Annotated in this window: 54 protein-coding genes (1 of these 54 running past the window's edge); 33 read left to right on the top strand and 21 right to left on the bottom strand. The window is 60.5% G+C overall.

The window, feature by feature from the left end; all coding sequences use genetic code 11:
- The 10 genes from AB4048_RS11360 to deoA all read left to right on the top strand — a co-directional run.
- Nucleotides 1-254: the 3' portion of a hypothetical protein gene (locus tag AB4048_RS11360; protein WP_442202059.1), read on the top strand. It extends 64 nt beyond the left edge of the window; only the last 254 of its 318 coding nucleotides appear in the window; its start codon lies beyond the left edge, outside the window; its stop codon occupies nt 252-254.
- 61 nt (nt 255-315) lie between these two features.
- The gene (gene msrA / locus AB4048_RS11355; RefSeq protein ID WP_442202058.1) at nt 316-966 is read left to right on the top strand and encodes a peptide-methionine (S)-S-oxide reductase MsrA; all 651 of its coding nucleotides are present in this window, start codon (nt 316-318) and stop codon (nt 964-966) included.
- 229 nt (nt 967-1,195) lie between these two features.
- Nucleotides 1,196-2,188 carry a BMP family lipoprotein gene (locus tag AB4048_RS11350; RefSeq protein ID WP_442202057.1) on the top strand — a complete coding sequence of 331 codons (993 nt, stop codon included), beginning with the start codon at nt 1,196-1,198 and terminating at the stop codon, nt 2,186-2,188.
- 84 nt (nt 2,189-2,272) lie between these two features.
- Nucleotides 2,273-3,784 (top strand): ABC transporter ATP-binding protein, encoded by a 1,512-nt coding sequence (locus AB4048_RS11345; RefSeq protein WP_442202056.1) that lies wholly within the window; start codon nt 2,273-2,275, stop codon nt 3,782-3,784.
- Between the two features lie 7 nt (nt 3,785-3,791).
- Nucleotides 3,792-4,895: an ABC transporter permease gene (locus tag AB4048_RS11340; protein ID WP_442202055.1), complete on the top strand. Its 1,104-nt coding sequence runs from the start codon at nt 3,792-3,794 to the stop codon at nt 4,893-4,895.
- Nucleotides 4,896-4,906: 11 nt separating this feature from the next.
- Complete coding sequence (locus tag AB4048_RS11335; RefSeq protein ID WP_442202054.1) at nt 4,907-5,878, top strand: ABC transporter permease; 972 nt, start codon at nt 4,907-4,909, stop codon at nt 5,876-5,878.
- Nucleotides 5,879-5,882: 4 nt separating this feature from the next.
- Complete coding sequence (locus AB4048_RS11330) at nt 5,883-6,275, top strand: cytidine deaminase (RefSeq protein ID WP_442202053.1); 393 nt, start codon at nt 5,883-5,885, stop codon at nt 6,273-6,275.
- Entirely contained in the window at nt 6,272-7,084 is an 813-nt protein-coding gene (locus AB4048_RS11325; RefSeq protein ID WP_442202052.1) for a purine-nucleoside phosphorylase, read from the top strand. Before AB4048_RS11330 ends, AB4048_RS11325 begins: the two co-directional genes overlap by 4 nt.
- The gene (gene deoC, locus AB4048_RS11320; protein ID WP_442202051.1) at nt 7,077-7,850 is read left to right on the top strand and encodes a deoxyribose-phosphate aldolase; all 774 of its coding nucleotides are present in this window, start codon (nt 7,077-7,079) and stop codon (nt 7,848-7,850) included. The genes AB4048_RS11325 and deoC overlap by 8 nt, the downstream gene beginning before the upstream one ends.
- Nucleotides 7,851-7,853: 3 nt before the next feature.
- Nucleotides 7,854-9,161, top strand: coding sequence for a thymidine phosphorylase (deoA, locus tag AB4048_RS11315; protein WP_442202050.1), 1,308 nt, complete (start codon nt 7,854-7,856; stop codon nt 9,159-9,161).
- Between the two features lie 16 nt (nt 9,162-9,177).
- Here the strand turns inward: deoA and AB4048_RS11310 are convergent, their stop codons facing one another.
- The 7 genes from AB4048_RS11310 to AB4048_RS11280 form a co-directional block, all read right to left on the bottom strand.
- The gene (locus AB4048_RS11310; RefSeq protein WP_442202160.1) at nt 9,178-9,705 is read right to left on the bottom strand and encodes a TIGR02281 family clan AA aspartic protease; all 528 of its coding nucleotides are present in this window, start codon (nt 9,703-9,705) and stop codon (nt 9,178-9,180) included.
- Nucleotides 9,706-9,856: 151 nt separating this feature from the next.
- Entirely contained in the window at nt 9,857-10,486 is a 630-nt protein-coding gene (gene upp, locus AB4048_RS11305) for a uracil phosphoribosyltransferase (RefSeq protein ID WP_442202049.1), read from the bottom strand.
- Between the two features lie 119 nt (nt 10,487-10,605).
- Nucleotides 10,606-11,574: an adenosine deaminase gene (locus tag AB4048_RS11300; protein ID WP_442202048.1), complete on the bottom strand. Its 969-nt coding sequence runs from the start codon at nt 11,572-11,574 to the stop codon at nt 10,606-10,608.
- A complete protein-coding gene (locus AB4048_RS11295; protein WP_442202047.1) occupies nt 11,571-12,791 on the bottom strand; it encodes a phosphopentomutase in 1,221 nt (406 codons plus the stop codon). Before AB4048_RS11295 ends, AB4048_RS11300 begins: the two co-directional genes overlap by 4 nt.
- A gap of 127 nt (nt 12,792-12,918) precedes the next feature.
- Nucleotides 12,919-13,485, bottom strand: coding sequence for a TadE/TadG family type IV pilus assembly protein (locus AB4048_RS11290; protein ID WP_442202159.1), 567 nt, complete (start codon nt 13,483-13,485; stop codon nt 12,919-12,921).
- Between the two features lie 50 nt (nt 13,486-13,535).
- Nucleotides 13,536-14,174, bottom strand: coding sequence for a TadE/TadG family type IV pilus assembly protein (locus AB4048_RS11285; protein ID WP_442202046.1), 639 nt, complete (start codon nt 14,172-14,174; stop codon nt 13,536-13,538).
- A 94-nt stretch (nt 14,175-14,268) separates the two neighbouring features.
- Nucleotides 14,269-14,682 carry a pilus assembly protein N-terminal domain-containing protein gene (locus tag AB4048_RS11280; RefSeq protein ID WP_442202045.1) on the bottom strand — a complete coding sequence of 138 codons (414 nt, stop codon included), beginning with the start codon at nt 14,680-14,682 and terminating at the stop codon, nt 14,269-14,271.
- 529 nt (nt 14,683-15,211) lie between these two features.
- Here AB4048_RS11280 and AB4048_RS11275 point away from each other — a divergent pair.
- The 10 genes from AB4048_RS11275 to AB4048_RS11230 all read left to right on the top strand — a co-directional run bounded on the left by AB4048_RS11275 (nt 15,212) and on the right by AB4048_RS11230 (nt 24,841).
- A complete protein-coding gene (locus AB4048_RS11275; protein WP_442202044.1) occupies nt 15,212-15,406 on the top strand; it encodes a Flp family type IVb pilin in 195 nt (64 codons plus the stop codon).
- A 138-nt stretch (nt 15,407-15,544) separates the two neighbouring features.
- The gene (locus tag AB4048_RS11270) at nt 15,545-16,057 is read left to right on the top strand and encodes an A24 family peptidase (protein WP_442202043.1); all 513 of its coding nucleotides are present in this window, start codon (nt 15,545-15,547) and stop codon (nt 16,055-16,057) included.
- Nucleotides 16,058-16,185: 128 nt separating this feature from the next.
- Nucleotides 16,186-16,995, top strand: a complete 810-nt coding sequence (gene cpaB, locus AB4048_RS11265) for a Flp pilus assembly protein CpaB (RefSeq protein ID WP_442202042.1) — start codon at nt 16,186-16,188, stop codon at nt 16,993-16,995.
- Nucleotides 16,996-17,007: 12 nt separating this feature from the next.
- Nucleotides 17,008-18,504 carry a type II and III secretion system protein family protein gene (locus AB4048_RS11260; RefSeq protein ID WP_442202041.1) on the top strand — a complete coding sequence of 499 codons (1,497 nt, stop codon included), beginning with the start codon at nt 17,008-17,010 and terminating at the stop codon, nt 18,502-18,504.
- A gap of 16 nt (nt 18,505-18,520) precedes the next feature.
- On the top strand, nt 18,521-19,267 hold the full coding sequence (locus tag AB4048_RS11255; RefSeq protein WP_442202158.1) for a CpaD family pilus assembly protein: 747 nt from the start codon (nt 18,521-18,523) through the stop codon (nt 19,265-19,267).
- A 12-nt stretch (nt 19,268-19,279) separates the two neighbouring features.
- A complete protein-coding gene (locus AB4048_RS11250; protein ID WP_442202040.1) occupies nt 19,280-20,557 on the top strand; it encodes an AAA family ATPase in 1,278 nt (425 codons plus the stop codon).
- 49 nt (nt 20,558-20,606) lie between these two features.
- On the top strand, nt 20,607-22,058 hold the full coding sequence (locus tag AB4048_RS11245; protein WP_442202039.1) for a CpaF family protein: 1,452 nt from the start codon (nt 20,607-20,609) through the stop codon (nt 22,056-22,058).
- Nucleotides 22,059-22,069: 11 nt separating this feature from the next.
- Nucleotides 22,070-23,077 (top strand): type II secretion system F family protein, encoded by a 1,008-nt coding sequence (locus tag AB4048_RS11240; RefSeq protein WP_442202038.1) that lies wholly within the window; start codon nt 22,070-22,072, stop codon nt 23,075-23,077.
- A gap of 16 nt (nt 23,078-23,093) precedes the next feature.
- Nucleotides 23,094-24,071: a type II secretion system F family protein gene (locus tag AB4048_RS11235; RefSeq protein ID WP_442202037.1), complete on the top strand. Its 978-nt coding sequence runs from the start codon at nt 23,094-23,096 to the stop codon at nt 24,069-24,071.
- Between the two features lie 131 nt (nt 24,072-24,202).
- Nucleotides 24,203-24,841: a LysE family translocator gene (locus AB4048_RS11230; protein ID WP_442202036.1), complete on the top strand. Its 639-nt coding sequence runs from the start codon at nt 24,203-24,205 to the stop codon at nt 24,839-24,841.
- Between the two features lie 26 nt (nt 24,842-24,867).
- Here the strand turns inward: AB4048_RS11230 and AB4048_RS11225 are convergent, their stop codons facing one another.
- Nucleotides 24,868-25,695 (bottom strand): tetratricopeptide repeat protein, encoded by an 828-nt coding sequence (locus AB4048_RS11225; protein ID WP_442202035.1) that lies wholly within the window; start codon nt 25,693-25,695, stop codon nt 24,868-24,870.
- A 146-nt stretch (nt 25,696-25,841) separates the two neighbouring features.
- Here AB4048_RS11225 and AB4048_RS11220 point away from each other — a divergent pair, with 146 nt between their 5' ends.
- The 4 genes from AB4048_RS11220 to AB4048_RS11205 all read left to right on the top strand — a co-directional run bounded on the left by AB4048_RS11220 (nt 25,842) and on the right by AB4048_RS11205 (nt 28,837).
- Nucleotides 25,842-27,230 carry a leucyl aminopeptidase family protein gene (locus AB4048_RS11220; RefSeq protein WP_442202034.1) on the top strand — a complete coding sequence of 463 codons (1,389 nt, stop codon included), beginning with the start codon at nt 25,842-25,844 and terminating at the stop codon, nt 27,228-27,230.
- A gap of 84 nt (nt 27,231-27,314) precedes the next feature.
- Entirely contained in the window at nt 27,315-27,665 is a 351-nt protein-coding gene (locus AB4048_RS11215) for a MarR family transcriptional regulator (protein WP_442202157.1), read from the top strand.
- Nucleotides 27,666-27,677: 12 nt separating this feature from the next.
- Nucleotides 27,678-28,526: a C40 family peptidase gene (locus tag AB4048_RS11210; protein ID WP_442202033.1), complete on the top strand. Its 849-nt coding sequence runs from the start codon at nt 27,678-27,680 to the stop codon at nt 28,524-28,526.
- A 74-nt stretch (nt 28,527-28,600) separates the two neighbouring features.
- Nucleotides 28,601-28,837, top strand: coding sequence for a hypothetical protein (locus tag AB4048_RS11205; protein WP_442202032.1), 237 nt, complete (start codon nt 28,601-28,603; stop codon nt 28,835-28,837).
- A gap of 38 nt (nt 28,838-28,875) precedes the next feature.
- Here the strand turns inward: AB4048_RS11205 and AB4048_RS11200 are convergent, their stop codons facing one another.
- The 10 genes from AB4048_RS11200 to AB4048_RS11155 form a co-directional block, all read right to left on the bottom strand.
- Nucleotides 28,876-30,267 (bottom strand): amidase, encoded by a 1,392-nt coding sequence (locus tag AB4048_RS11200; RefSeq protein ID WP_442202031.1) that lies wholly within the window; start codon nt 30,265-30,267, stop codon nt 28,876-28,878.
- Complete coding sequence (locus AB4048_RS11195) at nt 30,264-31,148, bottom strand: ABC transporter permease (RefSeq protein ID WP_442202030.1); 885 nt, start codon at nt 31,146-31,148, stop codon at nt 30,264-30,266. The genes AB4048_RS11200 and AB4048_RS11195 overlap by 4 nt, the downstream gene beginning before the upstream one ends.
- Nucleotides 31,145-32,101 (bottom strand): ABC transporter permease, encoded by a 957-nt coding sequence (locus AB4048_RS11190; RefSeq protein WP_442202029.1) that lies wholly within the window; start codon nt 32,099-32,101, stop codon nt 31,145-31,147. The genes AB4048_RS11195 and AB4048_RS11190 overlap by 4 nt, the downstream gene beginning before the upstream one ends.
- A 37-nt stretch (nt 32,102-32,138) precedes the next feature.
- Entirely contained in the window at nt 32,139-33,683 is a 1,545-nt protein-coding gene (locus AB4048_RS11185; protein ID WP_442202028.1) for an ABC transporter substrate-binding protein, read from the bottom strand.
- 79 nt (nt 33,684-33,762) lie between these two features.
- Entirely contained in the window at nt 33,763-34,767 is a 1,005-nt protein-coding gene (locus tag AB4048_RS11180) for a P1 family peptidase (RefSeq protein WP_442202027.1), read from the bottom strand.
- A 166-nt stretch (nt 34,768-34,933) separates the two neighbouring features.
- Nucleotides 34,934-35,128 carry a hypothetical protein gene (locus AB4048_RS11175; protein WP_442202026.1) on the bottom strand — a complete coding sequence of 65 codons (195 nt, stop codon included), beginning with the start codon at nt 35,126-35,128 and terminating at the stop codon, nt 34,934-34,936.
- A gap of 514 nt (nt 35,129-35,642) precedes the next feature.
- Nucleotides 35,643-38,570 carry an aminotransferase gene (locus AB4048_RS11170; protein WP_442202025.1) on the bottom strand — a complete coding sequence of 976 codons (2,928 nt, stop codon included), beginning with the start codon at nt 38,568-38,570 and terminating at the stop codon, nt 35,643-35,645.
- A 190-nt stretch (nt 38,571-38,760) separates the two neighbouring features.
- Complete coding sequence (gene purU, locus AB4048_RS11165) at nt 38,761-39,645, bottom strand: formyltetrahydrofolate deformylase (protein ID WP_442202024.1); 885 nt, start codon at nt 39,643-39,645, stop codon at nt 38,761-38,763.
- Between the two features lie 192 nt (nt 39,646-39,837).
- Entirely contained in the window at nt 39,838-41,097 is a 1,260-nt protein-coding gene (locus AB4048_RS11160; protein WP_442202023.1) for a hypothetical protein, read from the bottom strand.
- Nucleotides 41,098-41,102: 5 nt separating this feature from the next.
- Nucleotides 41,103-42,134, bottom strand: coding sequence for a glycoside hydrolase family 5 protein (locus AB4048_RS11155; protein ID WP_442202156.1), 1,032 nt, complete (start codon nt 42,132-42,134; stop codon nt 41,103-41,105).
- A 265-nt stretch (nt 42,135-42,399) separates the two neighbouring features.
- On the opposite strand from AB4048_RS11155, the gene AB4048_RS11150 reads away from it, so the two are divergent.
- On the top strand, nt 42,400-44,028 hold the full coding sequence (locus tag AB4048_RS11150) for a GumC family protein (protein WP_442202022.1): 1,629 nt from the start codon (nt 42,400-42,402) through the stop codon (nt 44,026-44,028).
- Nucleotides 44,029-44,268: 240 nt separating this feature from the next.
- The gene (locus tag AB4048_RS11145; protein WP_442202021.1) at nt 44,269-46,215 is read left to right on the top strand and encodes a polysaccharide biosynthesis protein; all 1,947 of its coding nucleotides are present in this window, start codon (nt 44,269-44,271) and stop codon (nt 46,213-46,215) included.
- Between the two features lie 24 nt (nt 46,216-46,239).
- On the opposite strand, the gene AB4048_RS11140 is transcribed toward AB4048_RS11145, so the two are convergent.
- Entirely contained in the window at nt 46,240-47,052 is an 813-nt protein-coding gene (locus tag AB4048_RS11140; protein ID WP_442202020.1) for a glycosyltransferase family 25 protein, read from the bottom strand.
- A gap of 259 nt (nt 47,053-47,311) precedes the next feature.
- Between AB4048_RS11140 and AB4048_RS11135 the strand changes: the two genes are divergently transcribed.
- The 5 genes from AB4048_RS11135 to AB4048_RS11115 all read left to right on the top strand — a co-directional run bounded on the left by AB4048_RS11135 (nt 47,312) and on the right by AB4048_RS11115 (nt 53,293).
- Nucleotides 47,312-47,641 (top strand): hypothetical protein, encoded by a 330-nt coding sequence (locus AB4048_RS11135; RefSeq protein ID WP_442202019.1) that lies wholly within the window; start codon nt 47,312-47,314, stop codon nt 47,639-47,641.
- A gap of 666 nt (nt 47,642-48,307) precedes the next feature.
- Nucleotides 48,308-50,089, top strand: coding sequence for an adenylate/guanylate cyclase domain-containing protein (locus AB4048_RS11130; RefSeq protein ID WP_442202018.1), 1,782 nt, complete (start codon nt 48,308-48,310; stop codon nt 50,087-50,089).
- Between the two features lie 232 nt (nt 50,090-50,321).
- Nucleotides 50,322-50,741, top strand: coding sequence for a hypothetical protein (locus tag AB4048_RS11125; RefSeq protein WP_442202017.1), 420 nt, complete (start codon nt 50,322-50,324; stop codon nt 50,739-50,741).
- Between the two features lie 424 nt (nt 50,742-51,165).
- Complete coding sequence (locus AB4048_RS11120) at nt 51,166-52,368, top strand: YcaO-like family protein (protein WP_442202016.1); 1,203 nt, start codon at nt 51,166-51,168, stop codon at nt 52,366-52,368.
- Nucleotides 52,369-52,510: 142 nt separating this feature from the next.
- Nucleotides 52,511-53,293 carry a transporter substrate-binding domain-containing protein gene (locus tag AB4048_RS11115; protein WP_442202015.1) on the top strand — a complete coding sequence of 261 codons (783 nt, stop codon included), beginning with the start codon at nt 52,511-52,513 and terminating at the stop codon, nt 53,291-53,293.
- A 963-nt stretch (nt 53,294-54,256) separates the two neighbouring features.
- On the opposite strand, the gene AB4048_RS11110 is transcribed toward AB4048_RS11115, so the two are convergent.
- Nucleotides 54,257-55,630, bottom strand: a complete 1,374-nt coding sequence (locus tag AB4048_RS11110; protein ID WP_442202014.1) for a S8 family peptidase — start codon at nt 55,628-55,630, stop codon at nt 54,257-54,259.
- 116 nt (nt 55,631-55,746) lie between these two features.
- Between AB4048_RS11110 and AB4048_RS11105 the strand changes: the two genes are divergently transcribed.
- Nucleotides 55,747-56,079 carry a hypothetical protein gene (locus tag AB4048_RS11105; RefSeq protein ID WP_442202013.1) on the top strand — a complete coding sequence of 111 codons (333 nt, stop codon included), beginning with the start codon at nt 55,747-55,749 and terminating at the stop codon, nt 56,077-56,079.
- Between the two features lie 485 nt (nt 56,080-56,564).
- Here the strand turns inward: AB4048_RS11105 and AB4048_RS11100 are convergent, their stop codons facing one another.
- Nucleotides 56,565-56,801, bottom strand: a complete 237-nt coding sequence (locus AB4048_RS11100) for a hypothetical protein (RefSeq protein WP_442202164.1) — start codon at nt 56,799-56,801, stop codon at nt 56,565-56,567.
- Here AB4048_RS11100 and AB4048_RS11095 point away from each other — a divergent pair.
- Complete coding sequence (locus AB4048_RS11095) at nt 56,712-56,987, top strand: hypothetical protein (protein ID WP_442202012.1); 276 nt, start codon at nt 56,712-56,714, stop codon at nt 56,985-56,987. The genes AB4048_RS11100 and AB4048_RS11095 overlap by 90 nt on opposite strands.
- Nucleotides 56,988-57,287: the final 300 nt, after the last annotated feature.

Here is a 57,287-nt window from a genome sequence, read left to right as displayed (position 1 = left end):
TCGACTCTATTCAGTCAGTCGCCGCCTCGGTCGTGGTGATGACGCCGATGGGCGACGCCTGGAACGATATCAGCCCCTCGACGCTCGCGTTCCTTCAGTCGACCATCTCCTACTATCTCCATCCCCGCGTCTATGACGACGTGCTGCAATGGGTACTCTATCAGCCGGCTTTTGCCGTCTTTCTGGCGCTATCGCTGCTTTTGTGGGTGGTCGCCTACAAGCGGCAGCCGGCGGCGGGACGTTTTGCAGTTTAGGATCGGACAATCGCAAACCGCATCGCCGGCAAGAAGACCGGCTGTTGCCAGGAGGCAGCCAATGCATATCACCGACATTTTCACGAAGAAGACCACGATGCCGAAGTCTGACACGGCGCTGCCGGGCCGCGACGCCGCCGTTGCGACCGCCGCCGAGCACTTCGTCAGCGGCCGCCCGCTTAAAGGCCCTTATCCCGCCGGTACGGAAGTCGTCTATCTCGGCATGGGCTGCTTCTGGGGTGCGGAACGGCTACTTTGGAGCATTCCCGGCGTTTGGGTGACGGCCGCTGGCTATTCGGGCGGCTATACCAAGAACCCGACGTACCATGAAACCACGACGGGGCTCACCGGGCACACGGAAGTCGTGAAGCTGGTATACGACCCGAAACAGGTCTCCCTTGAAGGCTTGCTGAAGACCTTCTTCGAAGAGCATGACCCGACCCAGGGCATGCGCCAGGGTAACGATATCGGCACGACCTACCGCTCCGCCATCTACACGACGACGCCCGAACAGTTCGCCGTGGCCGAGCGCGTGCGCGACACGTTCCAGACAGCTCTCTCGGCGGCCGGCCGGGGCGCCCACATCACCACGGAGATCGCGCCTGTCGGCGACTTCTACTATGCCGAGGATTATCACCAGCAATATTTGGCCAAGAATCCGAACGGCTACTGCGGCCTGCGCGGCACTGGCGTGAGCTGCCCGATTGGCTAGCAAAGCGCCGGATTGACTTTGACGCCTGACCAAAAATCAGCCCTTTCGGACAGGTTTTTGGCAGGCGTTCCAAAAGTTTACCAACTGCAAAATTTCTCGTGAATTTTTCATGCAGCCATGCAAGGATGCGCGCCAGCCGGGTCTCAGGGGAGGCCGGGTGGCTCCGCAGACATGCCTGACAGGGCGTGTGGGAGGACCCAACAAAGATAGCAAACAACAGGGCTGCATCATGAAAAAATCCCTTCTTTCTCTTCTCGCCATGGCTGCCATGTCGACGACAGCGCTTGCTGCCGACATCAAGCCGGCGATCGTCTACGGAACGGGCGGCAAGTTCGACAAGTCCTTCAACGAGGCCGCCTACAACGGCGCCGAGAAGTTCAAGAAGGAAACCGGCGTAGCCTATCGCGACTTCGAACCGACAGGCGATACGCAGGGCGAGCAGGCGATCCGCAATTTCGCCAGCAAGGGCTACAATCCCGTTGTTGCCGTCTCTTTCGCCTGGACGTCGGCCGTCGAGAAGGTTGCCGCCGAATATCCGAAGACTGAGTTCATTCTCATCGATTCCGTCGTCGACAAGCCGAACGTCCGTTCGGTCGTCTACAAGGAACATGAAGGCTCCTACCTCGTCGGCGTTCTCGCCGCGATGGCCTCCAAGAGCGGCAAGGTCGGCTTTGTCGGAGGCATGGACATTCCGCTGATCCGCAGGTTTGAGTGTGGCTACGAGCAGGGCGCTCGTTCCGTCAATCCGAAAATGCAGGTGTTCCAGAACATGACCGGCACGACGGGTGCCGCATGGAACGACCCCGTTCGCGGCGGCGAGCTCGCCAAGAACCAGATCGACCAGGGCGCCGACGTCGTGTACGCGGCTGCGGGCGCGACCGGTCTCGGTGTGCTGCAGACGGCTGCCGACAACAAGAAGCTTTCGATCGGCGTCGACTCGAACCAGAACCATCTGCATCCGGGCTCGGTGCTGACCTCGATGGTCAAGCGCGTCGATCTCGCCGTCTACAATGCCTTCACCGACACCAAGGCTGGCAAGTTCACTGCCGGCACCCAGGCTCTCGGCGTCAAGGAACAGGGCGTCGCCCCGGCCATGGACGACAACAACAAGCCGCTGATCACGGCCGAGATGACAGAGGCCTTGAAGAAGGCCGAGGCTGGCATCATCGACGGCAGCATCAAGGTCCACGACTACATGGCGGACAATTCCTGCCCGCAATAACCATGAGATCGCGAAGGGCGTAGGGCGGTCAAAGCCGCCAGACGCCCTTTTCGTATCCAGAGTCCAGTTGTCTGGAGCCCCATCGTGAGCCAATCGCCTGCCATCGAACTCGTGGGCATCGACAAGAAATTCGGTGCCGTCCACGCCAATAAGAACATCAATCTGAGCGTTGCCAAAGGATCGATCCACGGCATCATCGGCGAAAACGGCGCTGGGAAATCCACGCTGATGTCGATCATCTACGGATTCTATCACGCCGATTCCGGGGAAATTCGCGTCAACGGCCAACCGATTACCATCCGCGACAGCCAGACGGCGATCGCCTCTGGCATCGGTATGGTGCACCAGCACTTCATGCTCGTCGATAATTTCACCGTCCTTGAGAATGTCATGCTCGGCGCCGAAGGCGGCGCGTTGCTCGCCAAGGGTGTCACGGCCGCGCGCGCCGAACTGAAGCGGCTCGAAACCGACTACGGTCTCGACGTCGATCCGGATGCGCTGATCGAGGAACTGCCCGTCGGGCTGCAGCAGCGCGTCGAGATCCTGAAGGCTCTCTTCCGCGGTGCGGAAATCCTCATTCTCGACGAGCCGACCGGCGTCTTGACGCCGGCCGAGGCGGACCATCTCTTCCGGATCCTTGGCGTGCTGCGCGACCAGGGCAAGACGGTGGTGCTGATTACCCACAAACTGCGCGAGATCATGGCGATCACCGACACGGTTTCGGTGATGCGTCGCGGAGAGATGGTCGCGACCCGCAAGACCTCGGAAACGACGGTCGGCGAACTGGCCGAGTTGATGGTCGGACGCCGCGTCCTGCTGCGCGTCGAAAAGGGTGAGGCGAAGCCCGCTGAAACCGTGCTTTCCGTGCGCAACCTGACCGTCAGGGACAGCCGCGGCGTCACGATGGTCGACGACGTCTCTTTCGATGTCAGAGCGGGCGAGATCGTCGGCATCGCAGGGGTTGCCGGCAACGGCCAGTCGGAGTTGCTGGAGGCGATCGCCGGTATCCGCAAGCCGACTTCGGGCGAGATCTTCCTCAACGGCAAACCGATCGACAAGGTAGACCCGGCACGCCTTAGGGAACTCGGGCTCGCGCATATCCCGGAGGATCGCCATCATATGGGCCTCGTCTTGAGCTTCGAGGAATACGAGAACTCGGTGCTTGGATATCACCGCGATCCGCAGTACAGCCGGCGCGGCTTGCTCGACCTTGAGGCGATCCGCAAGGACGCCGTCGAGAAGATCGAGAAATACGACATCCGCCCGCCAAATGCGCGGTTGAGGACAGCGAATTTCTCCGGCGGCAACCAGCAGAAAATCGTGGTGGCGCGGGAGATCGAGCGCGACCCGAAAATGCTTTTGATCGGTCAGCCGACCCGAGGCGTCGACATCGGGGCGATCGAGTTTATCCACCGCCGCATCATCGAGATGCGTGATGCCGGCAAGGCCATTCTCCTGGTCTCGGTGGAACTCGACGAGATCCGCGCGCTCTCGGACCGTATCCTCGTCATGTTCGCCGGCCACGTCGTCGGCGAGAAAACGGCTGACGCCGGTGAACAGACCCTCGGCCTGATGATGGCCGGCATTGCCGCGTGAGGCCTGGATGAGCACTGCTTCCGTTCCGCTGCCGAATTGGATCGCCTACGGCGTGATCCCGCTTCTCAATCTCGTTCTCGCTTTCGTGATTTCCGGATTTGTCGTCTGGCTGATCGGCGAGAGCCCGACCGATGCGCTGGTGCTGCTCGTGCAGGGCGCGCTTGGCTCGGGCGAAGGGATCGGCTTCACGCTGTTCTATGCCACGAGTTTCATTTTCACCGGGCTTTCGGTCGCGGTCGCTATTCACGCCGGCCTGTTCAATATCGGCTCGGAAGGCCAGGCCTATGTCGGCGGGCTAGGTGCCGCGCTCGTGGCGCTGGCGCTTGACAACTACGTGCCGTGGTACGTGACGATGCCATTTGCCGTCGGCGGTGCTGCCCTCTTCGGCGCGGCCTGGGCCTTCATCCCCGCATGGCTGCAAGCCAAGCGCGGCAGCCACGTGGTCATCACCACCATCATGTTCAACTTCATCGCCTCGGCGCTGATGGTGTATCTCCTCGTCCACGTGCTCATCGTGCCGGGCAAGATGGCGCCGGAAACCCGCACCTTCCTGGAGGGCGGGCAATTGCCCAAGCTCGACTGGCTGCTGGGGCTGTTCGGTCTTGATCTCGGGCCTGCGCCTTTCAACGTGTCGTTCCTGATCGCGCTCGTCATGGCCTTCCTGGTGTGGGTGCTCATCTGGCGTACCAAGCTCGGTTACGAAATGCGCACGCTCGGCGTCAGTCCGACGGCTGCCGTCTATGCCGGCATTCCCTATGCCCGCACGGTGATCATCGCGATGCTCCTGTCGGGCGGGCTTGCCGGAATGATGGCGCTCAATCCGGTGATGGGAGCGTCCGCTCGCCTGCAGGTGGAGTTCGTAGGGGGCGCCGGCTTCGTCGGTATCGCCGTATCGCTGATGGGGCGAAACCATCCGGTCGGCATCATCCTTGCCGCCATCCTCTTCGGCATCCTCTACCAGGGGGGCGCGGAACTGTCCTTCGACATGCCGAACATCACGCGCGACATGATCGTTGTCATCCAGGGCCTGGTGATCCTCTTTGCCGGCGCACTCGAATATATGTTCCGCCCCGCCTTCGTGCGGATCTACCAGACATTCGCCAGGGCGTGAGGGCTGCGGACATGGATTATTTTGACATTCTCATCAGTATCCTCAGCTCCACGATCCGCCTTTCGATCCCATTGATCTTTACGGCGCTCGCAGGGCTTTTCTCCGAACGGGCGGGCATCTTCGACATCGGTCTGGAAGGCAAGATGCTGGCCTCCGCCTTCGCGTCGGCGTGCGTCGCCTATCTGACCGGCTCGGCGTGGCTCGGCCTTGCTGCCGGTGTCGCCATTTCGGTCGCCTTCGGCGTGCTGCACGGCTTTACGTCGATCACCAATCGCGGCAATCAGATCGTTTCGGGCGTGGCCATCAACTTCTTCGTCGCCGGCATCACCATCGTTCTCGGCCAGGCATGGTTCGGCCAGGGCGGGCGCACCCCGCAGCTGGAGGCAACGGCGCGCTTTTCGCCGATCGTGCTCCCGGGCGCCGACGCAATAAGGAGCGTGCCGATCATCGGGCCGCTCTGTGCGGATGTCATTTCCGGCAACAACATGCTTACCTATCTCGCCTTCGCCGCCGTGCCGATATCTTGGTGGATCCTCTACCGCACCCGCTTCGGGCTTAGGTTGCGCGCCGTCGGCGAAAATCCGGGGGCGGTCGACACCGCCGGCATCTCGGTGACCTGGCTGCGCTACCGCGCGGTCATCTGCGCCGGTATTCTCTGCGGCTTTTCCGGCACTTATCTTGCGATCGCCCAATCGGCGGCCTTCATCCAGAACATGTCCGCCGGCAAGGGTTATATCGCGCTCGCCGCACTGATCTTCGCCAAGTGGAAGCCGGTGCCGGTGATGTTCGCCTGCCTGCTGTTCGGCTTCCTCGACGCCTTCTCGAACTTCATGCAGGGCAAGGCCGTGCCATTCGTGGGCGAGGTGCCGGTTCAGATTTTCCAGGCATTGCCCTATATACTGACCTGCATCCTGCTCGCGGGTTTCATCGGTGTCGCCAATCCGCCGAAGGCGGGAGGGGTGCCTTATACCAAGGAGCGTTGACCGAATGTCGCACGATCTGTTCGAAGCCGCGCGCGGCGCCATGGCCTTTGCCCATGCACCCTATTCCAAGTTCCCCGTCGGCGCGGCCATCCGCGCCGAGGACGGCAAGGTCTATACCGGCGCCAACATCGAGAACCTGTCCTTTCCTCAAGGCTGGTGCGCCGAGCCGACCGCGATCAGCCAGATGATCATGGGCGGCGCCAGGAAGATCGTTGAAATGGCGGTTATCGCCGAGAAGCTGCCGCTTTGCCCGCCTTGCGGCGGTTGCCGGCAAAAGATCTCCGAATTCGCCGATAAGAATACCCGGATCTACCTCTGCGACGAGGCGGGGGTGAAGAAGACCATGACCATGGAAGAACTTCTGCCCTTCAGCTTTGACACAGAGATTTTAGGATGAGCAACGAAGCCCTCGACCTCATCGCCGAGAAGATCGGCGACCTTTCGCCCCGCAGTGCGATCGTGCTCGGTTCCGGTCTCGGGTCCCTCGTCGGCGAAGTCGAGGATGCGGTGCGCATCCCGTTTGCCGAGTTAGCCGGCTTCCCGGCAAGTTCCGTCTCGGGCCATGCCGGTGAACTGGTGGCCGGCCGGCTTGGCGGCGTGCCGGTCATCGTGATCTCTGGCCGCGTTCACTACTACGAAAAGGGCGATGCCAACGCGATGCGCGCGCCGATCGAAACTTTGGCGGCGCTCGGCATCGAAACCCTGATCTTGACCAATTCCGCCGGCTCGCTCCTCGAGGAGATGGCGCCGGGTTCCGTCATGCAGATCACCGATCACATCAATTATTCCGGCATGAACCCTCTGGTCGGCGAGGAGAGCGACAAACGCTTCGTCGGCATGACCAATGCCTATGATGCTGCCTTGTCTTTCAAGATGCGCCATGCGGCTGAAAAGCTTGGGCTCCCGCTCTATCACGGCGTCTACATGTGGTTTTCAGGCCCAAGTTTCGAGACACCGGCGGAAATCCGTATGGCGCGCATTCTCGGCGCCGATGCGGTCGGCATGTCGACCGTTCCGGAGGTCATTCTCGCCCGGCTCGTTGGCCTCAAGGTCGCAGCCGCATCTGTCATCACCAATTATGGGGCAGGCATGACGGGTTCTGAACTGAGCCATGACGAGACCAAGACAATGGCGCCTGTCGGCGGCGCCCATCTGGCGGCGATACTGAAGGAAATGCTTGCCGGCGGAGAACATGAGGATGAATAGCCATTCCCTTCGCGAAACGGCGGCAGTCGCCCTGTCTCTTCTCGACCTCACCAACCTCAAGGATGACTGCACGCCGGCACAGATTTCGGCGCTTTGCGCCCGCGCGCAAACGCCGTTCGGCAATTCGGCCGCCATCTGCATCTGGCCGCGTTTCGTGGCGCAGGCCCGTGGCATCCTCGGCGCCGACCATCCGGTGAAGATCGCAACCGTAGTGAACTTCCCGTCCGGCGAGATGGAGATCGCCGACGTGGCCGCCGAAACGCGCGAGGCGATCGCGGATGGCGCCGATGAGATCGATCTCGTCATCCCCTACCGCGCGCTCATGTCGGGCAACGAGCGGGCGGTAACGGTCATGGTGACGGCGGTTCGCGCCGAATGCATGGCCCCGGTTATTCTCAAGGTCATCATCGAAACGGGGGAACTCAAGGACGTTGCCCTGATCGGTCGCGCATCCGAATTGGCAATCGAGGCGGGCGCGGATTTCATCAAGACGTCTACCGGCAAGGTTGCCGTCAACGCGACGCTGGAAGCGGCCGATATCATGTTGCGCTCGATCCGCCAGAGCGGCGGGAAGGTCGGGTTCAAGGCGGCTGGAGGCATCGGTTCCGTCGCCGATGCATCGCTCTACCTCCGGCTCGCCGAAACGATCATGGCGCCGGATTGGGCGATGCCCTCGACCTTTCGCTTCGGTGCTTCGGGGTTGCTCGACGACATTCTCGTCGTGCTGAGCGGCGGCCAGTCGTCGGGCGCCGCGTCCGGATACTAGGCCATGCTCCCCCAGGAGATCATCCGCAAGAAACGAAACGGCGAGGCGCTCTCGCCTGAGGAGATCAATGAGTTCGTCGGCGCCTTGAGCAGCGGCACACTCTCCGAGGGCCAGGTCGGCGCCTTTGCCATGGCGGTCTGGTTTCGCGGCATGGACAAGGCCGAGACGGTCGCGCTGACGCTTGCCATGGCGCGATCGGGCGATACGCTGACCTGGTCCGGCATCGGCCGCCCGGTTGCCGACAAACATTCGACCGGCGGCGTCGGAGACAATGTCTCGCTGATGCTCGCACCGATTGCCGCTGCCTGCGGGCTGGCGGTGCCGATGATATCCGGCCGGGGCCTGGGGCATACCGGCGGCACGCTCGACAAGCTGGAGTCCATTCCCGGCTACACGATCACCCCCGACGCCCAGCGCTTCCGAAAAGTCGTCGACGAGGTGGGATGCGCCATTATCGGCCAGACGGGATCGCTTGCACCTGCCGACCGCAGGCTCTACGCCGTCCGCGACATCACCGCGACGGTCGATTCCGTGCCGCTGATCACGGCGTCGATCCTCTCGAAGAAACTGGCGGCTGGCCTGGAAACGCTGGTGCTTGACGTTAAAGTCGGGAACGGCGCTTTCATGACATCGCGAAAAGAGGCCGAGACACTCGCCCGTTCGCTGGTGGACGTGGCGAACGGCGCGGGCGTCAGCACCTCGGCTCTGATCACCGATATGAACGAGCCGCTGGCTGACGCGGCCGGAAACGTCGTGGAACTGCGCAACTGCCTGGATTTCCTGGGCGGCCGTAAGACAGGAACCCGGCTGGAGACGGTGGTGCTGGCCTTTGCCGCCGAAATGCTTGTCCGGTCGGGGATCGCTGGGTCGCTTGCCGATGGCGAGGCAACGGCCCGCCGCGCCGTCACCTCGGGCGAGGCGGCGGAGCGCTTTGCGCGCATGGTCCACGGTCTGGGCGGGCCGGCCGACCTCCTGGATCAGCCGGACAAACATCTTTCAAGTGCGCCAGTCCAGCTGCCGGTTCGGGCCGCACGCGACGGGGTTCTCGCTGGCTGTGACGCGCGCGCGATCGGCGTTGGCGTCATCGATCTCGGTGGCGGCCGCCGCCGCGCCGACGATCGCATCGACCATCGCGTCGGCTTCAGCGGCATTTTGCCCCTGGGCACGCCGGTGCAGCAAGGCGACGCGATAGCCATCGTGCATGCGTCGGATGGGCCAAGTGCGGAGAAGGCGGCAAGCGAGTTTTCGGCCCACTACCTCATCGCGGATGAAATGCCCGATCCACCGGCCGTGATCGTCGCCCGTCTTTAGAACGATTCCAGGAAGGTTAGTCGACGAGGTGCAGCGCCCCGTCTTCGACGCCATAGGAGCGGAGTTTCTTGAGGAAGCTCATGCCGACCAGCGTCGACGAAAGGGCCTCGTCCTTCAAGACCATGGCGTCGATGTCGCGCACCTTGATCGATCCGATCTCTATCCGTCCGATTTTGACGAAGGCGGCCTTCGTTTCCCCATTGGCGGTGCTGACGGAATAGCGATAGTCGAGGTCGGCAGCACCGAAGCCCAGGCGCCGTGCCGTCGATTCGTTGACGGCCACATAGGTGGCGCCGGTGTCGATCAGCCCTCGGATCGGCTTTCCGTTGATGCGGAAGTCGCCCGAATAGTGTCCTTGGGCGTCGACCTTCAGCTGCACGTTTCCGTGGGAGTCGATCGATACCGGCTCGTTTTGCGGCAGCGTCACATTTGCGGCAAGCGGCTGTGAAACCAAGGCTTGTGTCGAGCTTTTTTCGAAGAGTGACGGCACTTGCGTGGCAAGAGCGGCCGTGATGCCGGCAAAGACAAGGCTACGGACGAGCATCGACAAGGGTTCCTCCCTGTTCGGCTTGGGGCGTCATGCCCGGCCGTTATGTTCAATTCATAGCTGCCCTTTACTGACAACTTGCTAACATGCCCATGAAAACGCCCGGTATAGACCGGGCGTGGAGCAGAACGCGGTGAGTTCCAGTTGATTACTTCGTCCCGTACATGCGGTCCCCGGCATCGCCGAGACCCGGAACGATATAGCCCTTGTCGTTTAGGTGGCTGTCGATCGAAGCCGTGAAGACGGGCACGTCGGGATGCGCCTCGCAGAAGTTCTTCACCCCTTCCGGTGCCGCCAGCAGGCAGAGGAAACGGATGTTGCGTGCGCCACGCTCCTTCAGCTTCTCGATCGCCGCGATCGAGGAGTTGCCTGTCGCAAGCATAGGGTCAACGACGATGATCAGTCGTTCGGAGATATCCTCCGGCGCCTTGAAGTAATATTCGACCGGTTTCAGCGTTTCGTGGTCGCGATAGACGCCGATATGCGACACGCGCGCGGAGGGCACGAGGTCGAGCATGCCCTCGAGGAGGCCGTTGCCGGCGCGCAGGATCGAAGCGAAAACCAGCTTCTTGCCTTCGAGGATGGGCGACTGCATGGTCTGGATCGGGGTCTCGATCGTCTCCATCGTCAATTCGAGATCGCGTGTGACTTCGTAGCACAGCAACGTCGAAATCTCTCGAAGCAGACGCCGGAAGCTGCCGGTGGAGGTCTCCTTGCGGCGCATGATGGTGAGCTTGTGCTGCACAAGCGGGTGATCGATGACGGTTACGTCGGCCATGGATGTCAGCCTCCCCAAAATTTTCCTATGAATGGTTCTCCCATGGAAATCGTTCCTGCCGCAAGAGAAACGCCGAATTGGCGCGCGGTCATCCCCAGGCGCAGCCTGGTGGATCTGAGCTAGAGCTTGGCGAGCAGCCGTGCCCGCGTCGCTTCATCGACGAATGCCGCCTCGATCGCAGTCCGGGTAATCGCGTTGATTTCCTGATCGCTGAAGCCGAACGCCTCGGAAGCGAGCTCGTATTCCCGTTTCAACGACGTGTGGAAGAAGGGCGGATCGTCGGAGCTGATCGTAACACGCACCCCGGCATCGCGCAGCGTCGGCAAGGGGTGGGACGCAAAGTCCGCGAAGACACCAAGCGCAATGTTGGAGCCCGGGCAGACTTCGAGGACGGTGCCGAGTTCCGCAAGCTTCCGTACGAGATCGCCATCCTCGATGGCGCGAACCCCATGGCCGATCCGCGAAGGTTTCACGATCTCGACCGCGTCGCGCACGCTGAAGGCGCCGCAGACTTCGCCGGCGTGTATGGTGAGGCCGAGGCCCGCTTCGCGGGCGATGTCGAAAGCGCGAGCATAGTCCGCGACATGGCCCATGCGCTCTTCGCCGGCAAGGTTGAAGCCGGTGATCAGCGGGTTGTCGCTCCTGGCGGCGTACTCGGCGGCCTTCACAACGCTGTCCGGTCCGAAATGGCGTTCGCCGGTGACGATCAGCCGCGCGACGATGCCAGTTTTTTCCTCGGCCGTCCGGATCCCGGCCGAGACGCCGGCGATATAGGCGTCGGCCCCGAGCCCGATGCGATCGCCGTGGTCCGGCGAAACGATCAGCTCGCTATAGATCGTGCCAATGCAGGCCAGTTCTTCCAGATAGGTCTCGGTGAGGAGCGCGTAGTCCTCCTCGGTGCGGTAGACCTCGGATACCTTGTCGTAGCAGATGAGAAACTCGGCAAAATCGTTCCAGAGATAAATGCCGTCGCGCATGAAGCCGGTCGTATCGACCCCGTATTTTCTTGCCTGCGCCGCCGTCAGCGCAGGCGGGGCCGCACCTTCCAGGTGACAGTGCAATTCAACCTTCTTCAAATGCGACGTCACAAAAAGCTCCTTCCATGCAGGCCCGGCGCGATGCCGAGATGCTTGGCGACGGTTTCGCCGATATCGGCATAGGTGGGGCGAATGCCAATGGCGCGGGCACTGATATGGGGGCCGAAGGCCAGGATAGGCACGCGTTCGCGGGTGTGGTCGGTCCCTCGCCAAGTCGGATCGCAGCCGTGGTCGGCGGTGAGGATCACCAGATCTCCCGTTTTCAGCTTTTGAACCACCTCCGGCAGGCGCGCGTCGAAGGCTTCGAGAGCTGCGGCATAGCCGGGAACGTCGCGGCGGTGGCCGTAGACCATGTCGAAATCGACGAAGTTGGTGAAGACGAGATCTCCGTCCGTCGCTTCGTCCATCGCCGTGAGCGTCGCGTCCATCAGCGCCATGTTGCCGTTCGCCTTGATGACCCTGGAAACGCCCTGATGAGCGAAGATATCGCCGATCTTGCCCACCGCATGCACCGACCGCCCCTCTTTGACGAGGCGGTCGAGCAAGGTCGGTTCAGGCGGCAGCACGGAGAGATCGCGGCGATTGCCGGTGCGCTCGAAGGTCGCCGGCGTTTCGCCGATGAAGGGCCGGGCGATGACGCGTCCGATATTGTAGGCGTCGAGCAGGCCACGGACCGTGCGGCAAAGGCCAAGCAGCCGGTCGAGCCCAAAGTGAATTTCATGAGCGGCGATTTGGAAGACGGAATCCGACGAGGTGTAGCAGATCGGCTTGCCGGTGCGGATATGCTCCTCGCCATGCCGGGCGATGATGTCCGTTCCGGACGCGTGGCAGTTGCCGAGAATGCCGGGGATCTCGCCAGCGCGGCAGATCGCCTCGACCAGTTTTTCCGGGAAAGCGTCGCCTTCGGCGGCGAAATAGCCCCAATCGAACATGACCGGCGTTCCGGCGATCTCCCAGTGTCCGGACGGCGTGTCCTTGCCGTGCGAAACCTCATTGGCGCAGCCGTGGACGCCAACGATCCGATCCGGTTTCGGCATGCCGGCGGGATAGGCGCCACTCGCGGCCTTCGCGACCTCGAGAATCCCCAGCGCAGAGAGGTTCGGCAGCATCAGCGGCCCGGAGCGCAGCCCCGTGCGGTCCGCCGCGCCCGCCGCGCAGAATTCGGCGATGTGGCCGAGCGTGTCGGCGCCCGTGTCTCCGTAGGCGGAGGCATCGGGGCTGCCGCCGACACCAAGAGAATCGAGAACGAAGAGGAATGCGCGCGCCATGCTTCACCCGGTACGAACGGTCACAACGGAGCGCCGGCGCACCGGCGTCGCTCGATCCTACCCTTATATTGGCGAAGGCAGCTTGGCAAACCTCTCTGCTGGACGCTCCATTGGCAACGGTAGCGCGTCAGCAGTCCGAGCACTTGACATCATCGCCTTTGCGCTGGCGATAGAAGGATTGCCGTGAAATGGTAATCTGATTGAGGTCCGCGTTCGGCAGGAAATCGGGGCCGAAGCTGAACAGCTGGTAGGGGATGCTGAGTTCGGTGCGCACGAGAAACGAGTTTGCCTGATTGAGGTCGGTGGGAAGGGTGACCGCGACGCCCGTTGCATAGGGGGTCGTGCCGTCCTTCGACCAGGACCAGAGGATCTTCGCGTTGGAGCTGGCGTCGATCTTGATGCCGCTGACCTTTAGAGTGAGGCCGCCGACGCCGTAAGGAGCAAGAATGCTCGCGGCGACGTTGGGCATCGTGTTCAACGTGCTTTTCAAGGTCGAGTCTTCCTGCGTGATGATGTCGGAGATCGTTCCCGCGGCGCGGCTGGCGCGCTTGGCGACGCTAAGGCCGATCGTGAACTCCAAAGCGCCCAGGTAGAGAAGCAAGAGAACCGGGGCGATGATCGCGAATTCGATGGCACCGACACCCTGCCTGTCCCGGCCGAGACGGCGGCCGAGATCGATAAGATAGGTCAGCAGGCACCGTTTCCCTGCGGCAACCTCTTTATTCGATCGGTCGGCCCGCGTGCTCAAGGATTGTAGCTTTCGTTTTTGAATGCCGCCGTCGCGACGATGAGGAAGGTGTTGGGCAGCGACCCGTCGGACGGGTTGATCGTCGAGACATAGGGGCGCACGATGTCGGTTATGACCTGCCACCGGTAGAACGCGCGCAGCATGTTGATGCTGCCGGATCCGCCGGGCGCATACTTGAAGCCGGTCGTGGCGAGGTCGGCATGCGGGTCGTTCGCATCGACCCGCGGAATGGTCGTCGGCATGTTGGCGAACGAGGCATAGCTCTCGACATCGAGCCACAGGCTGCTTGGCGTCGCCGCCTCGGTTGCGGAGCACTTGATCATGATCGCGATCTCATCGCAGAACGCCTGGCGGAAATCCGTTACATTCTTGTCGGTGGAGAGGCCTAGATTATATGTGATTTGCCCGGTGCGCAGCTGCCGGCCCAGCGTATCGACCGCGTTGGTCACCAGCTGTTCCGCCGTGTAGGCGACGAAGGTCTCGATGATCGCAAAGACGATGATGAAATAGGGGATTGCGAGCAGCGCGAATTCGACGGCAGTCGCTCCGTCCTTGGACCGCAGCATGTGACGGAACCGCGAACGAGATGGCCGCACTCGCGCGGTCAGGTCACGATCGTCTTCGTTCGCTGCCATTGCCGGTATCCGCCCCTATCTCAATGCGGATAGTTTAGCGCCGGTTCATTGATATTCCGTTTCAGAAATCAGGGCAAATTGATGGAGTTTGGCGTCAAGGGGTGCCGTTTGCAGCTGCGTTGTTGTTCTGCTGGGCGTGCTGTTCGCAGGCCGGTGTGCACGACAGCACCGAGCGTTCCGTCTGGCGGAAGACACGGACCGTGTTGCCCTCGTCGATCGAAACGAGAATGCGTCGATCGATGATGGCATTGTCGTTGGCGTCGAGGAGAACAATGTTGGTCGTCCCGAAGCTGCGCCCCGTCAGCACGATCGTCGTCGGATCGGCCACCGTTGCATCGGCGACTTTCGAGTTGCCGACGATCACTTTGCTCACCGGCCGATCGAGCTTCAGGATGCGTGCGTGGTCCATGTTGACGCGCAGCAGTTCGTCCTGCGCGGCAGACGGCTGCGGCAAGAGGGCGGCGACGGCGGCAAGGACGTATGATGCGGTTCTGCCGCGAGGGGACATCGACGGGCCTCATGAACGATCAGGGCTAGTGGTTCCGCCTACAATGAAAAAGAATAGTGAATGAACGTTTAACAAGGTCTGGCGCAGCTTCGCGCCACCGCACAAATCCCGCATTTGCGTGGCCTCGCAGCCGCGCGCTAGCGGCAATCGTAAATAGATATTCACCGAAAAATGAGAGCCAACAGTAAGCAGAAGGTTAATTGAGAGGCGGCATGTGTGAATTCCGGGCGGTTGTAGCGCTTGGTGTCGTTCATTTTGGCATCCGCGGCCGGGCGGGTAGCTCTTTTGAAACATGCCGGATGTTTATCCACAGGAACTATAGCACCTAGTCTCAGCGACTCCCGGGAAATTTATAAAATAAGAAGTAACGGCGCAAAGAATTGTTATCTTAGTTTTGCGCATATTAGCGCTGCTAAATTGTTAACTTTATTTTTTAAGTCGTTGGAAACGGCGCTCCGATAGCGTTGGGACATCCGAACAACGGCAACAGTTGGCGGACGTGCTGACAAACCCTCGATAGGAGCAACCCATGACCAAGCTTTTCGCTCGTTTCCTGAAAGACGACTCCGGTGCGACCGCCATCGAATATGGCCTGATCGCAGCCCTGATTTCCGTAGCACTGATCGCTGGTGCCACCAGCCTTGGTAGCACGCTGAACGATACGTTCCACGCCATTTCCACGAAAATGTCCGACGCCAACACCACCGGCTCGTCCTACAACTAAATTCCGTCGGCTTGTACGGAACCTCTCGAAGGTCGCCTTTGCAACAGCGGGCGGCCTTCTCTGCGCGATAGTTTGCGAAGCGCAAACGCCGATGTCTGCGCACTACCTCCGAGAACGTGTAGCTGTTTGGAGAAGACGATGATCGATGCAGCGATATTTCTGATCTTTCCGCTGTGCCTGGCGATTGCGGCCTTCTCTGATCTGTTCACAATGACGATCCCCAATCGCGTATCGGCGATCCTCGCCTGTTCGTTTTTCCTCCTCGCACCGTTTTCCGGCCTGACCATGCCAGACGTCGGTATGCACATCGCCGGCGCGGCAATCGCCTTCGCCATCTGCTTCACCCTTTTCGCCACCAATGTTATGGGGGGCGGGGACGCGAAGTTGCTGAGCGCCGCAGCGCTCTGGTTCGGTTTGGGCATGCCGCTGCTTACCTTTGCTATCTACGTCGCATATATCGGTGGCGTCGTAACCGTCTTGATTCTCGCTCTTCGCTGGCGCACGCAGGCGATCATGGCGATGGGACTGCCGGTGCCCCATTCCCTCCTGCACGCGAAGAAAATCCCTTATGGCATTGCGATCGCGATCGGAGGCTTTCTTGCCTTCCCGTACTCGCCGCTGTTCATCGCGGCACTTGCCAATCTTCATTGAGGCCGCGCAACGCTCCGGCGGGCAGAATAACCATTCGTTAACTTAAACTATAAGCTTCTTATTAACTATAATTACACCAATTGCTGAGCATCCTCATAAGCGAAGATTCGCATTCCTCGAGGATGATCATGAAACCCGCTCGCATAGTGATACTGACAGTGGCCGTCGCCGCCGCAGGTCTGGCCGGGCTGCTTGCCATGCGTCTGGCCGGCGCCCGCAACGTCGTGCCGCAGATTGCCGCCGTCGTAGAGAAGGAACGCACGGTCGACGTCATGGTCGCGAGCGCCAATCTGCCGATCGGCTCTCGGCTCGGCGATCAGTCGGCCCGCTGGATGCCCTGGCCGGAAGGCAGCGTCGTCAAAGGCCTGATCACGCAGAAGGAGCATCCCGACGCCCTGAAGGACATGGCCGGCGCCGTGGTGCGCATGCCCATCTTCGAGGGCGAGCCGATCCGCGAGGAGAAGGTTGCCGATTCCAATAGCCGCATTCTCTCGGCGCTCCTGCCGAGCGGCAAGCGGGCAGTCGCGACAGAAATTTCGGTGGCGACCGGCGCGGGCGGTTTCATCCTCCCCAACGACCGCGTCGACGTCATCATGGTGCGCAAGGGCGACACCCAGAAATACAACACCGAAACGGTTCTTTCCAACGTCCGCGTGCTCGCGATCGACCAGCAGATCGAAGAGAAGCAGGACGGCACGAAATCCGTGGTCGGTACCACCGCGACACTGGAGCTGACCCCCGATCAGACCAAGGTGCTCGCGGTCGCCCAGCAGATGGCGGATCGCCTGTCGCTCGCGCTCCGCTCGATCGCCGACGCGCAGGAAGCGGATACGGATGCCGCGGATTACCTACTCACCGGGGATAGCGGCGCCTCCGTCGTCCAGGTCATCAAATCCGGCGCAATCGTCAGCAACGGCACGCAAGCCAAGGCGCAGTGAGAAGGACGGCAAATGCATACGATACCGAAAACGATCAGAGCCCCCTTCTCGGCCTTCCTAGCCTTCTCCATCGGCGTGGTCGGGCTCCCCTTCGCGGGGGCACCCACACTAGTCCAGACAGCCAAGGCCTTTGCGGAAGGCTCCGAGTCCATTGTGACCATCGCCGGGATCGGCAGCAAGCGTCGCCTCAAGCTCGGTCTCAACAAGGCCGTTGTCGTTGATCTGCCCGCTGAGGCGCACGACATTCTCGTTTCCGATCCGAAGATGGCGGATGCCGTGACGCGGACCTCGCGCCGCATCTACCTTTTCGGCAAGATGGTCGGTCAGACGAATATCTTCGTCTTTGGCGCCAACGGTCAGGAGATCGTCAGCCTCGACATCGAGATCGAGCGCGACATCGCCGGTTTGCAGGCAAATCTCAAGCGCTTCATTCCGGACTCCAACATCAACGTCGAGATCGTTTCCGACAACATCGTCCTCACCGGCTCGGTCCGAACGCCACAGGACGCCGCGCAGGCGGCCCAACTCGCCGGCGCCTTCCTGACGGGCGGCGAGGCGACGACGCGGACGGAAACCGCAACGGGAAGCGGCGGTGACGGTTCGGTGGCGCTCTTTGCCGAAAATCGTCAATCGTCGCAGATCGTCAATCTCTTGCAGATCGAGGGTGAAGACCAGGTGACGTTGAAGGTCACGGTCGCCGAGGTCAAACGCAGCGTGCTGAAGCAACTCGGCTTCGACAACCTGATCTCGAATTCATCCGGCCTCACCGTCGCGCAACTCGGAAGCCCGGCCGATAGCTCACTTGCTGCCACCGCCGGCGGCGGCCTTGCTGCTCTCTTCAAGAGCACCATCGGCAAGTACGACATCTCCACCTATCTGAACGCGATGGAGCAGGCAAAGGCGATCCGCACGCTTGCCGAACCCACGCTGACCGCGATTTCGGGACAGAGCGCCACCTTCAATTCCGGCGGCCAGACGCTTTACTCCTCCACCGACAACGACGGCAATGTCACCCTGACACCCTATGACTACGGTATCAGCCTCGCCTTCACGCCGGTCGTTTTGGCGGCGGGCCGCATCAGCCTTCACATCCAGACGCAGGTCTCGGAGCCGCTCGCCGGCACCCAGGGCGCGACCTATAACCGTCGCGCCGCCGACACCTCGGTCGAACTGCCGTCCGGCGGCTCGATCGCGCTTGCCGGCTTGCTGAGCGACAACATCCAGCAGACGATGAATGGAACGCCGGGCGTCTCGAAGATCCCGATCCTCGGCACTCTGTTTAGACAGAAGAGCTTCGAGCGCGACGAGAGCGAACTGGTCATCATCGCGACGCCCTACCTGGTGCGGCCGGTGGCGCGCAACCTGCTGGCTCGTCCCGACGACAACTTCTCGCCGACCGGCGATGCCGCCACCTTCTTCCTCAACCGTGTGAACAAGCTCTATGGCCGCCGCGACGTGCCGGTCGCGGATGCGAATTTCCACGGTTCCGTCGGCTTCATCTACAAGTGAGCGGGAGCGGACGATGATGAAAACCCCCTTCAACAGCGCAAGAGACCACCTCATGGCCCGCGTCGATCACCATAGCTGCCTATCCGCCCTGCGTTCGGCCTCGGCGCTTGTCGTCTTGGCCGCCGCCGCAGTCAGTTGCGCAAGTCCCAAGGACAGCTTGACGACCGGCGGCATCGCCGACGACTACCGCGAACGCCATCCGATCGTCATCACACAGGCCGAGCATAGTGTCGATATCCCGGTTTTCCCCGGCGACCGCCGCCTCACCGTCGGAACGCGCGATACGATCCGCGGCTTTGCGCAGGACTACCGGACCCATGCGACCGGCACGATCGAAGTCCTGTCGCCGCAGGGCGCCGCCAACGCAGATGCGGTCCCGACGCTCAGAAAGCAGATCCGCCATGAGTTGGTCGCCGGCGGGATTTCGTCTCCGCGCATCGTCGACAGCTTCTATCCGGCTGGTGGTGCAGGCGACGCCGCGCCGATCCGCCTGCGTTTCCTGGCAACGACCGCCGTTACCAATAGCTGCGGTGAATGGCCGAAGGACTTGAACGACAACGCCTTCGACAATCAGAACTGGTACAATTTCGGCTGCGCGGGACAGAATAATCTCGCCGCCCAGATCGCCAATCCGACCGATCTCGTCGCGCCACGCGCCACGTCTCCGATCGACGCCGATCAGCGCGCCAATGTCATCAAGACCTATCGCACCTCCGGTTCGACCCTATCGGGTGGTACCGGCGGCGGTAGCAGCGGCTTTTGACGGAGCGAGAAGATGAGCGCCATCGAATACGACATCGACAATGAGCCGCAGCGCAGCCTCGACGAGGACACGTTTCGCGTCGGCGACCTTGACCATATGCGCCCATTGCCGCGCATCTCGATCCATGCCTTCTGCGAGAGCGACACGCTGCAGAACCTGATGGAGCGATGCGGGCGCGACCGGCGCATGGCGAAGGTCAACCTCAGGGTCACCAGCGGCGGCATCGCGGCGGCGGCGAACATGTTCGCCAACTCATCGACGCCCAATCTCATCATCCTCGAAACACGCTCCAGCCCGGCGACCCTGCTTGCAGACCTCGCTCCGCTGGCAGGCGTCTGCGATCCGAGCACGAAGGTCGTCGTCGTCGGCTACCACAACGACATTCCGCTCTACCGCGACCTCATCCGCGCCGGCATTTCCGAGTATATGGTTCAGCCGGTGTCGATACCCGACATCATGGCGGCGATGGCCGGCATCTTCATCGATCCGGACGCCGAACCGCTCGGCCGCAGCATCGCCTTCATCGGTGCGAAAGGCGGCGTGGGCGCCTCGACCCTTGCCCACAACTGCGCCTTTGGCATATCGAGCCTGTTTTCGACCGAAACCATCCTCGCCGATCTCGACTTGCCCTACGGCACCGCCAATATCGATTTCGACCAGGATCCTGCTCAGGGCATCGCCGAAGCGGTCTTTGCTCCCGAGCGCCTCGATGAGGTCTTCCTCGATCGACTGCTGACGAAATGCTCGGCGCATCTGTCGTTGCTGGCTGCACCCTCGATGCTCGACCGGACTTATGATTTCGACGGACAGGCGTTCCAGCCGGTGCTCGACGTTCTTCAGCGCAGCTCCCCCGTCAGCGTGCTCGACGTGCCGCACATGTGGTCGGAATGGACGCGTTCGGTGCTTTCCGCGGTCGATGAGGTGGTCATCTGCGCCATCCCTGATCTCGCCAATCTGCGCAACACGAAAAACATGCTGGACGCTTTGCGCAAGCTGCGGCCCAACGACAAGGCGGCTCATCTCATCCTCAATCAGGTCGGCATGCCGAAGCGCCCGGAAATCGGTCCCGCCGAATTCTGCGAGCCGCTAGAGACCGAGCCGGTTGCGATCATTCCCTTCGACATCAACCTGTTCGGCAATGCGGCCAATAGCGGCCGAATGATCGCCGAAATGGATCCGAAGTCGCCGATCGCCGAGACCTTTTCGCAGATCGCCCACATCGTGACGGGACGGGTGGCGGCCAAGAAGGCGAAAAGGGGCGGTCTTCTCGGTCTCCTCAGGCGCAAGTAGTGCGCTTGCTCAGATAGTTGAATTTCTGGATTAGAACTGGATCGACGGCATGTTCGGCAAACGCGGGAATGAAACATCGCCAAGAGCGGCAGCGGCGCCCTCTGTAGCGCCGACGACACGCACGCCACCGCCGGCCGTGCTGATGGAGCCGGTTGTCGAACAGGGCCGCCAGACAGCGGCGTCGCCGCAGGCAGCACCACGCCGGCGACCGCAGCGCACTGAAGAATACTATGACACCAAGTCGCAGGTTTTTTCCGCGCTGATCGATACGATCGACCTGTCGCAGCTTTCCAAGCTCGACAGCGAGAGCGCGCGCGAAGAGATACGCGACATCGTCAACGACATCATCACCATCAAGAACTATGCGATGTCGATCTCCGAGCAGGAGGAACTGCTCGAGGACATCTGCAACGACGTGCTCGGCTACGGTCCGCTGGAGCCGCTGCTGGCGCGCGACGATATCGCCGATATCATGGTGAACGGCGCCGGCCAAACCTTCATCGAAGTGGGCGGCAAGACGATCGAATCGGAAATTCGCTTCCGGGACAACAGCCAGCTTTTGTCCGTCTGCCAGCGTATCGTCAGCCAGGTCGGTCGCCGCGTCGACGAATCGAGCCCGATCTGCGACGCGCGCCTGCCGGACGGGTCTCGTGTCAACGTCATTGCCCCGCCGCTCGCCATCGACGGCCCGGCGCTCACCATCCGTAAGTTCAAGAAGGACAAGCTGACGCTCGATCAGCTCGTTCGCTTCGGCGCGATCACGCCGGAGGGGGCGACGATCTTGCAGATCATCGGCCGGGTGCGCTGCAATGTGGTTATTTCCGGCGGTACCGGCTCGGGCAAGACGACGCTTCTCAACTGCCTGACGCGCTATATCGATACCGACGAGCGCGTCATCACCTGCGAGGACACGGCGGAACTGCAGCTGCAGCAGCCGCATGTGGTGCGCCTGGAAACGCGGCCGGCAAACATCGAGGGCGAGGGCGAAATTACCATGCGCGACCTCGTCAAGAACTGCCTGCGCATGCGGCCCGAGCGCATCATCGTCGGCGAAGTGCGCGGACCCGAGGTTTTCGACCTCTTGCAGGCCATGAACACCGGTCACGACGGTTCGATGGGCACGATCCACGCCAACACGCCGCGCGAGTGCCTCAGCCGTATGGAATCGATGATTGCCATGGGAGGCTTCAGCCTTCCGGCAAAGACCGTGCGCGAAATCATCTCCAGTTCCGTCGACGTGGTCATCCAGGCCGCTCGTCTTCGCGACGGTTCGCGTCGCATCACGCAGATCACCGAGGTGGTCGGCATGGAAGGCGACGTCATCATCACGCAGGACCTGGTCCGCTACGAGATCGACGGCGAGGACGCCGGCGGCCGCCTGATCGGACGCCACATTTCGACCGGTATCGGCAAGCCGCATTTCTGGGACCGGGCGCGCTACTACAATGAAGAGAAGCGGCTGGCCGCTGCCCTCGATGCCATGGAAGAACAATCCAAATAGGTATTCCCGCAATGTTCGGTATGGATCCGACTATACTGTTGATCGTTCTGCTCGCTGCCGTCTCCGCGGCGGCGGTGTGCTATGGCGTGCTCTATTCGCGGATCGAAACGGAAAAGAAGGCGGCGAGCCGCGTCAGCCGCGTCAAGGCGGCCGAAACGGACGGCAACAAGGTCAAGGCGGCTCACGACCGCGTACAAGAACTGTCGAAGCGCCGCAAATCCGTGCAGGACTCCCTCAAGGAGCTTGAAAAGCAGAACCTGGAAAAGAAGAAATCGAACCTGACGATGAAGGCGCGCCTGTCGCAGGCGGGGCTGCGGCTCACGCCGGCGAAGTTCTACATTTTCAGCATCCTTTTCGGCATCGTCGGTTTTCTCTTCGCCTTCGTCGCCGGCGCGCCGCTGGCTATCCTTATCGGTCTGCCATTCGCGCTTGCCTTCGGCCTGCCGCGCTGGGTGGTCAGCTTTCTGATCAAGCGCCGGCAGAACAAGTTTCTTGACGAACTCCCAAACGCGCTCGACGTCATCGTGCGCTCGATCCGATCGGGCCTGCCGCTCAACGATGCCGTTCGGCTCGTCGCCGCCGAGGCGCGTGACCCGGTAAAGACGGAATTCCGTCGCATCGTCGAAAGCCAGCAGGTGGGCCTCAGCATTGCAGATGCCTGCGCCCGCATGACGAACTACATGCCGCTGCAGGAAGTAAACTTCTTCGCGATCGTCATCACCATCCAGGCCCAGGCCGGCGGCAATCTGTCGGAAGCACTCGGCAATCTGTCGCGGGTGCTGCGCGAGCGCAAGAAGATGAAGGCGAAGGTCAAGGCATTGTCGATGGAAGCGAAGGCCTCGGCCGTCATCATCGGCGCCCTGCCGTTCATCGTGGCGACGCTCGTCTACCTGACCTCTCCGGCCTACATGGCGATCCTTTTCACCGACCCGCGCGGTCACCTGATCATGGCCGGCGCCGGCGTCTGGATGTCGATCGGCATTTTTGTCATGCGCAACATGGTCAATTTCGAAATCTGACCGAGGGAAAGACACCATGACCGCCGATCTCGCCCGCCAGCTCACCAATCCGGGCCTCATCCTCGCCGTTCTGGTGGCGATTGCAGTCTTTGCGACCTTCTATACGATCGCGGTCCCCTATTTCGAACGCGGCGACCTCAACAAGCGCATGAAGGCGGTCTCCACCGAACGCGACCAGATCCGTGCCCGCGAGCGCGCCAAGATGAACGAAGGCGGCAAGGTAACGCTGCGGGCCCAAAACAATCGTTCCGTCCGGCAGATCGTGGAAAAGTTCAATCTGCGCGAGGCGCTTGTCGATACGGGCACGTTGAACCGGCTGCGCGCCGCCGGCTTCCGTTCCGAAAACGCCCTTAACGTCTTCCTGTTGGCGCGCTTTCTGCTGCCCTTCCTATTCCTGACGGCGGCCATCACGTGGGTCTTCGTACTCGGCCATCTGGTCGAAAGGCCCTTCGCCCTGCGCGTTCTCGCCGTGATCGGCTTTGCCTATCTCGGCTTCTACTCGCCGATCATTTTCATTTCGAATCGCATGGGGAAGCGGCAGAAATCGATCAAGCGGGCATGGCCTGATGCACTCGATCTGATGCTCATCTGCGTCGAATCCGGGATTTCAATCGAGGCGGGCCTGCGTCGTGTGGCCGAAGAAATGGCAAGCGCGTCGCCGGAGCTTGCCGAGGAGATGGTGCTCACCACCGCGGAACTGTCCTTTCTGCAGGACCGCCGCAGCGCGTTCGACAACCTTGCCAACCGCACGCAGCTTAGTCAGGTCAAGGCAGTCACCCAGGCGCTTATTCAGGCTGAGCGCTATGGCACGCCGATCGGCCAGGCGTTGCGCGTATTGGCGCAGGAGAGTCGCGACGAGCGCATGAACGACGCGGAAAAGAAGGCCGCTGCCCTGCCGCCGAAGCTCACGGTTCCGATGATCCTCTTCTTCCTGCCGGTGCTGATCGCCGTCATTCTCGGGCCTGCCGGCATCCAGGTGGCCGACCGGTTCTAGCCATGACAACTGCGTTGCGGCGTTCCGCAGCGCGCTATAGTCTCCCTTCCGTCGCGGCAAGGTTGGATGGATAGGCGTCCTCGCTCGAAGATGCGGACCTTGACCGATCGACCGACTGCGGGAGCCGCTGAATGTCCTCGATCGCCATTTTTCTAAGTATCGTTGCGGCGCTCGCGATCGGCGCGGCCAGCCCCGGTCCGAGCTTCCTTCTCGTCTCTCGAATAGCCGTATCGCGTTCGCGGCGCGCGGGGTTTGCCGCCGCACTTGGAATGGCCGCCGGCGGCGTAACGTTTGCAGTACTTGCCCTGCTTGGCCTCAACGCATTGCTGATGCAGGTCTCATGGCTTTATCTGCTGCTTAAGATTGCCGGGGGTCTCTATCTCATCCATCTCGGCATCCGCATCTGGCGTGGCGCGACACAGCCGCTGGCGATCGAGCCGCCAGATGCGCTCCCGCCCGTGGGAACCGGCCGCAATTTCTGGTTTGGACTGGCCACACAACTGAGCAATCCGAAGACCGCCATCGCTTATGGCAGCATTTTCGCGGCGCTGTTGCCCGCTTCGCCCGATGCCTGGCTTATGGCCGCTTTGCCGCCTGCGGTCTTTGCGGTTGAGGGCGGATGGTATTCGATCGTTGCTTTCGCGTTCTCTTCTGAGCGCCCGCGCACCGTCTATCTGCGCCTCAAGGCGCATCTCGATCGGGTGGCTGGCGTCGTCATGGGCGCCCTGGGCCTCCGGCTGCTGTCGGAAGGCCTTCTTCGGCGTGTCTGACCAATTCCAGGTCTATACGCCTGTTCTCAGTTGACGGTGTTCTTGCTCTCGCTTGAGGCCAGCTTTTGCCAGGAGTTCTGCTGCGAGATCATGGCGCGCAGGTAGGCGACGTTGGCGTCGGCCTGCTGCTGCGAAAGCTCGCGCCGCGCGATCTGTTCAGCTTCCGGGAAGCGGCCTTGCAGGCCGACGACGAGTGCGAGGTTCTGCCGTACGCGGCTGTCTGCGGTCGGCTGGCTCACCGCCGAGCGTAGATAGGTTTCCGCCGTCTTGAGGTCGCTCGTCAGCACGTAGGACATGCCGAGGTTCGAAAGGATAGAGGGTTCGTTGGGCTGGATGTCGAGCGCATCGTGGTACTTCGCCCTTGCTTCGCTTGCGCGGCCGAGCTGATCGAGGATCGCGCCTTGAGCCGAGACCAGCCGCCAGTCCGGTCGGTCAGGCGTTTGCGCCCGTTCGATCGTCGAAAGCGCGTCGTTGAGTTGGCCTGCGGCCGCCTGCGCCTTGCCGTAGGCCGCAAGGACGCCGCGATCGTCGGGATTGGCGATCGCTACCTGCTGCATGACCGCGAGCGCCTGTCCGTTTCGCCCGCTCATCCTCAGCACGTTGGCGTAGTTGACGCCGACATCACGATCCTTGGGGTTGGCGTCGTAGGCCTTGCCGAGCGAGGCGGCGGCGTCGGAGAGTTCGGTGGCCGTCATCTCGTCCACGGGCTTGGAAAGCTTGGGAATGGAGCCGGTGACCGTGCGGTCCTTGCCCGCCGTCGTCGAGCAGCCTGCGAGCGTGAGCGCCAGCAGCGATGCGAGAACGCCTTGCCATATGCGAAATTTGAAAGAATGCGTAGCTGCCGAAGCAATCATGGTGGCGAGATCCCTGAAATCCGTAACGCGCCTGGCCTCTAAACGGAACAGGGAAGGTTTGACGCAATCTTCGTTCCAGCAATACTCTGTTAACCCTAACAGAGCGTTAATCTGCCGATTCGCGGATGAGATTATTAAGGACAGTCATGGCCCCCTATCAGTTTATCGACCGACCGACCCCTTTCAATACGAGTGGTGGCAATACCCTTCCAATCTTCGCAGTGACGCCCGCGCACATCGAAACCGGTACGATTGAACCGCTTGCGCTCGATTGGGCACGCAAGGCCGGCTACAAGGCCGAGAGCGGTTCGCTCCTCCTCATCCCCACTGCCGAGGGTTCCCTTGGGGGCGCTTTGTTCGGTCTCGGTACCAACCCCTCCGAGCAGCCGTTCCTGGCGGGCAGGCTCGCGCGTTCGTTGCCCGCCGGCGATTGGCACATCGAAACCGCGCCGCTGACGGCGAACCGCCTCTCGCTCGGTTTCGGCCTCGGCAGCTATCGCTTTGAACGCTACAAGTCGGAGAAGGCAGCCGCGCCGAGGCTCATGATCCCGCGCGACGCGGACGCCGCCGATATCAAGCGCCAGCTTGCCGGCGTTTTCCTTGCCCGCGACCTCATCAACATGCCCACCAACGAAATGGGCCCCGATCAGCTCGAGGCGGCCTTCCGCGAACTTGCAGCGCATTACAAGGCCGAGGTCACGACCATCGTCGGCAATAATCTGCTCAAGGAGAATTTTCCGCTGATCCACACGGTGGGCCGCGCCAGCGCCGACGCGCCACGGCTTCTGGAAATGCGCTGGGGCAAGAAGGGTCACCGCCGCATCACGCTGGTCGGCAAGGGCGTCTGCTTCGACACCGGTGGCCTCGACATCAAGCCGGCCTCATCGATGCTGCTGATGAAGAAGGACATGGGCGGTGCCGCCAATGTCATGGGTCTTGCGCTGATGATCATGGATGCGAAACTGAAGGTCGATTTGCGCGTCATCATTCCCGTCGTTGAGAACTCGATTTCGTCGAACGCTTTCCGCCCTGGCGACATCTACAAAAGCCGCAAGGGCTTGACCGTGCAGATCGACAATACGGATGCCGAGGGCCGGCTCATCCTTGCCGACGCGCTCGCCTATGCGGATGAGGACGCCCCCGACCTGATGATCGATCTTGCGACGCTGACGGGCGCTGCCCGTGTGGCGCTCGGCCCTGACGTGCCGGCCTTCTTTACCGACGACCGGGCGCTTGCCCACGAGATCAACGAGTCGAGCATCGAGACCGACGATCCGCTGTGGCGCCTGCCCCTCTACATGGGCTACGACCGGGATATTCGCTCGAAGTTCGCCGATCTCACCAACGCACCAGCCGGCGGCATGGCCGGCTCGATCACGGCGGCGCTCTTTCTCAAACGTTTCGTCACCAAGACGAAGAGCTGGGCACACTTCGACATTTTCGGCTGGGCGCCCTCCGAGCGGCCTCACGCGCCCGGTGGCGGCGAGGCGCAGACGATCCGCGCGCTCTACCACTGCATTCGCAACAGTCTCTGATGGATATTCGCGGAGGCAACCCTTGAAACCGCCACGATCCCCAGGCTAAATGAAACGGCAGCGTAATGATTGTCGGAGTTCCGTTTGCCGCTCGACATTTCCGCCTCGCAGGCTCTCGGCCTTTGGCACGGCGTTGCGCTGGAGCAGGTTCGGCGCGATGATCGCGACCTGACGTTAAGGCAGATCGCGATCCTTCTGCATATCTACCTCGTGCCGCCGCCGCATACCGTGCGCGGGCTCGCCGCCACCCTCGAGGTCACCAAGCCGGTGATCACCCGCGCGCTTGACACGATGGGTGAGATGGGATTGGTCGATAGGGTTCGCGACGAACGCGATCGCCGCAATGTCATTATCAAGCGCACGGTGACGGGCGCTCTCTACCTGGAAAAGCTTGGGGACCTGGTTATCGCCCAGGGCCGCAAGCTGCCGCTTTGAGGACTCCACAACATGATGCTCGATCGACGACTGCACGCTTTTCGCCCCGACCTTGCGGAGGCAGCCCTCGAAGGCAAGGTCGAAGCGACACGTTTCGTGACCGGCGCCGGCGCGCGTGTCAGCGCGACAGTCGTCGGCCTGCGTCCACAGCCCGATCTTGCCCGCGGCATCGATACCGAACTCCTGCGCGGCGAGGAGGTGACCATCTTCGATCGCAAGGACGGCTGGTGCTGGGTGAAGGCGAAGTCGGACGGCTATGTCGGCTATCTGCCGGAGGCCGCCGTTTCGGAAAGCCAGCTTGAGCCGACGCACATCGTGGTGCCGCAGCGCACGCCCGTCTATGGCGAACCGGAGCTGCGCAAGCCCGCGGTCGGCGCATTGTCGATGGGCAGCCGCGTGCGCGTCGTCGACACGGCTGAAGCGCGCCGGAACCGCTACGTCGTCCTCGATGACGGCACTGCGCTGTTTGCCGCCCACGTGAAGCCGATCGCGGAGATCGGCGGAGACTACGTCGAGATTGCCGCGCGTTTCCTCGAAACGCCCTATCTCTGGGGCGGACGCTCCGGCTTCGGCATCGACTGCTCCGGCCTGGTGCAGCTCGCGCTCATGATGTCGGGGCGCGCCGCGCCTCGCGACACCGACATGCAGGCGGCCGGCCTCGGCACGCCGATTGCGCGGGAAGAGCTTCGGCGCGGTGATCTGGTCTTCTGGAAGGGGCATGTGGCTGTCATGGAAGATCCCGAGACGATCATCCATGCGAACGGCCACACCATGACGGTCGCGCGCGAGAACTTCGTCGCGGCCATCGACCGCATCGGCTGGCTCTACGAGCAGCCGAACGGCTATCGCCGTCCGGGCTGATCGCCGCGCGGAACCCGTCGGGTTGCGCCGTTGTCTCGGTCAAACGTAAATCCGTTCATGGAGGGAGAGGGCATATGTCGACGTCGATGGCCACCAAGGTGAGCGATATCATGGGTGATAGCCGCCTTTCCAAGGATCGCAAGATCGAGGAATTGCGCAAGCTGCGGGCGGAGGCGCGCGGCGTGCAGCGCGCCGGAAGCGAGAGCGCGATGAGCGCCGACGACGGCTTGCAAAACGATCTGCGCGTCGTTGAAAAAGCCTTGGGCGAACTCGACGGCGATATCGAGGAAAAGGGTGCGGCAACGCTGTAGCGCATCCGGCATCCGCCTCCGCATTGCAGGAAGCGCGGCTATGAAGGACGCTCCGGCCAGCGCTTGACGCCACCGGTCCACGTCTCGAAAGCTTTCGACAATTTCAGGACGCGGATGTCGTCGAAGCGCGGCGCGACGATCTGCAGCCCGATCGGCATGCCCGAGCGGGAGAAGCCGCAATTGATCGACGCTGCCGGCTGTTCCGACATGTTCCACGGCACCGTGAAGCAAATGTGGTCGAATGGCCGGGCCGGATCGTTGGTGGGCGACGCCCATTCAGCCGGATAGGAAACGACGGGATTGACCGGCGAAAGCAACGCGTCCAGCTTCGAAAAGGTCTCGGCGCAGGCCCTGCGCATGTCGATCGTCCGGTTGAAGCCGCGCACCGCATCGACGCCGCTGATCGCCGCGCCCCCCTCTGCCCAGCAGCGGACGTAAGGCAGGATGGTGTCGCGCCGCTCCTGGCTGAGCGCCGCCATATCTCCCCAGAATTTGGCGCGCCAGAAGAGATCAAGGCCGTCAAGCATCTGCCGCGTCATCACCGGCGCCACGGGCACGATCGTCGCGCCCGCCGCTTCGAACCGGCTGGCGGCGGCGCTGACGGCGTCCAGTACCTCGGCGTCCACGGCAAGGCCGCAGCCGGCCTCGAGCATCAGTCCGATCCGCATGCCGCGCACGTCAACGTCGAGCGCCATCCAGTCGAAGTCGTTCGGCGGCAAGCTCGTGGCGTCGCGGCTATCCGGGCGCGATAGCGTCGCCATCGCGAAGGCGGCATCCTCGACGCGGCGCGTCATCGGCCCGGCGCAGCGGCCGACATAGTAGGGGTCGATGGGAATGCGCCCGAGGCTGGGCTTGAAACCGAATACGCCGGTCCAGCCCGCAGGCAGGCGCACCGAGCCGCCGATATCGGTTCCGATGTGCAGCGGCCCGCAGCCCGCGGCCGCGGCCGCCGAAGCTCCGGCGCTGGAGCCGCCGGGATTCTGCGACGGGTTCCAGGGGTTGCGGCTGAGCTTGTGGAAGCTCGACAGGCCGGAAGACAGCATGCCGTAATCCGGACAAGTCGTTTTGGCGAAGATCACCGCTCCGTCTTCGCGCAGGCGGGCGGCGACGGGAGCGTCCGCGGCGACCGGCACCAGCTCGGTTGCGCGGGTGCCCAGCGGCACTGGTTGACCCTTCGTGGCAATCAGCTCCTTGAGCGTAACCGGCACGCCATCGAGTGGCCCAAGCGGGGCGCCTCTTGCCCATCGCTCTGTCGATGCAGCGGCCTGACGGCGGGCATCGTCGGGATCATAGGCATAGAGCGCGGCAATCACCGGCTCCCAGGCTGCGATATGCGGTTCAAGGGCGAGCCAGTATTCGAGCGGCGAAAATCTCTTCTGCCGGTAGGACCGGACGAGGTCGGGGATCGAGAGGTCGAGTATATCCGTCATGGGAGATATCCTCGTCCCATGCCGCTATCCCTGGGGTCAAGGAGATCGCGCAGCCCGTCGCCGATGAGGTTGAAGCCGAGGACGGCAATCGCGACCGCCAGTCCGGGCAGGATCGCCAGCCACGGCGCCAGCGCCAGATAGGTCTGCGCGTCTGCCAGCATGCGGCCCCAACTCGGGGCCGGCGGCGGGACGCCGAGGCCGAGGAAGCTCAGGCCCGCCTCGGTCAGGATAGCAAGCCCGAGCTGGATCGTCGCCTGCACGATGATCGGGCTCAGGATATTCGGCAGCACGTGGCGTGTCGTGATGGTAAGCCGCGAGTTGCCGATGGCGCGCGCTGCCAGCACATAGTCTCGGCTCCAGGCCTGCAGGGCGGCGCCCAGCGCGACGCGGGCAAAGACCGGGATCATGAACACGGCAATCGCGATGATGGCCGTGAGACGGCCCGCACCCAGGAAGGCACCCAGAACCATGGCCGACAGGATCGGCGGAAACGCGAAGACGACGTCGCAGGCACGCATCACCAGCGTTTCAAAAAGGCCGCGCAGCCCTGCGGCGCTGACGCCGACGAGCGTGCCGATCGCGCCGCCGATCGTAACCGCCGTCGCGGCTATCGAAAGCGAATTCCAGCATCCGACCATCAGCAGGGAAAGTACGTCGCGGCCGAACGCGTCGGTGCCGAGGAGCCCGTAGGCGAGGGGTGGCTGCAGCTTGTGGGCGATCTGCATTTTCGCCGGCGGCAGCGGTGTCCAGACAAGCGATAGAAGCGCGATCGCTGCAAGGGCCGTGATCAGGGTCAGGCCCACCAAGAGATTGCCGCGACGCCTGATGTGCATGAAGCGAACCCGGCGCTCGACGGCCGCAGGGGCGAGGATCGCCGTCATGTCGCGCCTCGCTTTTCCCGCAGTCGCGGATCTATGGCGAGGTAGGAAAGGTCGACGAGAAAATTCATGACGATGACAAGGCCGGCAAAGAACAGGACCACGTCCTGCATGACGACTACGTCGCGCTGGCTGAGCGCCTGATAGGCGAGGCGCCCAAGGCCCGGCAGGTTGAAGACGTTCTCGATGAGCACCGCCCCCGCGATCAGGAAAGTGAATTGCAGCCCGAGGATGGTGAGGATCGGCACCAGCGCATTCGGCACGACGTGGCTCCAGAGCACGTTGCGGCGCGAGAGGCCCTTGGCGCGGGCGGTGCGGATGAAATCCTCGTGCAGGACTTCGAGCACGGCGGTGCGCGTCACCCGCGTCAGCACGCCGGCCTGCGGCAGCGCCAGCGCCACCGCAGGCAGCGCCAATGCCTTCATCGCCGGCACGATGCCCTCATTCCAGCCCGGAAAGCCGCCCGCCGGCATCCAGCCGAGCGTCGTCGAAAAGAGAAGGATGAGGAGCAGCGCCACCCAGAATCCGGGGACTGCGATGCTTATCTGCGAAATGAAAGAGGCCACGATATCGGCGAGACCATTGCGCCGCGCCGCCGCGGCAACCCCAAGCGGCAGCGCGATCAAAACGGACAGGACGATCGCCAGCAGCGCGAGCGGCAAGGTGACCGCGAGCCGCTCGATGATGAGGCCCGCGACGGGCACGCCATAGGTGGAAGATTGTCCGAGGTCGCCGGAAAGCGCCCCGGCAAGCCACGCGAGGTAGCGCAAGAGCAGCGGCCGGTCGAGGCCCATCTCGTGACGCAATGCGGCGAGCGTCTCGGGTGACGCCGACGTGCCCAGCATGATCGATGCGGGATCGCCGGGCAGGATCGCCATCACCGCGAAAATCAGCAGCGACACTGCGAGCAGCGTCACGACCAGACCCAGGAAGCGCTGTGTCAGAAGTGCGATCATTGCCTATCCATGGCCGGCCGATGCTGGCGCCCGTAGCTTATTCCTCCCAATGGACGTTGGTCAGGACGTTGGAAGGGATCGGCTCGTTTTCCCAGAGGCCCTTCAGCTTGCGGTCCCAGACGCCGAGTTTCGGCATGACGAAAAGGTAGAGTGCCGGCACGTCCTCGGCCAGGATCTTCTGCGCCTCGCCGTAGAGGCTGTTTTGCTCGGCGGGATCCGCGGTCTCCTGGATTTTCGTCATCAGGGCGTTGAAGTCCGGGTTCTTGTAGTTGAAGTAGTAGGGATCGCGCGAATAGATGTCGATGTCCATCGGCTCGGCGTGGGCGACGATCGTCATGTCGTAGTCGTGGCCGGTAAAGACGTCATGCACCCATTTCGCGGGAAATTCCGTGGGCTCGATATTCATCGTCACGCCGATGTCTGAAAGCATCGCCTGCATCACCTCGGCGCTGCGCGGCGCATAGGCCATCTGCGGCACCTTGATGGTGAAGGTGAAACCATTTGGATAGCCGGCTTCCGAAAGCAGTGCCTTTGCCTTGGCGGGATCGAATGGGAGTGTGCCGGTCAGGTCGATGAAGCCGGGATCGTTCGGGGTGTAGTGGCTGCCGATCGGCGTGCCGAGACCGGACCAGGCGCCGTCGACGATGGTCTTGCGGTCGAGCGCCATCATCAGCGCCCGGCGCACGCGCTTGTCGTCAAAGGGTTTGCGGGCAGTGTTCATGCCGGCAATGACCTTGAGCTCGGTGTTGCCGACGTTGGTCTTCAGGCGAGCGTCTCCCTCGAAGGAGGGCATCAGTTCCGGCGCGGCGAATTCGGGGAAGGCGTCGATGTCGCCCGCCTTCAGCGCTGCGGTCTCCGCCTGCGGATCGGCGATGAAGCGGAAGGTCGCCTTGTCGAGTTTGACCGAGACGTCCTTGTCCCAATAGTCCGGGTTCCTGACGAGATCGACATGATCGCCCTTCGTCCACGTAGAGAACTTGAAGGGGCCTGTGCCGATCGGCGTCGTCTTGTTGTCGCCGGCGGATTTTGGTGCGACCATCACGGAAGACGGCCAGCCGAGCCAGTAGAGCAGGCTGCCCGTCGGCGAGGAGAGATGCAGCACCAGCGTTTCGGGATCGGGCGTGTCGATCGAGGCGATGGTCGAGAAGAAGCGCTTCTGCGGATTGACGGAGCCGGCGCCGCGCGCGCGGTCGAGCGCAAACTTCGCGACCGCAGAATCGAACACTTCGCCATCATGGAAGTTGACGCCGCTTTGCAGCTTGAATGTATAAGTCAACCCGTCGGCGGAAATCTCCCAGCTCCTGGCAAGCTGCGGCAGGATCTTGCCGCTCTCGTTGATAGTGACCAACCCTTCGAAGACGTTCTGCCAAGTCACCTGACCGATGGCGACGGGGGCTGCGATCGTCGGATCGAGGCCCGCCGGCTCAATCGCCATGCCGAGCTTGATGTCGGTGCGGACGGCGGCATGAGCGGGCACAAGTCCGGAAAGCATGACGATCCCGGCGATAGCGACGCCAGCCGTCAGCCGGCGAAGCTGGTGCCGGAACTGTTTGCCGAGGGGAGGGAGCGTCGGGTTGAGCATGCTTTTTCCTTGATCGTGACCCCGTGGGGATATTTCAAAATAGCGGTGATTGAAAAGACGGGAACAAGCTTTGAACCCTTCAGCCAATCGTTCCGTGGCGGTCGCGCCAGGAAGCCTGCGCGCCTTCGAACGGCAGCGCCGTCGCCTCGTAGACGCCGCGCCCGATCGCGCGCGCCGTCACGACGGTCGCAAGATGGCAAAGTTCTAAAAAGTCGGCGAAGTCCCGCAATGGCCGAGCACCGGTCGATGCCGCAAAGACCGTATCGCCGTCGAAGGGCAGATGGGCTGGCAGGAGGGCGCGGGAGAAGCCGCCATGCGCCATCACCGAGAGCCGATGCGCCTGCGCCTTGGTGAGCGTAGCATCGGTCACGACCATGCCGAGGGTCGTGGCCGTGACATTGACGCCCTTCAGCCGCATTGCCGTGTCCGCTGGGCCAAAGGATGGCGGCAGACCGAGCCCGCCGAATTCCTCCTCCCGTTCAAAGGGCGCCGCCCAGAAATGCGGTCCTTCGCCGACTGTGGCCGAGCCGAGCGCGTTGACGGCAACGAGCGCGGCGATCCGATGGCCGGATGCGCTGACGGCGCTCGACGAGCCGAGCCCGCCCTTGGCGGTCGCCGTCGTCGCTCCCGTGCCGGCACCGACGGTGCCGAGCGCAAACGCCCCCTTGCGGGCAGCGCGGAACGCCTCATAGCCCATCTCACGATAGGGGGAATGCCGACCCCAATCCTTGTCGCCGCCGTTCAAAAGGTCCATCAGGATCGCTTGCGGAACGATCGGCACGCGTGTCGTGCCCACCTGCAGCCCACGCCCGGCCTCACGCAGGCCGGCCTGCACGCCGCCTGCCGCATCGAGGCCGAAGGCGGAGCCGCCGGAGAGCACCAGCGCATCGACGGCTTCAACGGTCATCGCGGGATCGAGCAGCGCCGTGTCACGTCCGCCAGGCGCGCCGCCGAGCACGAGGCCCGAGGCGATGGCGGGGGCATCGAAGACGATAGCGGTAACGCCCGATCCGAGCCCCAGATCGGTCGCATGGCCAACGGAAACCCCGTCGATGTCGGTGAGGAGGTTGTGCAGATCGGCCACTCAAAATCCTTCGCATTCTGTTCGCGAGACGCGAAACTGCGCCAGAGGATAGGACCGCAAAGAGGCTGAAAACGCAAGACCGCCCCGGCTGGGCCGGAGCGGTCGAAAATCTCTTCCTCGTATTGATCGCCCGTCGTGCCGTCTCGACGGCAACAGGGCAATAATATCATGCGTGCAGAGGTGCCGCCTGGCGGTTTGCCAGGAGCTCGCGGATGGCCAATCTCACCTCGTCCGCTGTGCTGAAACGCTGTTCGTCTAGGTCATGCACATGATACTTGACCGCGATGAACTTCAGCTGGTCGTTATCCGGAACGACGATGCCGACGGGCACTCCCGCGTACTCGATTACTTGCTTTTTCATGCATACACTCCCACTGCGCGTGAACCTGCGCAGAAATGGCGAATTGACGATTTGAATCCGGTAGGAAGACGAACGTCACATTCGACAGCGCGGGCCTGAGAGTGCGCCCGAGCGGTCATGGCCTCGCATCGACCGCCCAAGGAATGAAGCGATGACTATATTTTTCAGCATGTCACTTCCCTAGTTGGCGTTGCGTTTCGGGGCGGTCCCAGGAGCGGGAAGGCCACCGGTGAAGGCGTTATTCTCTACTTTATTTGTAGACAATAACGAAGTTGACATCAAAATCATATTCCGAATGATGTCAAAATATCGACGTTCGGGAAAATAAAATTCCAACGTGACCGCAATCGAGGAGAAACATCGCCGTCTCTTCATCGACTATGGCCAGCGCAAGCCGAACCGTCGAACATTGCCGAAGATAGGCTCTGACAGCGCTTTCGACAATGCCTCTAAACGGCTAAAGTCGACCTGCCGCGCGCTCATCCGAAAGGCTGGGTGCGGTTACCGCCGACCCTCACCAACCCTCTTCCAGCACCTTTTCAAGGGCTTTCAGGAAGAAGTCGGCGCTTTCCGGCTTGAGGCAAAGCGGCGGCTTGATCTTCAACACATTCAGGTGATCGCCGGTCGGCTGCATGATGACGCCAAGCGAAAGCAGCCTGTCGCAGATCGCCGCCGTCTCTTCCGTCGCCGGTTCCAGCGAATCATGGTCGCGGACGAATTCCAGGCCGAGGTAGAGCCCCAGGCCGTGGACGGCACCGATGATCGGAAAACGCTCCATCATTGCGGCAAGACCCGCTTTCAACCGATCGCCCACGTCGCGGGCATTCTGCTGCAGACCCTCGTCCTTGAGGATGTCGAGGACCGAAAGCCCAACAACGCAGCTGACCGGGCTGCCGCCGGCCGACGAGAAGAAATAGCCTTCCTTGGCGAGCGACTCGGCGATCTCGCGGCGCGTGATGACGGCCCCGAGTGGATGACCGTTGCCCATGCCTTTGGCGACGGTGATGATGTCGGGCACGACACCCTGCTGCTCGAAGCCCCAGAAATAGTGTCCGAGCCGGCCGTAGCCCACCTGCACCTCGTCGGCGATGCACAGGCCGCCGCGGGCGCGCACCTCGCCATAGAGGCGTTCCAGATAGCCGTGCGGCAAGGGAATGCCCCCGGCATTGCCGTAGACAGATTCGCAGATGAAGCCGGCGAGGCCTTCCCCCTTGGCGTCGATCGCCTCGAGGGCCGGCAGGGTGGCATCGAGATAGCCGTCGGCCGAATCAGGTCCGCGGAATTGGCCGCGATAGGTGTTGGGAGATACCGTCGGGTGCACCCAAGCCGGCCGTGTCGTCAATGCCTGCGGATTGTCGGCGATCGAGGTCGAGACGGCGTCGCTCGCGACCGTCCAGCCATGATAGGCCTCCAGCAGGCAGAGCATGTTTCTGGCGCCCGTATGCGCCCAGGCAAGCCGGATCGCCAGATCGTTCGCCTCCGAGCCGCTATTGACCAGAAAGACGCAATCGAGCCCCTCCGGGGCGAGCGCCGCAAGCCTATCGGAAAACTCGGCGATGGCGGCGTAATGAAAGCGTGAATTGGTGTTCAGGCGTGACCACTGATGCTCGACCGCGGCGGCAAGGCGTGGATGGCCGTGGCCGACGAGGGTGACGTTGTTGACCATGTCGAGATAGCTGCGGCCCTCGACGTCGATCAGATGCTCTTCCCAGCCACGTTCCATTTGCGGCGGGCGGTCGTAATAGTGCTTCTGCGGCGGGGCGAAATGCGCTTCGCGCCGCGCCAGGAGATCGTCGTGCTCGACGCATGCGGCCTTGGCGGAGGGCGTCAGCAAGAGGCTTGGCGCGGGGCAGAGCGCCATCCATGCCTCCGCATGATGCGCTGCGCAGAAAAGCGGTGGCACCAGCGACTGCGCCCGGCAGAGCTGGATGCGCATTCCGCCCATGGTACCGGCGTCGCCGCCAACGATGCCAAACTGCTCGCCCTTCGCCACGTCCGTGTCTTCTTCGAGGCTGCAATCGACACCGTCGAGATGCAGGCTGATGGTGTCGCCGACAAGGACCAGATGTTGGCCGAGCCACTGGATCGTCCCAGCGAAAGGGGCGCTGACAACCGTGCCGGCGGCGAGGCAAACGTCGTTGTGCAGGGCAAGGGTCTGCGGCGGCTCGAGGCTCAGGGGTTCAGCGCGAGAGAGGCGATACTCGCCGTAGCGTGTCGTTGCCACGCCGGATTCGAGCGCTGCCTTTGCCAGAAGCCGCCAGTCCATGTCCGGTTTCAGCCAGTTGCCGGCGACGAGATGAGGACTTGTAACGGAAAGATCCACGGCGGAAATCGAGTCCGGTCCGATGTCGGGCAGGAGCGGAGCCCAATCGGCGGTGTCGATGGCAGGCAGGTCGTGACCCACGCAACGCAGGATCGCCGCTTCCATCAGGTCGGCATGCGCATTGGTGGCGACTTCGAAGATCTCGCGCTCATAGGCGAGGTTGCCGCGCACGTACTCGTTGTCCGGATCGACGGAGAGCTGATGCTCGCCGCTAGCCGACAGGATGACAGCCCGCGCCACGATCAGCGGCCAAAGCGCCTTCAGCTCGGCTTCGTTCAGCGGGTAGATCGCATGATAGGCCTTGACGGCAGGCAGGATACAGAATGGGTCGCCGCCGGCATGATGCAGCAACGAGGCGCAGGTGACGGCCAGATCGCCCACCAGCCAGCCATGGATGATGTCGCCGAAGTCGATCACGCCGTCCGGCAGCGGATGGCCATGGGTGTCCGGACGGCTGACGACGTTGTCATCCGTCACGTCGTGATGAACCGCCTGCACGCGCAAACCCCGCGCCAGGGGTTGGATGCGCTTGACCGCGGTGACCATCGCCTTGGCGATACGGTCGCGCGCCTCGTGGTTGCCGATCGCCGACAGAAGGTGCACGGCAACAGGTCCGGCCCGACGCAGATCCCATTGAAGGTTGCGGTCGAGGCCGGGATGATTGAAGTCGGCGAGATCGCGCGCAAGGCGAGCGCAGACCGCACCCAGCGCTTCGACGGTAGCAACCGGCAAATGCTTCCGCCCGGTGAGCGACTGCCCATCGAGATATTCGAGCACGCGGACCTGATAGTCCTGGTCGCGCACGCGCACTGTCACGATATCCTTACCGTCGATCGACGCGACGACGCCGGGCACGCGCGGCGCATTGGGCTTGGCGCGCAGGTGACGGATGGCGGCATTCTGCGCTTCCAGTTCGACCGCCGCATATTCGGCGCGGCAGATCTTGATGACGTAGCGCGCATCGTCGGCATCGACGCGATAGTTGCGGTCCTGTTGGCTGCCAAGCTCATGCAGGGGGCCGGACAGGCGATAGTGCTCGCGAAGAATAGCTGCTGCTTCCTCCGGCCCGACGTCGGGTCGAGGCAGTTGCATACGATTTACAAGCGCAGCGTCGGTCATGGCCTCTCCGCGAAAACGATTGCCTGAAGCATAGGCGGAACCCTGCCAGCGGCAAGGCCAAGATGCAATCATCGAAAGGTCCGCGCGTGACCGGCGCCGACACTATTTGGACGGGTGTGGCGGGATATCTGCGCAGGCATCCCGCGAGCCGCAACATGCCACGGTGAGAAGGGCATTTGCAGCCTGCGTGTCAGCCCATGCGTTCGGAAGCGTAGCTGCCCGGGCTTGCGGGGAAGACGATGGTGCGGTTGCCGTTGATAAAGGCGCGGTGGTGGATATGGGCGTGGATCGCCCGGGCGAGCACCTGGCTTTCAACGTCGCGGCCCATGGAGACATAGTCGTCGGGGCTCTGAGCGTGGGTGACCCGCACCGTGTCCTGTTCGATGATCGGACCCTCGTCGAGGTCGGCGGTAACATAGTGGGCGGTGGCCCCGATCAGCTTCACGCCACGCTCATAGGCCTGCTTGTAAGGGTTTGCACCCTTGAACGACGGCAGGAAGGAGTGGTGGATGTTGATGATGCGGCCCGACATCTTCTGGCACATGGCGTCTGAAAGAACCTGCATGTAGCGCGCCAGCACGATCAACTCTGCGCCCGTCTGGTCGACGAGGTCGAGCAGTTGCGCTTCAGCCTGCGGTTTGTTTTCCTTGGTCACCCTGATGTAGTGGAAGGGGATGTCGTGGTTCACGACGACCTTCTGGTAGTCGAAATGGTTGGAGACGACGCCGACGATGTCGATTGGCAGGGCGCCGATCTTCCAGCGGTAGAGCAGGTCGTTCAGGCAATGGCCGAAACGCGACACCATCAGCAGAACCTTCATGCGCCTTTCGGCATCGTGGATGAGGGCGTCCATGCCGAATTTGGCCGCGACCGGTTTAAAGCCTTCGCTTAGGGCATCCGGGGTGGCGCCTTCCTCCGAGATGAAGCTGACGCGCATGAAGAACTTGCCGGTGTCGAGGTCGTCGAACTGGGAAGAGTCCACGATGTTGCAGCCCTGGTCGGCCAGATAATTCGCGATCGCCGCGACGATACCACGGGTCGACTGGCACGATACCGTCAAAACATAGCTCTTCATCTTAGTTCCCTCTTCACCGGCCGTTCCCGACCGTCTGCTTAGTTGAAACGGATTGCGCCGCATAGCCCTGCGCAATCGGCGCATGACCCCGGATGACCAGCGCTTTTGCTTAGACTGACGTGTGATCGCCGGAAAGTCCGTCCAACTTGCGCCTTCGACACGCGTATCCCCGTCGTCAGAGGAAAGCGGATACTATTCGGCAGCGGTCGCTGTGCTCTGGTTGGGCTCGACGGCTCCGCGGCTTCGCATTGCCAGCCGCCCCTCGCTAAATTTCAGGTGGCCGACGAGCAACCACAGGATCCCGGCGGTTTTCATGGAAAAGATAGCTGTCGAACCGATCATGAGGTTGAGGAACATGAAGAGCGACAGTGCGTGCGACAGCCGCCGCTGGTTTGCCGTTTCGCCTGCCGGGTAAAGGGCGACGAAGAGCCAGAAGAGGATGAGGCCGAAGATCGTCGCGCCATAGGCGATGTAAACGTAGCCGCTGTCGACGAACGTGGTTGCCCGATCAAGCGACAGCCCGATCGCGGCAGGCAGGTCCATGCCCATGATATGGTTGACGGTGACGTTGATGCGGCCGACAAAATTGTCGCCCGTCTTGTTGGGATCGAGCAAGTGGATGACGAACCCCGCGAGAATGATCAACGGCATCATCAGAAAATCGAAGACCTTTGGGATCCACGGATAGACGAAGTAGCCGGCCAGGCTGACGATGCTGAAGATCAGCATGGTCCGCGTGTCGTTGGTTGCCAGTATCAGCATCGCCGTGCCGGTGAGGGCGATCCGATCGAACATCCCCAGGCGGTTGGAGAAGCTGACGAGATAGATGACGATCACGCCGCAGAAATTGGCGAGCGACACCTGCTCCAGAAAGATCGACGAGGAGCGGTGGTCGATCAGTCCGAAGGAAAAGCGACCCTCAAAGCCGAGAGCTCCGCGGAAAAGCCCGAGATCGCTGTAGGTCGCCGGCGCAACGCCGCGGGTGTTCTGAAAATATTCGGCCGGATGAAAAAGCGCCACATAGGCGTGAACCGAGACGATCTCGCAGATGAGGATCGCAAGAACCGTGAGGCAGCATGTCCTGAAGACGAGCTTCAACGTCCGGGCATTGGTCCAGCGGCCGAGAACGACGAAAGCGAAGATGATCAGCACGTTGCGAAGATGGTCTAGATAGACCGAGCGATTGACTGCCATGACGTAGATCGTCAGCACGACGGTCAGCAGCAGGTAGCCGAGCGGCGCGAGATCCTCCTCGTAGATGCCTTTCTTGAGGATTAGAAGGAAGCTGAAGCCGAGTAGCACCATCTCGCTCATCGCCACCGGCGCGCTCGTGAGCGGCATGATGTTGTGGTTGATGAAAGCCAGGATAGCGTTGTAGGTGACGGAAAGCACGCCGATGGCGACGATGCCATAGTCGACGTTCTGCTTCGTCCCCTCTGTCGGAGCGCCCATACCCCTTAGCCGTTCGCCATGTTGCACGCCTCCGGCGGGGGCAGTTTTCGCCCCATGCCTTCGATCAGTTTCAGCTGCGGCTTGTCGCGGCCCTTGCCGGGCTGGACGTTGAAGGGTTCGTCCGGCGGCCACCACTCGCCGCCAGACCAATAGGTCCAGCCGAGCCACACATCGCCGTTCCTTGCCATGACCTCCATCATCTGCCGCAAACCTGCCAGGCATGGTTCGCTAGATGCGGCGCCGAATTCTCCGAGGAAACCGCGCTTGCCGCTTTTCCGCAGCCAGTCGGTCACGCGCACGAGACCCTGTCGCGCCTGCTCGGCGCCTTCGCAAGTGCTATGCGTCCCGGAGGCGTCGGCGTCGAGATACTGATGGAATTCATAGGCGTAGTTGTTCGCGGGGTCCTTGATGCCCCTCATGATCGAGGCGTTTGAGCCTCCGCCCAGCCGGTCGACTTCCCAGGTCCATGCGCCTGACCAGTTCGTTCCCGGAACAAGTACCAGGTTGTTTGCGTCCATGGCGCGGATGGCGATGATCGCCGTGTTCGCCACCTTCAGCCAGTCGGGCGCCTTGATATCGTGCGGCTCGTTCATGAGGCCGAAAATCACCCCCTCGCGATTGCCGAATTCGAGAGCGATCCGCGCCCAGAAATCGCCGAAAGCGATGTCGCCGCCGGGCATCTCCTGTATTTTTTTCTTGTCGTAGAAGCCGAAATTGTGCGGATCGAGCACCACGGCCATGCCGTGGTGGCGGATGAGCTCGACGCTTGCCTTGAGGCTTTCCAGTTCGTTGCCGTCGAGCGGCGCGTTGAGCACCGGCTGCAGCCGCTCCCAGCGAAAGGGAAGGCGAATAACCGTCATTCCCTTGGCGGCGAAGTATTCGACGGTCGCCTCGGAAGGGTAGGTGTAGTTGGTGCCTAAGATTCCGTCCCGTTCGCCGTATTCGGCGCCGGAGAGATTGACGCCATGATAGCAGGGCCCTTTTGCCGGGAGAGTACCGGCAAGCGTCGCGGTCGCCAGCAACGCGGTTGCCAGCATCGCCGAACGCTTTGCCCAAGCGAGGGTGGCCGCGGCGCGCGGCCCCTGCTTCAATTGCCCTTTTGCCACCCCAGCCCGCACTTGCTTTCTCAACTGTTCAGATAAGGGCTTCACTCGAAGATCGGTCGAGCTGTGCCTCGTCGACACGAGATGAGATTTTCCTTAAGATTCCCTTAGCCAAGCGTCCCTAAACTTACCTGGACTTTTCACGCGCGCCCGCGAGGGGCGGCGAAGGACCGTATGCATCTATGAACGAAGCAAGCCGATGAGCCGTCTTCCCAGCTGGCGCACCAACGAGCCGCCCCCGGGGCAGCCCGAGGGCCTGCGCCTGCGCACGCCGGTCGTGCGGACGTCGGATTTCGTCGAGCGGTCGACGCAGGAAGAAGCAGTCGAGCAGAAGCCGGCACGACCCGCCGAGGCGGCTGTCCGGAAAGAGGCTAAGCCTGCCGGCGTATCCGCGCCGCCTTCGAAAAGCGTTGAACCGCCGCAGCAGCCTCCGCCTGCAGCGCCACCCAACGAGCCTCCGGCCGTGGTGGTCCAGCCCTCGCCCGACGAGGACGCGCCGCTCCTCGATCTGCGCTCCGCCGCCCGGTTCATCTGGGCAAGGCGCACGGTGATCCTTGCGCTTTGCATCTTTGGCGCGCTTCTGGGCGCGCTCGCCGTTCCGCTAACGCCGCAGAAATTCACGGCGGAGACCAGCCTGTACTTCGATCCACGACAGGCGGGCGCTTCCGATCCGTCGCAGGCCAGCATGGCGCCAGAACTCGTCACGACGCTGATCGACAGCCAGACGCAAATTCTTTCCTCGGGCAAAGTGCTGGAACGGGTGGTTGACGCACTGAAACTGGATCAGGATCCGCAATTCAATGGTGGCAACGGCGGCGAGAATGCCCGTTTCATCGCCATCGCCGCGCTGCAGAAAGCGCTGTCGATCGCGCGCGAGGCAAGCACCTACGTCGTCTCGGTCAAGGTCACGACCCGTGATCCGGCAAAATCCGCCCGCATCGCTAATCAGCTCGTGCAGGCGTTCATGGAAGAGGAAGCCACAGCGGCGGCAGGGCAGTACAAGAACGCCAATGCGGCTTTGAACGAAAGGCTTGAGCAGCTGCGCCAGCAGGTGTTCGATTCGGAACGAGCCGTGGAAAGTTTCCGTGCCGCCAACGATATGATGGCGATCCAGGGCAATCTGATTTCCGACAAGCGGCTTACCAGCCTGAACGACCTGCTCCTCGCGGCACAGCAAAGAACGTTCGAGGCGAAGGCGCGCGCTGATGCCGCGCGCAAGCTGCGTGTTGAGGACGTGGTGGCGAACGGACAGCCGGACGGCGGCGGTGCGGCGTCGCCGGCGCTTGCTACGCTCCGACAGCAATATGCGGCGCAGGCGGCGGCTGTCGGCAGCCTTGAAAGCCAGCTCGGACCCCGCCATCCACGTCTTCAGGCAGCGCGCTCGTCGCTCGAAAGCGTTGCCGGCTCGATCCGTGGCGAGTTGCAGCGCCAGGCCGCGGCGGCGCAAGCCGATTACGAACGCGCCCGCCGCGCCGAACAGGACATTTCCGGTCAACTGAATGTCCAGAAAGCGACGCAGGTCACCACATCCGGCAAGGTCGTCGAGTTGAACGAACTGCAGCGCAAGGCCGCTGCCTCCCGCGAGGTGTACGAGGGGTTGATGAAGCGCTCCGGCCAGGCGAGCGAGACGCAGGGCCTGACAGAGGCCAACGTTCGCGTCATTTCGGAAGCACAGCCGCCGCTTAAGGCAGACGGTCCCGGTCGCAAGGTATTGACGGTTGCGGGCCTGATCGCCGGAGCGCTGCTCGGTATCGGACTGGGCATGGTGATTGCCATCCTGCAAGGTCTTTTCGGCCACCCCGCCCTCCGCCGCTTCCTGTCGGCGTAGAACCCATGATTTGCCTAGATTCTAATTTACATAGCTTGCTCTGTGAGGCTTTTTCCTGTGAGTCGAAGCTTCAGATGCGAGAATGTAGTTGAGATGGCTGAAAAAGGCGCCGATTTGTAGCGATCGGTAGTTGTCTTTCCGGCGCAGCGGTTCCAAGACGACCCATGGTCTGTGTGCCGTCGAACGGTTCGCGCCCGCAATGCTGCACCGATGCGCCTAGAGCGGCGCCGGAGGAATTGAATGACGCCGACGGACAAGCTCGTCCTACCTTTCCTGGACCTGCCGCGTGCGACGAAGCGCGCGCTCGCGGTTATCGTCGATACGAGCCTCTGTGTGCTGACCGTCTGGTTCGCCTATTGTCTTCGCCTTGACGACTGGGTCGTTCTCGAAGGGATCGAGTGGCTGCCGGCGGTCGTCTCCATGTTGATCGCCATTCCGATCTTCATCGTGCTCGGCCTCTATCGCGCCATTTTCCGCTATGCCGGGATTTCCGCCTTCACGACGGTCATCAAGGCGGTCAGTATCTATGGCCTGGCGTTCATGACCATCTTCACGGCGGTCAGCGTTCCCGGCATTCCGCGTACCGTCGGCATCCTGCAGCCGCTGCTCCTTCTGATCGCGATCGCTCTATCGCGGATGGGAACGCGCTATTGGCTCGGCAACGCCTATCAGCGGCTTCTTAATCGCGCGGCGCTCGCCAAGGTGCTGATCTACGGCGCCGGTATGTCCGGCCGGCAGCTTGCCGGCGCGCTCGCCAACAGCGCCGAACTGAACGTCATCGGCTATCTGGATGACGATCGGAGCCTTTGGGGCAGCATCATGGGCGGGCTGCCGATTTACAGTCCTGCCGAACTGCCGGCGCAGGTCGCAAGCAGCGACATCAGGGATGTGCTTCTTGCGCTGCCGAATGCCTCGCGCCAGCGGCGCAACGAAATACTCGAAGCCATGCGCAAGGCTCGTGTCACCGTGCGGACCATGCCCGACCTCACGGCGCTCGCGCAAGGCCGAGTGGCGGTATCGGACCTCAGGGAACTCGACATCGAAGACCTGCTGGGCCGCAACACCGTTGCCCCGGACCAGGCGCTGCTTGACCGGAACATCCGTGGCAAGGTCGTGATGGTGACCGGCGCTGGCGGCTCGATCGGCAGCGAGCTCTGCCGGCAGATCGTCAAGAACGGTCCGGCCAGCCTGCTGCTCTTCGAGCAGAACGAGTATGGGCTTTACGCCATTCACGCTGAACTCGAGAAGACGGTGCGTAACCTGGAGGCCGAGGATCTGCGCTTGATCCCGATTCTCGGTTCCGTACGCGACCAGCACAGGCTGCAGCAGATCATGGAGGCGTGGCGGCCGAAGACCGTTTATCATGCGGCCGCCTACAAGCATGTGCCGCTGGTGGAATACAATCCCGCTGAGGGCATTCGCAACAACGTGCTTGGAACACTTGCCACGGCGGAGGCCGCCTACCAAACCGGCGTCGAAAATTTCGTCCTGATCAGTACCGACAAGGCGGTGCGCCCGACGAACATCATGGGGGCGAGCAAGCGACTTGCCGAAATGGTGCTGCAGGCCCTGCAGGCCGATCGCGCTGCCGTCGGCGGCACCAATTTCTCGATGGTTCGATTTGGAAACGTGCTCGGCTCCTCCGGCTCCGTCGTGCCGCTGTTCCGCCAGCAGATTCGCGACGGCGGGCCGATCACGCTGACCCATCCCGATATCACGCGCTACTTCATGACCATTCCCGAGGCATCGCAGCTCGTGATCCAGGCGGGAGCTATGTCTGATGGCGGCGATGTCTTTTTGCTCGACATGGGCGAACCCGTGCGCATCGCGGAGCTCGCGCGCCGCATGGTGGAGCTTTCCGGCCTCGCGGTCAGGGACGAGGACAACCCCGAGGGCGACATCGAGCTGGAGATCACTGGCCTGAGGCCCGGCGAAAAGCTTTTTGAAGAGCTGCTCATCGCCGACAATCCGCAGCCAACATCTCACCCGCGCATCATGCGGGCCGAGGAGCACTATCTCCCCTGGGCGGAACTCTCCAGGCAGCTCTCGACATTGGAAACAGCACTTGACGATGGCGATGTGCCGGCAGCGCGCGCCATGCTGCAGACCCTCGTTTCCGGCTATACGCCGACGGCCGACGTCATCGATCTCGTCTTTCGGGAACGCGAGACGGATACCGCCGCGTAGAGCGGTATCTTCATCGTCTATGTTTCAGCGTGGACGTGCACTCAGCACGTAGCGCCACCGTTGCATCTGATCCAGCGTTCGGAAGAGGTGTGCCTCGGTGCGCAGCAGGAAATGCTTCTTCGCGTCGCGGTAGTTTCCAGTTTTGCCAATCGATGTTTCAGTCCGCAGAGGACTGAAGGCGGCAACGTTGTCTCGCGTCGTATAGGTCTCGACACCAGTCTCCCAAGCCCGCTCGAGCGCAACGTCGTAGGGCAGGAACATCGGCCTCAGCGTCTGCAGCAAGGTCTTTGCCGCTTTCCTCGTGACGACGTAGCAGGCGGCCGACCCTTGCGGGCCGTGCAGGCAGCGTCCGACCACGTCACCCTCAGCGGTCTTGGCGACCGGACGGAAACCGACAATGCGATGATTGACGAGCTTGATCAGCCCGGCCGTCGGCACGGCATTGAGCGCGGCGATGGCGCGGGGGGTGATCTGGTCGTCAAGGTCGATATCGTCCTCGCAGATGATCGCCACCTCGTCGCCACTCTCGGCAAAACGCTCCAGAGCCATCAGGTGGCTGGTATAGCATCCATATTCGCCAGGCAGCGGTTTCCGGCCGTTGTGGGACTTGAACCGCCCGAGATGGAAATCCACCCACTTGTCAGGATCAACCGTTCGGCCATCGATCGCCGCAATCCGTGTGACAGGGTACCCGCCCTTGGCCGCCTGCTCCTGGAGGCGCTGCCAACGGCTCGGTGCGCGATCGAGGTTGATCACGTAGATCGGGACGGATGCCGTCACCGCTCGCGCGTCTGCCGGTGATTGGAAACTGGTGATCTGATCCGGTAGCGCCATCATGCCTCTATCGTCGCGCAAGCTGTCCTGCTGTTTATCGTATAACGCGAAGCTGGAATCAACCTGCGGTTCGCAATGCACATTTTGCATCAAAAATTAGGAATATGAAAACCAATGGAAATGCAAGATGCGCCCGCGAGATTCGGTCGTGAACAACAGAATTCTCAACGCCCCCTCAGGCATGGATTTTGGTTTGCGCTGCCTACTTCCTATATGCTTAGGAGTGAGCTTTGTTCCATGCGCCAGGAAGGCTGGGGACGCAATGAAGCTGGTTTCGGCAATCATAGTTTTGAGTCTTATCTCCGCGGCGGCAATGCCTGCCGCGTCTTTTGCGGAAAGCTTGGTGAGTGGCTCACGCTCCGGCGTGCCTGTTTTTCCCTACAAGGACCTCCCCGGCGTGCTGACGCCGCACTCGATACCAGAAGAAAGCGCCAAATGCCACACCGCGACCGGCCGGCTACGCGGCATTGGCGGAGCGCTATACCATGACCTGCCCGAACTCACTTACGTTTGCGAAAAAGATGGCGTCATCTCCTCCGGCAACTACCAGCCAAGAGGGGATTACTGGCAATACAACAATCCGCGACGCTAACTATTGAGGCGGCTGCCGTCGACAGGAAGTGGCCTCAGCGCGCTAACAAAAACTCAACAAAAAAGCCCGGCAAGCCGGGCTTCTTTTGAACGCTTCCAATCCGAGATCCGGTTGAAAGTATTGGGAAATGGTGCCCAGAAGAGGCATCGCATGAATACTGTAAATAATTGATTTTATTTATTGATCAAATGTATATATTTCTAATATACCAACAAAACAACCAACACCATGACCGGTTTCACTCTTGGTCGTCACACTGCGCCAAATGGTTCCCAGCCACGCCGCTAAGAAGCGGGTAGATTTGTAGCGCTGACGTGGCTCGAACGCTTTCAAGAATTTGATCCGCTTCGAGGATTTTGATCTTTATTGGTTTGTCAGGCGACTTCCCTCACCGACCGTAACTTATCGAAAGCTTGGCACCTAGTTCGCGGCTGAGATTCCCTTAACTACAATCCAGCATCCTGCATCCAGTCACAAAAGGGGACATGCGGTGACACGGCACACAAAAAAAGGGTCCACTTATAGCGTGGCGAGGCCCTTCCAATATCGCAGTGCGGTACGTACACCGGCCACGTATACCTCTGTTCAAAAAGACCAACATTTAATATAGTTTCTGGGTAGCAACTCAAGGCCATAAACACGGCACAAGCGACGGTGACAAACCGCATGACCACACCGACTGCGGCAAGAGAACCGTTTCTGTTGACGTTCGCCGGCGGGCTTTTTGAAGAGCTCACCGAACGAAAGAAGAACGTCTTCGTACTTGCTGGGGACCTAGCGGGCTACAGCCAGCTGGTTCACCACAATGAGGAGCAAGGAATCCGACAGCTGGTTGCCTCTAGGGGCGTATTTGTTCACGCGTTAACGGCAAATGGAGGCGTCGTAGTATCGACGCCAGGCGATTTTGTGCTCGCCTCATTTCAAACCGGAGGCGAGGCACTAGTGGCGGCTATTGCATCTCAGACCGCGGTAGCACAATCCTCACTTGCGAAATGGAAAGTCGGGATAGCTTATGGACAAGTCTACGAGTTTGAGGGTGATATTTACGGTCACGCAGTTAATGTAGCGTCGCGGATTCAGGCGCTAGCTGCTCCCGGTGAAATATTGCTCTCCGATGAAGTCCGCGCTCAATTGCCTCAGCAATTTCCCATCAGAGTGTATAGTCTTGGTCATCATAATCTGTCGAAGATCAAGGAGACCGTTCATATTCACAGCGTCCAGGATCACGCGTCCGCGGATCTGCTTGAATTCCCGATAAGCCAGAACTCTAACGGACTATCGGTTGAACTCAAAAAGAGCATTGCGAAACCCATTATCCAGCTGTCCGTTTTCGAAGCCTATGACCGCACCAGAAAAGTCAGATTCATTGCCTCCTCACTGAAGGATGAGATTCATCTAATTCTTGCACGTTTGGCGCATTCGATTTCGGTAATAGATTCGTCAGATCCTAGCAAAACCAGAGCCGACTATGTACTGAGTGGAAGCGTGTGCGGTCGCGGCACACACCTCAGGGTTATGCCGAAATTGGTCTCAACGTCAGATGGTGCAACCATTTGGGCCGAAAGATATGATTTCGACATGCGATCTTCTTTCGACGCTCAGGATTTAATCGCTTGGGAAGTAGTGTCAGCTCTCCAAATTGCGCTCACCGATGGAGAGCAAGCACAGGTCTGGAAGCGCGGAACAAAGAGCGGTGTGGCTTGGGGGTACTTTCAGAGAGGTCATGATGCAGAGCGGCGTTTTGCCCGAGAAAGTCATCTCCAGGCTCGACAGATGTATGAGAAGGCGCTTGAAATCGACCCAACTTACCTTTGTGCACTAGTCGCCCTGGCGTTCTGTCACCTTGATGAGGTCCGCCTGGGTTGGACCAAGGACACATCAAATTCAGTTCTCCAGGCCGAAGCCCTCTATCTTAGAGCTGCAGCCATAGACGACAGCCACTCGGATGTGTTGGCGCTCTTGGGATTTCTTAGATACCTCCAGGGCGACAATACCGCTGCCCGTCATGCTATGGAGCGTGCAACCAAGGTTGCTGCTCATAGCCCGGAGATAATCGCGTATCACGGAGCACTTCTTGACCTCTTAGGTGATTTTCCAGCGGCGATCCGAGCATATACGCGCGCAGTGTCGCTGTCACATCACGTGCCCCCGTGGATAGCTGCAAATCTGGCATTGTCTACACTTGCCATCGACCGGCCGCAGGCAGCAGAGCTCGTGTGTCGTGAGATACTATCGACCCATCCGGCCTACGCCCGCGCATGGCTGATCCTTGCTATGGCTCTTAGCCGTCAGGACAATTTAAAGGAAGGAGGGGAAGCTGCGGCCAGGCTGCTCGAGCTCGATCCTAATTTTTCGATAACAGAATGGTCGTTTTCGAAGCCGTTTACCGACGAAGTGCTTCTTTCAGCGTTTGAGGAGGATATGAAAAAAGTTGGGCTGCCAATGTGATCTGCTGAAGAAGGACAAAGTTCGATCGCTGATGACACGCCAATAAGAAAGTAAGTCGCGCTAGTCTATTCTATCGAATTCACGCCAGACGGATACAGCTGTGCTGAGCCCCGCTTAGAAGCGCCACTACATACTTCCAGGAAATGATCCCCTCCAGAAAAGAACTTCACTAGAAAATGGAAGTGCGCTAGCGTGATTTGTACAGCGTCGGCTCGAATAGAGGAAGTTTTTTGTGGAGGAGCGAAGATGGCGCGAGCGCGGCCGAAATCAGGGAGACGTTCAAGCGAAATCTCGCAGGTTATTATCGCCGAATGGTTCCGAAAATTACCTGGACACAAATACGGGCACCATACTCGACGTGGATGTGAATTCGCTTTCGACAGCGTTTAACAGCATAATAGATAAACCCTGCGTTGCGGTGTCGGATAAAATTGGAGAACCGCTGAAAATCATCGTGCCCATGCCGCCCCAAGGCGTTCGGACCAAATCAGACTTGCAAGCTTACTTGTTGAGAAATGGAGACTTGATCCTCGGCATGGGCGCGGCAGCGCTTTTTAGTTGCGGTCGTCAAGCGATTATTGTCGGACCAATTCCGGTCCGAGATCCAGATCGAAGTGCTTGTCAGTTCGACAAATGGGGCAGCGATGATTAGCCGGAGTCCAAATTTGGCCCTTTTTCTTGTGGTCAAGTGTCTCCGGGTCTCCTCGATCAGACAGGCCCTGCCCAATCGCAACGAGAACGACGACGGACCGGGAGGATTGCTCATTTCTTCATGAGGTACGTCAGGACGTCTTGGTCGCGGTTCGTGCCGGGCGTATGTTTATAACTGAGTGTAGAACTGTTCTATGTCCGCTATGCGATGAGCAAATAAGAATTACCGGAAGTGACGTGCTTAGCTCAACAGTTTGATCGAAAGGCGTTCGGAATGAGCTGGCTGATCTTGCCCATGGATGCCTATCTCTCGCGGGAGTTATGGTGATCTCGTGAGATATCTCGCATTCTCAGTCCAACCAAGATTTCGGTACTGACCTTGCGGACGTCTAGCGGCCCTGAGATCTAAGCATTGGGAGACACGAGTGCCAGGCGCCAATGCTAAACTGGATCGGTGGCTTCCCCTGCCCGAGTTCGAGCACTGTCCATTTCGTGTTGCGGCAGCCGTCCTGAAGGCCGACCATGTGGGCCGCCGCCGCATCGTTTCCGGTCGTGGGCGCACACGCGAAGATGCAGTCTATCGAACAAATATGGAAGCCTATGAGCGATGGTCGGCAGTCTATCCTGGCCAAGAAGCCTGCACATTTGCATCTTTTGCCGAATTGGAGTCCAAGAAAGCAATAGATCCCAGGCAACTGCTGCTTTTCTCCGATCGGCAAGTCGAGAGAGCTAACAAATGGAACGCGCGCATAGGCCAAGATCATTGGATACCACCGGCGTTTAGACAACATACTCAAATTCCCTGGGTAAAGGTGACAAATTTGGAGACAGGGCTGATAGCATGCGCGCCTGCTCCCTATTGCTTCCTGTCCTTTCCCTATCCTTTCAAGCTGGGTTTTTGCGCCGCCGACAGTTCGGGGCTTGCCGCTGGAGAAAGTCGTGAAGAAGCGATTCAATCGGGTCTCCTCGAGTTGATCGAAAGAGATGCCGTGGCGGTCTGGTGGTATAATTGCTTAAGAATGCCGTCGGTGTCAGTGCCTGAGTCCCAGAGGGAGTTGTTAGCTTCGATTACCCGATGGCTGAAGTCTTTGGGTCGGGAGCTTTATTTGATCAATCTTACAACTGACTTGATGGCCCCTGTAGTAGCCGCAGTAGCATACTCAGTCAAAGGACCTGGGATTTGGATTGGCACTGCGGCCGGACTAGATATTCACCAGGCCCTCGAGTCGTCACTTGGCGAGTTGTGCCAATTTATGACGTCTTCATTATTGTTTGAGTCCTGTTTTGAGGATGCCAATAATCGAATCCATTTTCTCGAGTGGGCGCGCACAGCTACCTTGGAAAAGCATCCCCATCTTCGGCCTTTAGACTGTTGCGGCGGTTCCGTTGGCCGTGTTTCAATGGACGGAGTACTGTCAGTACTCAAACGCCAGAATCTAGAAGGGTATGTGCTGGACCTTTCGCCCAACCAGGCCGAAACTAGTGCAGTGAGGATCTTAGTGCCAGGCCTGCGACCCATAGCACCCCGCTTTGCGCCGGGACGACTATACTCAGTGCCGATTGAGATGGGCTGGCTCCAACAAAAAAAGAAGGAGCAAAGTTTGAATTCAATTCCTATTATCTACTGACCGAGAGTCAGTAACGTCCCAATCGAGCGCGCCAATCTTGCGCACCTCGCGCTGTACAACGTGGAGATTGAGGCCTATTGTTGTCTTATTTATCCGCAGTCTTAGCGAATTAGTTGGCTACGCGCAGATAGGAGCTTCGGCGATGAGGGTTTTTTTGCCTATCGTAATGGCTGTTTTGTGGTTTGGTTTGAGCCTAAGTACCGCGAATAGCAGTGATGTTAAAATCGGTCTTGCTGCCGAGCCATATCCACCGTTCACCTACCCGGATGCAAACGGTCAATGGATCGGTTGGGAGGTCGATATCGCTGATGAGCTCTGCGCACAAGCGAAACTGAACTGTAAGCTAGTTGCGGTAGCCTGGGATGGAATAATACCCGCTTTGACTACGGGAAAGATTGATATGATTGTAGCTTCAATGGCAATTACTGCGGAGCGTAAGAAGGTTATAGATTTCTCAAATAAATACTATGATATGCCAGCTGTTGTTGTTGGGCAAAAGGACGAAAAGATTATCCCAACGCCGGAGGGACTTAAGGACAAAATCGTCGGAACTCAATCAGCGACCATACATGAAGAATATGTGCGTAAGCACTTTGGCTCCGCTATACATCAACTCAAGTCCTATCAGACCCAAGACGAAGTTAACCAGGATTTATCGGCAGGAAGGATCGATGCCATGCAAATGGATGCAGGGGCGGCCGACGCATTCCTTGGAACCGAAATCGGAAAAAACTGTTGTGAGTTGAAGGGAAAAGTGGCGGACGATCCCGATATACTTGGGCTGGGTGTTGGAGCAGGTTTTAGGAAAAGCGACACCGAGCTTAAACTAAAAATCAATGACGCACTGGCCGCTATTCTGAAGAACGGACGTTATTACGAGATAACGAAGAAGTACTTTAATTTTGATATCTACGGAAGCCGCTAAAAAGAGATATGCACACGGCGCATGCGGGCGAGCAGCCGCGTCCCGATGTGCCGCAGCGATGCATAACCTGGTTCGACTGCCAACTCGACCTTGACCCTGGGAGGCTGATCTTGCTGTGACTTTGCGGCTGGAGTTCGGCCGTTATATTGCCCCATTAAGCCATTAAGTGCCACCTAGGCGCGTAAACAACAAAGGCACCCGAACGCGCTCATGATTGAGCCGTCGCTCTTGCGCCCCATGAAATGTTCGGAGAGGCCACCTTAGAGCCGATCCCATCCTTGACCGCTAACGCTTGAAGGCGACGGCATGAGAAAAGGATGATGAGGCGTTCGAAGCGTTTATGACGAAGCGCCGTCCGGTGCCACCGGTATCGACTGCGTGTTCCGACGAAGCCGGCCATCGATTCCGATTTGCCCGGTTCGATCCCTCGAGCCGACGTTGCCGCCTTGCTTGCTCATATTGATGCGCCATTTGCGCAGCACTTTGGCCCTTTCTACGCCCGAGGTGATTCGCGATGACACAACAGCAACCGACAGTGTCTTGTGTAGCGTGTAGCGTCCCGAGTACCCCAGCAGCACTGGGTCTCGCCCTTCTGCCGCTTCAAAAGGAGCGGCACCATCGGCTCGCCCTGACCCTGACGAAGGAGCTCGCCAGGCTGTGGGACGAAAAGGCGAAAAGGGCCTTTTAGCCGGAATGGCAGTCGCTCCTCAATGACCTCGACCGCCTGCAGCAGGCCACCATCGAGAAGGATGGCAAGATCAAAGGATTTTGAAAAATTCGGTGTTCAAGTCGGGTCAGACGAAGTCAATACGCCAGACCGTGGGCGGGTCGTCGCGCCCACGATTGACCCCCAGTGGGGTGGGTAACACCAGGCACGTTAGATGCACAGTTGGTCGTGGTGAGTGGGCACAATCAATCTGTTTAGCCATCGCCGCGAGCGGTGCGACGACCGAGCGGCCGTAACTATGGCTTAATTCCAATCGGGTCTTTTAGGGTGTCATCATATTGGCCGGGCTGTCCCACTTTCTCCGCTGACTTATCTAGATTAGCTTTTCCGCTTTCGACTGGGGACCCATACAAAAGTATTCCAGAAAGATGGGCGGCGGCAAAAGACGTTCCAGAGCACTGTGCCAATTCTTTTCCCGGCCAGAGTGATACAATATCCACTCCGGGTTCCGCAAAATCAGGTAAACTCAAAACAGACTCATAGCCGTCTGCCGGATTCATTTTTTGGCGCGTGAAATAGTTGCCAAACGCAGAATATTCCCAAAAGTTACGAGCTTCATCTATAGCAGAAGCAGTCATGATTACGCCGCCGCCGGAAGCGGCTCTATAACCCCCTGCTCGTGCGGGAGAGATCGTCTGTACATAACCCGTATTCTTGGTCACATCAGTATTTCCCGCTGCCAGAGAAATACGAAACCCCAGATCCGCAAGTTTCCGCAGCTGCATTTCAATAGCGGAATATATTGTCTCCGAAGCTGCTGTCCACACCGCGCCATAGCTAAGATTTATTACATCTCCCGGTGAAGGCGTCGTTGGGTCGGCGTCAGCAGTGTTCCGAAAGATCAGATAATTGAGCGCTTCGACCACAGCATCTGAGTCTACTTCACCCTTCCTTCCCTTAACTACTCGCATAGAATTTATTGCCACGAATGGGGCAACTCCTCGAACACCCACCATGTTTCCTGTTTTTGCCCCGATTATTCCAGCGGTCATAGTGCCGTGTCCGATCCTGTCTTTCTTGTTGTCTGGCGGGCAGTTTGGCTTAAGACAATTTAGCCGACTAACCAAATTCAATTCCGAGCCAGTAAATTCATCTGAAACGCCACTATCAATGATCCACACAGCTTTGCCGCTTACCGAAAACGCGGTTGGATCGCCACCATGCCACACTAGCTTGACACCCCACTCAGTGATCTCAGGGTCGCTGTAGTTCCTGCTAGCGTCAGTGCAGTCAGACCCGAACGCCGTCAATACAGGATTGGGTTCTACCCTAATAGACTCCCGTTGAATGGATCCATTGGAACGGATTTCGTCCTGCAGCTCTTCTGAATTAGCCGCTACGAGCAACCCTTCAACTTCGCCAACTTTTATCGTTCGATATAGTATTCCTCGAGCCACAAAAGCGTCACCCAGGGTCTTGATGTTGGCAGCTACTTCATCTGGCGTCAGATTACCCTGGTTGAACCAAATATAAGACGACGGTAGTCCGAGGTCTCTTGCTTCTATGAATTTTGGGTCTACTCCCTCAGCACTGTCTTCAGCTAGCGCAGGAGTCAAGACCGTCGCCGCAACGCATACACTCAACAGGGCTATCGGTGTGGTGGCGTTCATCGTACCTACCTGTTCGATGATATCATTTTATTCTAGCCTACTTTCGTATAAAAATATATCCTATAAGCGGAACCTTTGGTTTCGAGTGAGTGGGGCTACAAAGTAGGGGAAAGCAAATGGCCCGCGGAAGGATTAAATCCGGCCGTCAATCAACGGAGATTGCCGATGCAATATTGGCAGAGTGGTACAGGATACTGCCACCAGCTAATGCTCCGGGCGCTGCGGCTCAAATGGACGCCAATGCGTTAACCGCGGCATTCAATTCAGTTCTGGACCCGTCAGATAAATGTCAAGTAATTCTAGACGAACCCGGTAAGCCGATTAAGATTGTAGTGCCGCTTCCTCCAGCGGGCGTAAAAACAAAAGAAGATCTCTTGGGATACATTCAAAAAAACGACGATTTCAGACAGGGAATGGGGGCTGCCGTGCTCTTTGGTTGCGGCCGCTAGGACGACGGTTCGGCATCAAATCGGATCTGATCAAAGGCGTCCGCTGCAGTGATCATGATCTGTTCGGAACAAAGCGGACAACGAACGATTTTCTCCACGTCCGCTGGAAGTCTACCATGCTCGATATCAAACGCCATCTCGCGGCGAATTGATCCGAGGTAGGAGCAATTGTGACGCATTGCCATGGTCGAAGCAGAAACATCCCCCTCTGCCTTAGCAGGCGGCCAAATATACCCCACAAATGAGATGAGCGGAAAAAAGCTCTCTAACAAGAAGCGTCGTGTGATCATTTGTCTTTGATAGCAGATTACACAAAGATATCCTACTCTATCATCGTTTGGCTGACAATCCTGGGGTGCCGCATCGCAGGGCAATCGGGTTAACGCGTGACAAGGGGCCGGATAGCTGAATCTATCGAGATCATCTGATTCTTTGAAGGATGAATGGGGATGGACGAAGCGGGCTGGGATAGTGGGCTCTGCCCGTCATTTCAGGGATCTGCCAGACGGTCGCCAAAGCGCGAAGGTGAGATATCCGCTGGATGAGGTGCTGCTGCTCTGTCTGCTGGCTGTTATCGCCGGGCGGAAGCCATCACCGACATCGCTCGCTTTGGAGAGAAGAAGCTCGATCTCTTGCGCCGGTTTCGTCCCTATCGTGCCGGCGTGCCCGCCCACGATCATCTGGGCGATATCCTGGCCAGCCTTGATGCCGAACAGTTCCAACGCTGTTTCGTCGGGTGGGTCGCGAGCGTGGCGGGCCTGCCGAAGGCGTGGTTGCCATCGACGGCAAGACGGTCCGCCGTTCCAAGGGCTCGCGCACGAGTGAGGAAGCGATCCACATGGTTTCAGCCTTCGCCGCCCGCCAGCGTCTGGTGGTGGGACAGGTCAAGGTGGCGGGCAATGTTTTAACAAGTGATTTGTGTACTGAACAAGAATTTCATACTTCAACTCTTTTATTTTTTTGGCGTAGATGACTTCTACGCTGATCTTATACGCCGCCTCGCTGACCTCGACTCTTTGGCCTTCCCAAAACGCGGTGAATCTGAATCTCTGGCGCAAWCCGGAGGTTTACGATGCGATCAGGGATTTCGTTACGTGAAGATTTTGACGGAGAACGTCTTCGGCGGCTGGCGCGGCAGACGAAGGACGCAGCCCAGGTACGACGCTTGTTGGCGCTCGCCTCGATCTACGACGGCGGCTCGCGGTCAG

It is taken from the genome of Rhizobium sp. RAF56 (assembly GCF_052113965.1).
GTDB lineage: Bacteria > Pseudomonadota > Alphaproteobacteria > Rhizobiales > Rhizobiaceae > Rhizobium.
Note: the sequence above shows the minus strand (reverse complement) of the source record. Positions and strands in the feature narration are given on the sequence as shown.

Excerpts from the sequence above, each read along its gene's own strand:
- msrA (WP_442202058.1), top strand. The coding sequence starts at position 316 with ATGCATATCACCGACATTTTCACGAAGAAGACCACGATGCCGAAGTCT.
- AB4048_RS11350 (WP_442202057.1), top strand. The coding sequence starts at position 1,196 with ATGAAAAAATCCCTTCTTTCTCTTCTCGCCATGGCTGCCATGTCGACG.
- AB4048_RS11340 (WP_442202055.1), top strand. The coding sequence starts at position 3,792 with ATGAGCACTGCTTCCGTTCCGCTGCCGAATTGGATCGCCTACGGCGTG.
- AB4048_RS11335 (WP_442202054.1), top strand. The coding sequence starts at position 4,907 with ATGGATTATTTTGACATTCTCATCAGTATCCTCAGCTCCACGATCCGC.
- AB4048_RS11330 (WP_442202053.1), top strand. The coding sequence starts at position 5,883 with ATGTCGCACGATCTGTTCGAAGCCGCGCGCGGCGCCATGGCCTTTGCC.
- AB4048_RS11325 (WP_442202052.1), top strand. The coding sequence starts at position 6,272 with ATGAGCAACGAAGCCCTCGACCTCATCGCCGAGAAGATCGGCGACCTT.
- deoC (WP_442202051.1), top strand. The coding sequence starts at position 7,077 with ATGAATAGCCATTCCCTTCGCGAAACGGCGGCAGTCGCCCTGTCTCTT.
- deoA (WP_442202050.1), top strand. The coding sequence starts at position 7,854 with ATGCTCCCCCAGGAGATCATCCGCAAGAAACGAAACGGCGAGGCGCTC.
- AB4048_RS11310 (WP_442202160.1), bottom strand. The coding sequence starts at position 9,705 with ATGCTCGTCCGTAGCCTTGTCTTTGCCGGCATCACGGCCGCTCTTGCC.
- upp (WP_442202049.1), bottom strand. The coding sequence starts at position 10,486 with ATGGCCGACGTAACCGTCATCGATCACCCGCTTGTGCAGCACAAGCTC.
- AB4048_RS11295 (WP_442202047.1), bottom strand. The coding sequence starts at position 12,791 with ATGGCGCGCGCATTCCTCTTCGTTCTCGATTCTCTTGGTGTCGGCGGC.
- AB4048_RS11285 (WP_442202046.1), bottom strand. The coding sequence starts at position 14,174 with ATGGCAGCGAACGAAGACGATCGTGACCTGACCGCGCGAGTGCGGCCA.
- AB4048_RS11280 (WP_442202045.1), bottom strand. The coding sequence starts at position 14,682 with ATGTCCCCTCGCGGCAGAACCGCATCATACGTCCTTGCCGCCGTCGCC.
- AB4048_RS11275 (WP_442202044.1), top strand. The coding sequence starts at position 15,212 with ATGACCAAGCTTTTCGCTCGTTTCCTGAAAGACGACTCCGGTGCGACC.
- AB4048_RS11270 (WP_442202043.1), top strand. The coding sequence starts at position 15,545 with ATGATCGATGCAGCGATATTTCTGATCTTTCCGCTGTGCCTGGCGATT.
- cpaB (WP_442202042.1), top strand. The coding sequence starts at position 16,186 with ATGAAACCCGCTCGCATAGTGATACTGACAGTGGCCGTCGCCGCCGCA.
- AB4048_RS11260 (WP_442202041.1), top strand. The coding sequence starts at position 17,008 with ATGCATACGATACCGAAAACGATCAGAGCCCCCTTCTCGGCCTTCCTA.
- AB4048_RS11255 (WP_442202158.1), top strand. The coding sequence starts at position 18,521 with ATGAAAACCCCCTTCAACAGCGCAAGAGACCACCTCATGGCCCGCGTC.
- AB4048_RS11250 (WP_442202040.1), top strand. The coding sequence starts at position 19,280 with ATGAGCGCCATCGAATACGACATCGACAATGAGCCGCAGCGCAGCCTC.
- AB4048_RS11245 (WP_442202039.1), top strand. The coding sequence starts at position 20,607 with ATGTTCGGCAAACGCGGGAATGAAACATCGCCAAGAGCGGCAGCGGCG.
- AB4048_RS11240 (WP_442202038.1), top strand. The coding sequence starts at position 22,070 with ATGTTCGGTATGGATCCGACTATACTGTTGATCGTTCTGCTCGCTGCC.
- AB4048_RS11235 (WP_442202037.1), top strand. The coding sequence starts at position 23,094 with ATGACCGCCGATCTCGCCCGCCAGCTCACCAATCCGGGCCTCATCCTC.
- AB4048_RS11230 (WP_442202036.1), top strand. The coding sequence starts at position 24,203 with ATGTCCTCGATCGCCATTTTTCTAAGTATCGTTGCGGCGCTCGCGATC.
- AB4048_RS11225 (WP_442202035.1), bottom strand. The coding sequence starts at position 25,695 with ATGATTGCTTCGGCAGCTACGCATTCTTTCAAATTTCGCATATGGCAA.
- AB4048_RS11220 (WP_442202034.1), top strand. The coding sequence starts at position 25,842 with ATGGCCCCCTATCAGTTTATCGACCGACCGACCCCTTTCAATACGAGT.
- AB4048_RS11210 (WP_442202033.1), top strand. The coding sequence starts at position 27,678 with ATGATGCTCGATCGACGACTGCACGCTTTTCGCCCCGACCTTGCGGAG.
- AB4048_RS11205 (WP_442202032.1), top strand. The coding sequence starts at position 28,601 with ATGTCGACGTCGATGGCCACCAAGGTGAGCGATATCATGGGTGATAGC.
- AB4048_RS11200 (WP_442202031.1), bottom strand. The coding sequence starts at position 30,267 with ATGACGGATATACTCGACCTCTCGATCCCCGACCTCGTCCGGTCCTAC.
- AB4048_RS11195 (WP_442202030.1), bottom strand. The coding sequence starts at position 31,148 with ATGACGGCGATCCTCGCCCCTGCGGCCGTCGAGCGCCGGGTTCGCTTC.
- AB4048_RS11190 (WP_442202029.1), bottom strand. The coding sequence starts at position 32,101 with ATGATCGCACTTCTGACACAGCGCTTCCTGGGTCTGGTCGTGACGCTG.
- AB4048_RS11185 (WP_442202028.1), bottom strand. The coding sequence starts at position 33,683 with ATGCTCAACCCGACGCTCCCTCCCCTCGGCAAACAGTTCCGGCACCAG.
- AB4048_RS11175 (WP_442202026.1), bottom strand. The coding sequence starts at position 35,128 with ATGAAAAAGCAAGTAATCGAGTACGCGGGAGTGCCCGTCGGCATCGTC.
- AB4048_RS11170 (WP_442202025.1), bottom strand. The coding sequence starts at position 38,570 with ATGACCGACGCTGCGCTTGTAAATCGTATGCAACTGCCTCGACCCGAC.
- purU (WP_442202024.1), bottom strand. The coding sequence starts at position 39,645 with ATGAAGAGCTATGTTTTGACGGTATCGTGCCAGTCGACCCGTGGTATC.
- AB4048_RS11160 (WP_442202023.1), bottom strand. The coding sequence starts at position 41,097 with ATGGGCGCTCCGACAGAGGGGACGAAGCAGAACGTCGACTATGGCATC.
- AB4048_RS11155 (WP_442202156.1), bottom strand. The coding sequence starts at position 42,134 with ATGCTGGCAACCGCGTTGCTGGCGACCGCGACGCTTGCCGGTACTCTC.
- AB4048_RS11150 (WP_442202022.1), top strand. The coding sequence starts at position 42,400 with ATGAGCCGTCTTCCCAGCTGGCGCACCAACGAGCCGCCCCCGGGGCAG.
- AB4048_RS11145 (WP_442202021.1), top strand. The coding sequence starts at position 44,269 with ATGACGCCGACGGACAAGCTCGTCCTACCTTTCCTGGACCTGCCGCGT.
- AB4048_RS11140 (WP_442202020.1), bottom strand. The coding sequence starts at position 47,052 with ATGATGGCGCTACCGGATCAGATCACCAGTTTCCAATCACCGGCAGAC.
- AB4048_RS11135 (WP_442202019.1), top strand. The coding sequence starts at position 47,312 with ATGAAGCTGGTTTCGGCAATCATAGTTTTGAGTCTTATCTCCGCGGCG.
- AB4048_RS11130 (WP_442202018.1), top strand. The coding sequence starts at position 48,308 with ATGACCACACCGACTGCGGCAAGAGAACCGTTTCTGTTGACGTTCGCC.
- AB4048_RS11115 (WP_442202015.1), top strand. The coding sequence starts at position 52,511 with ATGAGGGTTTTTTTGCCTATCGTAATGGCTGTTTTGTGGTTTGGTTTG.
- AB4048_RS11110 (WP_442202014.1), bottom strand. The coding sequence starts at position 55,630 with ATGAACGCCACCACACCGATAGCCCTGTTGAGTGTATGCGTTGCGGCG.
- AB4048_RS11105 (WP_442202013.1), top strand. The coding sequence starts at position 55,747 with ATGGCCCGCGGAAGGATTAAATCCGGCCGTCAATCAACGGAGATTGCC.